At 39.8% G+C, this 56,587-nt stretch carries 62 protein-coding genes (2 of these 62 cut by a window edge); 34 read left to right on the plus strand and 28 right to left on the minus strand.

All coding sequences use genetic code 11. The features are described 5' to 3' along the window. Positions 1-36: the beginning of a DsbA family protein gene (locus QP437_RS04890; protein WP_115180123.1), read on the minus strand. It extends 570 nt beyond the left edge of the window; 36 of the gene's 606 nt are visible here — the first part of the coding sequence; it begins with the start codon at positions 34-36; its stop codon lies off the left edge, out of view. A gap of 9 nt (positions 37-45) precedes the next feature. Beyond that, a complete protein-coding gene (locus tag QP437_RS04895) occupies positions 46-312 on the minus strand; it encodes a YihD family protein (protein ID WP_005694923.1) in 267 nt (88 codons plus the stop codon). A 66-nt stretch (positions 313-378) separates the two neighbouring features. Between QP437_RS04895 and mobA the strand changes: the two genes are divergently transcribed. Both mobA and htpX read left to right on the plus strand, forming a co-directional pair. Further along, positions 379-945, plus strand: coding sequence for a molybdenum cofactor guanylyltransferase MobA (mobA, locus tag QP437_RS04900; RefSeq protein WP_285267146.1), 567 nt, complete (start codon positions 379-381; stop codon positions 943-945). Between the two features lie 78 nt (positions 946-1,023). Then, a complete protein-coding gene (gene htpX / locus QP437_RS04905) occupies positions 1,024-1,875 on the plus strand; it encodes a protease HtpX (RefSeq protein ID WP_285267218.1) in 852 nt (283 codons plus the stop codon). Between the two features lie 62 nt (positions 1,876-1,937). Here the strand turns inward: htpX and QP437_RS04910 are convergent, their stop codons facing one another. After that, positions 1,938-3,386, minus strand: a complete 1,449-nt coding sequence (locus tag QP437_RS04910; protein ID WP_285267147.1) for an aminoacyl-histidine dipeptidase — start codon at positions 3,384-3,386, stop codon at positions 1,938-1,940. A 111-nt stretch (positions 3,387-3,497) separates the two neighbouring features. On the opposite strand from QP437_RS04910, the gene gpt reads away from it, so the two are divergent. From gpt to pdxH, 23 genes are all read left to right on the plus strand, one after another. Continuing rightward, positions 3,498-3,956: a xanthine phosphoribosyltransferase gene (gpt, locus tag QP437_RS04915; RefSeq protein WP_049364228.1), complete on the plus strand. Its 459-nt coding sequence runs from the start codon at positions 3,498-3,500 to the stop codon at positions 3,954-3,956. Positions 3,957-4,035: 79 nt separating this feature from the next. Beyond that, positions 4,036-5,265, plus strand: a complete 1,230-nt coding sequence (locus QP437_RS04920) for a hypothetical protein (protein WP_285267148.1) — start codon at positions 4,036-4,038, stop codon at positions 5,263-5,265. A 35-nt stretch (positions 5,266-5,300) separates the two neighbouring features. Continuing rightward, positions 5,301-8,780 (plus strand): DNA polymerase III subunit alpha, encoded by a 3,480-nt coding sequence (gene dnaE / locus QP437_RS04925; protein ID WP_285267149.1) that lies wholly within the window; start codon positions 5,301-5,303, stop codon positions 8,778-8,780. A gap of 78 nt (positions 8,781-8,858) precedes the next feature. After that, positions 8,859-9,398, plus strand: a complete 540-nt coding sequence (gene pyrR / locus QP437_RS04930; protein WP_049365120.1) for a bifunctional pyr operon transcriptional regulator/uracil phosphoribosyltransferase PyrR — start codon at positions 8,859-8,861, stop codon at positions 9,396-9,398. 77 nt (positions 9,399-9,475) lie between these two features. Further along, on the plus strand, positions 9,476-10,408 hold the full coding sequence (locus QP437_RS04935) for a peptidylprolyl isomerase (RefSeq protein WP_049365121.1): 933 nt from the start codon (positions 9,476-9,478) through the stop codon (positions 10,406-10,408). Between the two features lie 63 nt (positions 10,409-10,471). After that, complete coding sequence (gene mltG / locus QP437_RS04940) at positions 10,472-11,521, plus strand: endolytic transglycosylase MltG (RefSeq protein ID WP_054420116.1); 1,050 nt, start codon at positions 10,472-10,474, stop codon at positions 11,519-11,521. After that, positions 11,521-12,153 (plus strand): dTMP kinase, encoded by a 633-nt coding sequence (gene tmk / locus QP437_RS04945; RefSeq protein ID WP_049369999.1) that lies wholly within the window; start codon positions 11,521-11,523, stop codon positions 12,151-12,153. The genes mltG and tmk overlap by 1 nt, the downstream gene beginning before the upstream one ends. Beyond that, positions 12,150-13,133, plus strand: coding sequence for a DNA polymerase III subunit delta' (locus QP437_RS04950; protein WP_285267150.1), 984 nt, complete (start codon positions 12,150-12,152; stop codon positions 13,131-13,133). Before tmk ends, QP437_RS04950 begins: the two co-directional genes overlap by 4 nt. Before the next feature lie 3 nt (positions 13,134-13,136). Next, positions 13,137-13,919 carry a YchF/TatD family DNA exonuclease gene (locus QP437_RS04955; protein ID WP_285267151.1) on the plus strand — a complete coding sequence of 261 codons (783 nt, stop codon included), beginning with the start codon at positions 13,137-13,139 and terminating at the stop codon, positions 13,917-13,919. Positions 13,920-13,945: 26 nt separating this feature from the next. Then, positions 13,946-14,470, plus strand: a complete 525-nt coding sequence (locus QP437_RS04960; protein WP_049369996.1) for a DUF1523 family protein — start codon at positions 13,946-13,948, stop codon at positions 14,468-14,470. A 112-nt stretch (positions 14,471-14,582) separates the two neighbouring features. Further along, the gene (locus QP437_RS04965; protein ID WP_049369995.1) at positions 14,583-15,893 is read left to right on the plus strand and encodes a hemolysin family protein; all 1,311 of its coding nucleotides are present in this window, start codon (positions 14,583-14,585) and stop codon (positions 15,891-15,893) included. An 81-nt stretch (positions 15,894-15,974) separates the two neighbouring features. Then, the gene (locus tag QP437_RS04970; RefSeq protein WP_049369994.1) at positions 15,975-16,505 is read left to right on the plus strand and encodes a hypothetical protein; all 531 of its coding nucleotides are present in this window, start codon (positions 15,975-15,977) and stop codon (positions 16,503-16,505) included. A gap of 74 nt (positions 16,506-16,579) precedes the next feature. Next, on the plus strand, positions 16,580-18,100 hold the full coding sequence (gene fruB, locus QP437_RS04975) for a fused PTS fructose transporter subunit IIA/HPr protein (RefSeq protein WP_285267152.1): 1,521 nt from the start codon (positions 16,580-16,582) through the stop codon (positions 18,098-18,100). 3 nt (positions 18,101-18,103) lie between these two features. Then, positions 18,104-19,045 (plus strand): 1-phosphofructokinase, encoded by a 942-nt coding sequence (fruK, locus tag QP437_RS04980; protein WP_285267153.1) that lies wholly within the window; start codon positions 18,104-18,106, stop codon positions 19,043-19,045. Positions 19,046-19,049: 4 nt separating this feature from the next. Continuing rightward, entirely contained in the window at positions 19,050-20,726 is a 1,677-nt protein-coding gene (locus QP437_RS04985; protein ID WP_285267154.1) for a fructose-specific PTS transporter subunit EIIC, read from the plus strand. Between the two features lie 93 nt (positions 20,727-20,819). Then, positions 20,820-21,077, plus strand: a complete 258-nt coding sequence (locus QP437_RS04990; RefSeq protein WP_285267155.1) for a succinate dehydrogenase assembly factor 2 — start codon at positions 20,820-20,822, stop codon at positions 21,075-21,077. 117 nt (positions 21,078-21,194) lie between these two features. Next, positions 21,195-21,770 carry an RNA polymerase sigma factor RpoE gene (rpoE, locus tag QP437_RS04995; RefSeq protein ID WP_014064431.1) on the plus strand — a complete coding sequence of 192 codons (576 nt, stop codon included), beginning with the start codon at positions 21,195-21,197 and terminating at the stop codon, positions 21,768-21,770. Between the two features lie 21 nt (positions 21,771-21,791). Then, the gene (locus QP437_RS05000) at positions 21,792-22,373 is read left to right on the plus strand and encodes a sigma-E factor negative regulatory protein (RefSeq protein ID WP_111315365.1); all 582 of its coding nucleotides are present in this window, start codon (positions 21,792-21,794) and stop codon (positions 22,371-22,373) included. Between the two features lie 70 nt (positions 22,374-22,443). Then, positions 22,444-23,388 (plus strand): sigma-E factor regulatory protein RseB, encoded by a 945-nt coding sequence (gene rseB / locus QP437_RS05005; protein ID WP_049365135.1) that lies wholly within the window; start codon positions 22,444-22,446, stop codon positions 23,386-23,388. A 135-nt stretch (positions 23,389-23,523) separates the two neighbouring features. Further along, positions 23,524-24,033, plus strand: coding sequence for a molybdopterin-guanine dinucleotide biosynthesis protein MobB (gene mobB / locus QP437_RS05010; protein ID WP_285267156.1), 510 nt, complete (start codon positions 23,524-23,526; stop codon positions 24,031-24,033). Beyond that, entirely contained in the window at positions 24,012-25,421 is a 1,410-nt protein-coding gene (locus tag QP437_RS05015; protein ID WP_285267157.1) for an MDR family MFS transporter, read from the plus strand. Before mobB ends, QP437_RS05015 begins: the two co-directional genes overlap by 22 nt. A 169-nt stretch (positions 25,422-25,590) precedes the next feature. Next, positions 25,591-27,237: an ABC transporter substrate-binding protein gene (locus QP437_RS05020; protein ID WP_285267158.1), complete on the plus strand. Its 1,647-nt coding sequence runs from the start codon at positions 25,591-25,593 to the stop codon at positions 27,235-27,237. 66 nt (positions 27,238-27,303) lie between these two features. Then, positions 27,304-27,936: a pyridoxamine 5'-phosphate oxidase gene (pdxH, locus tag QP437_RS05025; RefSeq protein WP_193451740.1), complete on the plus strand. Its 633-nt coding sequence runs from the start codon at positions 27,304-27,306 to the stop codon at positions 27,934-27,936. A 64-nt stretch (positions 27,937-28,000) separates the two neighbouring features. On the opposite strand, the gene QP437_RS05030 is transcribed toward pdxH, so the two are convergent. The 4 genes from QP437_RS05030 to QP437_RS05045 all read right to left on the minus strand — a co-directional run bounded on the left by QP437_RS05030 (position 28,001) and on the right by QP437_RS05045 (position 31,525). Beyond that, a complete protein-coding gene (locus QP437_RS05030; protein WP_285267159.1) occupies positions 28,001-28,555 on the minus strand; it encodes a hypothetical protein in 555 nt (184 codons plus the stop codon). A gap of 79 nt (positions 28,556-28,634) precedes the next feature. Further along, positions 28,635-29,741, minus strand: a complete 1,107-nt coding sequence (locus tag QP437_RS05035; RefSeq protein ID WP_285267160.1) for a Gfo/Idh/MocA family protein — start codon at positions 29,739-29,741, stop codon at positions 28,635-28,637. A gap of 10 nt (positions 29,742-29,751) precedes the next feature. After that, positions 29,752-30,825: a Gfo/Idh/MocA family protein gene (locus tag QP437_RS05040; protein WP_197556338.1), complete on the minus strand. Its 1,074-nt coding sequence runs from the start codon at positions 30,823-30,825 to the stop codon at positions 29,752-29,754. Next, a complete protein-coding gene (locus QP437_RS05045; protein WP_285267161.1) occupies positions 30,815-31,525 on the minus strand; it encodes a FadR/GntR family transcriptional regulator in 711 nt (236 codons plus the stop codon). The genes QP437_RS05040 and QP437_RS05045 overlap by 11 nt, the downstream gene beginning before the upstream one ends. A gap of 174 nt (positions 31,526-31,699) precedes the next feature. On the opposite strand from QP437_RS05045, the gene QP437_RS05050 reads away from it, so the two are divergent. Beyond that, on the plus strand, positions 31,700-32,926 hold the full coding sequence (locus tag QP437_RS05050) for an MFS transporter (RefSeq protein WP_285267162.1): 1,227 nt from the start codon (positions 31,700-31,702) through the stop codon (positions 32,924-32,926). Between the two features lie 155 nt (positions 32,927-33,081). After that, positions 33,082-34,467, plus strand: coding sequence for a DASS family sodium-coupled anion symporter (locus QP437_RS05055; RefSeq protein WP_285267163.1), 1,386 nt, complete (start codon positions 33,082-33,084; stop codon positions 34,465-34,467). Positions 34,468-34,537: 70 nt separating this feature from the next. Here the strand turns inward: QP437_RS05055 and QP437_RS05060 are convergent, their stop codons facing one another. The 5 genes from QP437_RS05060 to QP437_RS05080 all read right to left on the minus strand — a co-directional run bounded on the left by QP437_RS05060 (position 34,538) and on the right by QP437_RS05080 (position 38,795). Beyond that, positions 34,538-35,629, minus strand: a complete 1,092-nt coding sequence (locus QP437_RS05060) for an extracellular solute-binding protein (RefSeq protein WP_178165121.1) — start codon at positions 35,627-35,629, stop codon at positions 34,538-34,540. Positions 35,630-35,648: 19 nt separating this feature from the next. Continuing rightward, entirely contained in the window at positions 35,649-36,500 is an 852-nt protein-coding gene (locus tag QP437_RS05065) for an ABC transporter permease (RefSeq protein ID WP_285267164.1), read from the minus strand. Next, positions 36,497-37,366 (minus strand): ABC transporter permease, encoded by an 870-nt coding sequence (locus tag QP437_RS05070; protein ID WP_285267165.1) that lies wholly within the window; start codon positions 37,364-37,366, stop codon positions 36,497-36,499. Before QP437_RS05070 ends, QP437_RS05065 begins: the two co-directional genes overlap by 4 nt. Beyond that, a complete protein-coding gene (locus QP437_RS05075; RefSeq protein WP_285267166.1) occupies positions 37,363-38,433 on the minus strand; it encodes an ABC transporter ATP-binding protein in 1,071 nt (356 codons plus the stop codon). The genes QP437_RS05070 and QP437_RS05075 overlap by 4 nt, the downstream gene beginning before the upstream one ends. A gap of 140 nt (positions 38,434-38,573) precedes the next feature. Continuing rightward, positions 38,574-38,795, minus strand: coding sequence for a SlyX family protein (locus QP437_RS05080; protein ID WP_005699194.1), 222 nt, complete (start codon positions 38,793-38,795; stop codon positions 38,574-38,576). 94 nt (positions 38,796-38,889) lie between these two features. On the opposite strand from QP437_RS05080, the gene fkpA reads away from it, so the two are divergent. The 5 genes from fkpA to QP437_RS05105 are packed head-to-tail and all read left to right on the plus strand — an operon-like array spanning position 38,890 to position 41,369. Then, entirely contained in the window at positions 38,890-39,612 is a 723-nt protein-coding gene (gene fkpA / locus QP437_RS05085; RefSeq protein ID WP_285267167.1) for an FKBP-type peptidyl-prolyl cis-trans isomerase, read from the plus strand. Positions 39,613-39,671: 59 nt separating this feature from the next. Beyond that, positions 39,672-40,337 (plus strand): transcriptional regulator, encoded by a 666-nt coding sequence (locus QP437_RS05090; RefSeq protein ID WP_285267168.1) that lies wholly within the window; start codon positions 39,672-39,674, stop codon positions 40,335-40,337. Further along, positions 40,337-40,717 (plus strand): sulfurtransferase complex subunit TusD, encoded by a 381-nt coding sequence (gene tusD / locus QP437_RS05095; protein WP_285267169.1) that lies wholly within the window; start codon positions 40,337-40,339, stop codon positions 40,715-40,717. Before QP437_RS05090 ends, tusD begins: the two co-directional genes overlap by 1 nt. Continuing rightward, positions 40,714-41,073 (plus strand): sulfurtransferase complex subunit TusC, encoded by a 360-nt coding sequence (gene tusC / locus QP437_RS05100; RefSeq protein WP_285267170.1) that lies wholly within the window; start codon positions 40,714-40,716, stop codon positions 41,071-41,073. The genes tusD and tusC overlap by 4 nt, the downstream gene beginning before the upstream one ends. Before the next feature lie 8 nt (positions 41,074-41,081). Continuing rightward, complete coding sequence (locus tag QP437_RS05105) at positions 41,082-41,369, plus strand: DsrH/TusB family sulfur relay protein (RefSeq protein ID WP_285267171.1); 288 nt, start codon at positions 41,082-41,084, stop codon at positions 41,367-41,369. On the opposite strand, the gene QP437_RS05110 is transcribed toward QP437_RS05105, so the two are convergent. From QP437_RS05110 to QP437_RS05140, 7 genes are all read right to left on the minus strand, one after another. Further along, positions 41,364-41,765 (minus strand): hypothetical protein, encoded by a 402-nt coding sequence (locus tag QP437_RS05110; RefSeq protein ID WP_005694870.1) that lies wholly within the window; start codon positions 41,763-41,765, stop codon positions 41,364-41,366. The two genes, QP437_RS05105 and QP437_RS05110, sit on opposite strands and share 6 nt — an antisense overlap. 67 nt (positions 41,766-41,832) lie before the next feature. After that, positions 41,833-42,321: a YbaK/prolyl-tRNA synthetase associated domain-containing protein gene (locus QP437_RS05115; protein ID WP_111304756.1), complete on the minus strand. Its 489-nt coding sequence runs from the start codon at positions 42,319-42,321 to the stop codon at positions 41,833-41,835. 73 nt (positions 42,322-42,394) lie between these two features. Next, positions 42,395-43,156 (minus strand): hypothetical protein, encoded by a 762-nt coding sequence (locus tag QP437_RS05120; RefSeq protein ID WP_285267172.1) that lies wholly within the window; start codon positions 43,154-43,156, stop codon positions 42,395-42,397. A gap of 20 nt (positions 43,157-43,176) precedes the next feature. Beyond that, positions 43,177-43,611: a DUF4189 domain-containing protein gene (locus QP437_RS05125; protein ID WP_285267173.1), complete on the minus strand. Its 435-nt coding sequence runs from the start codon at positions 43,609-43,611 to the stop codon at positions 43,177-43,179. A 72-nt stretch (positions 43,612-43,683) separates the two neighbouring features. Continuing rightward, positions 43,684-44,682, minus strand: a complete 999-nt coding sequence (locus QP437_RS05130) for a DUF4424 family protein (protein ID WP_285267174.1) — start codon at positions 44,680-44,682, stop codon at positions 43,684-43,686. Positions 44,683-44,773: 91 nt separating this feature from the next. Beyond that, positions 44,774-45,214: a DUF6636 domain-containing protein gene (locus QP437_RS05135; protein ID WP_014064404.1), complete on the minus strand. Its 441-nt coding sequence runs from the start codon at positions 45,212-45,214 to the stop codon at positions 44,774-44,776. Between the two features lie 87 nt (positions 45,215-45,301). Then, positions 45,302-45,709 carry a hypothetical protein gene (locus QP437_RS05140; RefSeq protein WP_285267175.1) on the minus strand — a complete coding sequence of 136 codons (408 nt, stop codon included), beginning with the start codon at positions 45,707-45,709 and terminating at the stop codon, positions 45,302-45,304. 226 nt (positions 45,710-45,935) lie between these two features. Here QP437_RS05140 and QP437_RS05145 point away from each other — a divergent pair, with 226 nt between their 5' ends. Continuing rightward, positions 45,936-46,334 (plus strand): pyrimidine dimer DNA glycosylase/endonuclease V, encoded by a 399-nt coding sequence (locus tag QP437_RS05145; RefSeq protein WP_285267176.1) that lies wholly within the window; start codon positions 45,936-45,938, stop codon positions 46,332-46,334. 68 nt (positions 46,335-46,402) lie between these two features. Here QP437_RS05145 and QP437_RS05150 read toward each other — a convergent pair whose 3' ends face one another. The 9 genes from QP437_RS05150 to hemC all read right to left on the minus strand — a co-directional run bounded on the left by QP437_RS05150 (position 46,403) and on the right by hemC (position 55,162). Continuing rightward, positions 46,403-47,515, minus strand: coding sequence for an ABC transporter substrate-binding protein (locus QP437_RS05150; protein ID WP_285267177.1), 1,113 nt, complete (start codon positions 47,513-47,515; stop codon positions 46,403-46,405). A gap of 223 nt (positions 47,516-47,738) precedes the next feature. Next, complete coding sequence (locus QP437_RS05155; protein WP_285267178.1) at positions 47,739-48,596, minus strand: cysteine ABC transporter substrate-binding protein; 858 nt, start codon at positions 48,594-48,596, stop codon at positions 47,739-47,741. After that, positions 48,580-49,344 (minus strand): amino acid ABC transporter ATP-binding protein, encoded by a 765-nt coding sequence (locus QP437_RS05160; RefSeq protein WP_049356852.1) that lies wholly within the window; start codon positions 49,342-49,344, stop codon positions 48,580-48,582. Before QP437_RS05160 ends, QP437_RS05155 begins: the two co-directional genes overlap by 17 nt. Positions 49,345-49,362: 18 nt before the next feature. Further along, positions 49,363-50,031 (minus strand): amino acid ABC transporter permease, encoded by a 669-nt coding sequence (locus tag QP437_RS05165; RefSeq protein WP_285267179.1) that lies wholly within the window; start codon positions 50,029-50,031, stop codon positions 49,363-49,365. Continuing rightward, positions 50,021-50,680, minus strand: a complete 660-nt coding sequence (locus QP437_RS05170) for an amino acid ABC transporter permease (protein WP_285267180.1) — start codon at positions 50,678-50,680, stop codon at positions 50,021-50,023. The genes QP437_RS05165 and QP437_RS05170 overlap by 11 nt, the downstream gene beginning before the upstream one ends. Before the next feature lie 174 nt (positions 50,681-50,854). Beyond that, the gene (locus QP437_RS05175) at positions 50,855-52,141 is read right to left on the minus strand and encodes a heme biosynthesis protein HemY (protein WP_285267181.1); all 1,287 of its coding nucleotides are present in this window, start codon (positions 52,139-52,141) and stop codon (positions 50,855-50,857) included. A gap of 9 nt (positions 52,142-52,150) precedes the next feature. Continuing rightward, entirely contained in the window at positions 52,151-53,449 is a 1,299-nt protein-coding gene (locus tag QP437_RS05180; RefSeq protein ID WP_285267182.1) for a uroporphyrinogen-III C-methyltransferase, read from the minus strand. A gap of 9 nt (positions 53,450-53,458) precedes the next feature. Then, positions 53,459-54,220, minus strand: coding sequence for a uroporphyrinogen-III synthase (locus tag QP437_RS05185; RefSeq protein WP_285267183.1), 762 nt, complete (start codon positions 54,218-54,220; stop codon positions 53,459-53,461). 9 nt (positions 54,221-54,229) lie between these two features. Then, positions 54,230-55,162 (minus strand): hydroxymethylbilane synthase, encoded by a 933-nt coding sequence (hemC, locus tag QP437_RS05190; protein WP_197556157.1) that lies wholly within the window; start codon positions 55,160-55,162, stop codon positions 54,230-54,232. A 136-nt stretch (positions 55,163-55,298) separates the two neighbouring features. On the opposite strand from hemC, the gene QP437_RS05195 reads away from it, so the two are divergent. Beyond that, positions 55,299-56,587: the 5' portion of a class I adenylate cyclase gene (locus QP437_RS05195; protein WP_285267184.1), read on the plus strand. It continues 1,216 nt past the right edge of the window; only the first 1,289 of its 2,505 coding nucleotides appear in the window; it begins with the start codon at positions 55,299-55,301; its stop codon lies beyond the right edge, outside the window.

The raw sequence follows: 56,587 nt of genomic DNA on the forward strand, positions 1-56,587 counted from the left end.
AAATAAAGCACCGAGTAAAAATAAAACTTTTTTCATTTGTTTTCCTTATTTAATAATTCCGCGTGCTTTTAGCAATGCGGTTTTAAAATCTTCTTCATAATCTTTTTTGATGCCTGGGATTGGCTCAAGTTTATCTGTGCCGTGCATTTTTAAATGATAAATAATCACTTCATCAGATAATTCTGCTACGGGTTTATCAAAACCTGCTTCATCAGCAATTTTTTGCAAAATTTGTAACAAGCTCAGATCTGGGTCTTTAGACCAATAAGGTTGTAAAAGTTCCAATACTTCATTTAAACGCTTACATTTCATTGCTATTTCCTTTTAAATGGAGAAAAATAAGGCTAGATCATACTTCAAATAAGGCAATAAGAAAATATGAAATACACAATAAGTGCGGTTATTTTGGCGGGAGGAAAAGCGCGGAGGATGAATGGTGCAGATAAAGGCTTACAGCTTTTACAAAATAAACCATTAATTAGCCATGTGATTGAACGCTTACAACCTCAAGTGGTTGATATTTCTATCAATGCTAATCGTCACCATACAGAATATGCACAATGGGGTTTTCCCGTATTTTCAGATGAATTGCCTGATTTTCAGGGGCCATTGAGCGGTATGTTGACAGCACTCGAAAAAGCTAAAACAGATTTTGTACTTTTTGTGCCTTGCGATAGCCCATATTTCCCTCCAAATTTATTAGAAAAACTAAAAAGTGCGGTTGAAAATGACCGCACTTTAATGGCTTATGCAAAAGATAAAGAGCGTGAGCACCCGACATTTTGTTTGATGTCCGTTCAGCTTAAAGAGAAGTTACGCGCTTATTTAAATGAAGGCGAACGTCGTTTATTACAATTTATGAACAAAAATGGCGCGATTGCTGTCCAATTTGACGAACAAGAAGGACGATTTGTAAATTTTAATACCTTAGAAGATTTACAATAAATTATTTGTTTAACCTTGAATTTTGCAAAAAATTCTCCATTATTGCAGTGTTTACTTTCTATTTTATTGAGGAACTTTATTATGATGCGAATCCTTTTATTTCTAGCGACTAACTTTGCTGTGATGATTGTGTTAGGAATTATTTTAAGTGTGACCGGTATTGCAGGAAATAGTACAGGTGGCATTTTAATTATGGCGATGCTTTTCGGTTTTGCCGGATCATTGATTTCATTATTTTTATCAAAAACCATGGCATTGCGTTCTGTGGGTGCAGAAGTGATTACTGAACCACGTAATCAAGCTGAACGTTGGTTGGTAGAAACTGTACGCCGTCAAGCGCAACAAGCAGCCATCCCAATGCCAGATGTCGCGATCTACCATTCTAATGATGCGAATGCTTTTGCTACGGGTGCAACTAAAAACAATTCTTTAGTGGCGATTAGTACAGGCTTATTAAACTCTATGACGGAAGAAGAAGCAGAAGCGGTACTGGCTCATGAGGTATCACACATCGCGAACGGCGATATGGTGACGATGACTTTATTACAAGGCGTATTGAATACCTTTGTAATTTTCTTATCTCGCGTGATTGCTAATGTGGTGGCAAGTTCTCGTAATGGTGATGAAGAAAGCCGCAGCTCAGGCATTTACTTCTTGGTTTCAATGGTGTTAGAAATTTTATTTGGTATTTTAGCGAGCATTATCGCGATGTGGTTCTCACGCTATCGCGAATACCGCGCAGATGCAGGTTCCGCACAACTTGTTGGTAAAGAAAAAATGATTGCGGCATTGCAACGTTTACAACAAATTCATGAGCCGCAAGAGATGGAAGGTTCACTTAATGCTTTTATGATTAACGGCAAACGTAGCGAACTCTTTATGAGCCATCCTCCGCTTGAAAAACGTATCGAAGCGTTGCGTAGTCTATAGTGGTTGATAAAAGATAAAAAAATAAAGGGCTAAATATATATTTAGCCCTTTTTATTTATAGATTATTTAATATTCGATAAGACTTTAGTGAGTAATTCCCAATATGTTTGTACTGTTGAAATTTGGACTTTTTCATCTGGCGAATGTGCATTGCGAATAGTTGGCCCCACGGAAATCATATCCATATTCGGATAATGTTCTTTCAATAAGCCACATTCAAGCCCTGCATGAATCACTTTAATAACCGGCTCTTTGCCAAGCACTTCTGCATAATGTTTTTTCATTAAGGCTAAAATTGCCGTGTCGTTTACCGGTTTCCAACCAGGGTAAGAACCTGAGAATTCGACCGTTGAACCGGTGAGTTCAGCGAGTGAAGTTAAGGTTTCTTCTACATACTCTTTACCACTTTCAATAAGCGAGCGAATAAGAATGGTACCTTTGATTTTATCTTCAAGGGTTTTTAATACACCAATGCTCAACGAGCTTTCTACGACATTTTTGATGACATCACTGTTGCGGATTACACCATTTGGTAAGACGTTCAGCAAATTAATCACTTTTTTGGTGGTTTCAAGCGTGAAAGTTTGTTGTGGATTTTCAACTTGCTCAGCGGTTAAGGTTAAGTTAGGTTCAGCAATAGCGAGCTCTTCTTTCAATAAAACTTCAAAATTTTTGACCGCACTTTTTACGCTTTCTACATCATGATTGAAGCAAATGGTTGCAGCTGCTTCACGTGGAATCGCATTACGAATTGAGCCACCGCGAATTTCTGAAAGGGCTAAGTGCGGTTGATTTTGTGAGAGTTTTGCTAATAAACGCGCTAATACTTTAATTGCATTTGCACGAGTGGTGTGAATATCACAACCAGAGTGACCGCCTCGCAAACCTTTTAAGTTAATTTGCAAAGTATGGTTGAATGAATTGGTTTCACGGTGAACAGGTAGCTCAACATTCGCATTTACCCCACCTGCACAACCAATGTAGATCTCACCGATTTCTTCGGTATCGGTATTAATTAAGATTTCTGATTTTAACCAGTTGCGACGAAGATGTACGGCACCATCCATGCCGGTTTCCTCAGTCATGGTGAGTAACACTTCAAGTGGTGGATGTGCAATATCGGTACTTTCTAATACCGCTAAGGTTGAGGCTAAACCGATACCGTTATCCGCGCCAAGTGTGGTGCCTTGTGCTTTTACCCAATCGCCATCAATATAAGGGCGAATTGGGTCTTGAGCGAAGTTGTGTGGATTGCCTTCATTCGCTTGTGGAACCATATCTAAATGTGCTTGTAACACAACAGGTTGGCTGTTTTCCATACCTGCTGTGGCAGGTTTACGAATTAATACATTACCGGCTTCATCACGCTCGGCAAAAAATTGTTTTTCTTTCGCCCAGTTAACAATAAAGGTCGCGAGCGCATCTTCGTGATGAGAAGGATGTGGAATCGCACAAATTTGATCAAACCATTTCCAAAGTAATTGCGGTTGTAATGTGGTAATTTCTGACATAATGAACTCCTTTTTTCATTAAAATTTTTGCGGAAATCATAGCATAAAACGCCATTTCGGGTTAAAATTCTGCAATTTTTTTATTTAGCGACAAAGTTTAAGGGATTTGTTATGAGCGAAAAATATGTTGTGACTTGGGATATGTTCCAAATGCATGCCCGCAAATTAGCGGAACGTTTACTTCCTGCCACTCAGTGGAAGGGTATCATCGCAGTAAGCCGTGGTGGTTTATTCCCTGCAGCGGTACTTGCTCGCGAATTAAATATTCGTTTCGTAGAAACCGTGTGTATTGCGAGCTATGATCACGATGAACAAGGTGCATTAAAAGTATTACACCGCGCAGATGGTGATGGTGAAGGAATGATCGTGGTAGACGATTTGGTAGATACCGGTAATACCGCTCGTGCAATTCGTGAAATGTATCCAAAAGCAAAATTCGTCACGGTATTCGCAAAACCTGCAGGTGCTGAGTTAGTGGATGATTATGTGATTGATATTCCACAAAACACTTGGATTGAACAACCTTGGGATTTAGGTTTAACTTTCGTGCCACCATTGGCAAGAAAATAATAAAACTTGAATATAAAATTTCGTTACGCCGGTGCTTTTATAGTTCCGGCGTAATAATTATGACCAATTTATTTTGATTATGAATAGTATCGACGCACAAAAAGCGCTAGAGCGATCTTACGTTTCCTCAATTGAAAATACAGAATATGATGAAGCATTAAAGCTGGCTGAAATGCTTTATTTACTTGATCCCAGTAATCCTGAATATTCCCATAAAATTGCTTATGTTTATTTGAAAGAATTAAAATGGGAAGAAGCCATTGAGGCGGAATTAAAAACATTAGAATTAGATGCTCAATATATTCCGGCTTTAGATTTGTTAGCACATGCTTATGGCGGAATAGGTAATTGGGAACGTTCAGGCTTTTATGGCAGTTTAGCCCTTGAGATGAAAGACAAAGCCATTCCTGTTCCAACACAGGAAATGGTTCCTGCTCCTGCACCTAAAAATGGTAAACGAATTATCGCATTTTCTTTATTTGGCAATAATCCTAAATATGTTGAGCCGGCGATATTAAATACACAAGTATCGCCAATGCTATTTCCTGGCTGGGTATGCCGTTTTTATGTAGATGATTCAGTTTCATCTGAAGCGATTCAACGATTAAAAAATAATGGTGCTGAAGTGGTTTATGTCACTTCGCCTGTGGATAAATGGCCTGGTGCAATGTGGCGTTTTCTTGCGATTAATGATCCAGAAGCTGAGTATGTGATCTTCCGTGATGCTGACTCTGTGGTCTCTCACCGAGAAGCTGAGGCCGTAGCTGAATGGATTGAAAGTGGCCGTTCATTCCATACGATGCGTGATTCTGGTTCCCATACAGCACTTATTTTGGCTGGGATGTGGGGGGCAAAAGCTGGCGCTGTTCCTGATATGGAAGCGAGAATTCAACGTTTTATTGATAAGGGTTACGACTCTCGTCATTTTGCCGATCAGGATTTTCTTGCTGAAGACTTGTGGGGCTATATTCGCCAAGATGTTTTCGCACATGATAGAGTATTTAATTTCTGTGATGCCAAGCCTTTCCCAGGGGAGTTTTATCCTAATTACCAAATTGCGCATTGTGAGGGGGCGAGCAGTTTTGATGCAAAAACCTCGTTTGAGGAAGGGAGCAAAGTAAGATGGACGTTATATTCAAAAATATCCCCTATGGTCAATGTTGATTATTCCTTTATTCGTGTGCCTGAATTTAAAGTTTGCAGCTATGAAACTACAGTAGAGAATGGTAGATTTGAAGCGTCAATACCAAGACGTTATGGATTAGCTTTTAAAGAAGGCTTAGCTAAAATAGATATTAAAAAAGCTTAATTTATTCGTTTTAACTATCAACATAGGGATTGTTAATGTCAACTCAACCGCGTTTTGTACATCTTCGTACGCACACTGATTTTTCAATGATTGATGGAATTGCGAAAGTGAAACCATTGGTCAAAGCGTGTGCAGCAAATAATATGGTCGCGTTGGCATTAACGGATTTCACCAATTTTTGTGGTGTGGTACGTTTTTATGGTGAAACCCTTTCTTCGGGGATTAAACCGATCATTGGCGCAGATGTTCATGTTAAAAGCGAGTTGTGCGGTGAGGAGTTATTTACGCTCACTTTACTTGCTAAGAACAATGAAGGCTATAAAAACATCACATTACTGCTTTCAAAAGCCTATCAACGCGGCTATGTGGACTTGCCTTATATTGACCAGGAGTGGTTGATTGAACACCGTGAAGGTGTAATTGTTTTATCGGGTGGTACACAAGGTGATATCGCGAAAAAACTCCTTAAAGAAAATAGCGCTGAAGCTGAAAGTACGGTCAGTTTTTATCAAGAATTTTTTCCTGACCGTTTTTACCTTTCTCTTTCCCGAACGGGTCGTTCTGATGAAGAACGTTATATTCAAGCAGCATTAAAACTTGCTGAAGCCCATGATTTACCGCTTGTGGCGACCAACGATGTTGTCTTTCTCGCACCTGATGATTTTGAGGCACACGAAATTCGAGTTGCTATTCATGATGGCTATACCCTTGACGATCCGAAACGTCCAAAACGTTATACCGAGCAACAATATTTCCGTTCAGAAGAAGAGATGTGCCAATTATTTTCGGACATTCCTTCTGCGCTTGAAAATACGGTATTAATTGCGCAACGCTGTAATGTCACTTTGCGTTTGGGCGAATATTTCCTCCCAAAATTCCCAACAGGCGATCTGAGTACGGAAGATTATTTGGTGATGAAATCCAAAGAAGGTTTGGAAGAGCGTTTGGCGTTTTTATTCCCCGATGAAAAAGTGCGGGCAGAAAGACGACCGGAATATGATGAGCGTCTTCAAGTCGAACTCGATGTGATCAACCAAATGGGTTTCCCGGGTTACTTCTTAATCGTCATGGAGTTTATCCAGTGGTCAAAAGACAACGATATTCCGGTAGGGCCTGGACGGGGTTCTGGTGCGGGTTCATTGGTAGCTTATGCACTAAAAATCACCGATTTGGATCCCCTTGAATTCGATCTTCTTTTTGAGCGTTTCCTCAACCCAGAACGTGTTTCCATGCCCGATTTCGACGTGGATTTCTGTATGGATGGACGGGATCGCGTTATCGATCATGTCGCAGAAACCTATGGTCGTGGTGCGGTATCACAAATTATTACCTTCGGTACCATGGCAGCCAAAGCGGTAATTCGAGATGTGGGGCGTGTATTAGGCCACCCTTATGGCTTTGTGGATCGTATTTCGAAAATGATTCCACCTGATCCTGGCATGACCTTAGCCAAGGCTTTTGAGGCTGAACCGCAATTACAAACAGCATATGATACGGATGAAGAAGTTAAAGCCCTAATTGATATGGCGCGTAAGCTAGAGGGTGTCACGCGAAATGCGGGTAAACACGCGGGTGGCGTGGTGATTTCCCCTTCTTTGATTACAGACTTTGCACCACTTTATTGTGACAACGAGGGGCTTCATCCCGTTACCCACTTCGATAAAAATGATGTGGAATATGCAGGTTTAGTGAAGTTTGACTTCTTAGGTTTGCGTACACTCACTATTATCAAATGGGCATTGGATATGATTAACGCCCGCCTTGCTCGTGAAGGCAAACTGCCAGTCGATATTGCCGCTATTCCATTAGATGATCCCGAATCTTTTGAGTTGCTGAAGCGATCTGAAACAACTGCAGTATTCCAGTTGGAATCGCGAGGGATGAAAGATTTGATTAAACGCCTTCAACCAGACTGTTTTGAAGATATTATCGCGTTGGTGGCGTTATTCCGACCAGGTCCATTACAATCGGGTATGGTGGATAACTTTATTGATCGTAAGCATGGTAGAGAAGAAGTGTCTTATCCTGACGCAAACTATCAACATGAAAGCCTTAAACCGATTTTAGAGCCAACTTACGGTATTATTTTGTACCAAGAACAAGTTATGCAGATTGCTCAGGTGCTAGCAGGCTATACTCTTGGTGGTGCGGACTTATTACGCCGTGCGATGGGTAAGAAAAAGCCGGAAGAAATGGCGAAACAGCGCTCAGTGTTTAAAGAAGGAGCGGAAAAAAACGGCGTTGATGGCGAGCTTTCCATGAAGATTTTCGACTTGGTGGAAAAATTTGCCGGCTATGGTTTCAATAAATCGCACTCCGCCGCTTACGCATTGGTATCTTACCAAACCCTTTGGCTGAAAACCCATTTCCCTGCTGAGTTTATGGCAGCAGTAATGACCTCGGAAATGGATAATACCGATAAAATTGTTGGCTTGTACGATGAATGTTTACGTATGGGCTTAAAAGTCACCCCACCGGATATCAACGTAGGGAAACATCATTTCAGTGTGAATGAAAATGGTGAGATTGTTTATGGTATCGGCGCCATTAAAGGGGTGGGTGAAGGTCCGATTGATGCACTGATTACCGCTCGTAATGAAGGTGGGATTTTCAGAGACTTATTTGATTTATGTGCTCGTGTTGATTTGAAGAAAATTAATCGTCGTACCTTTGAAAGTCTGATTATGTCGGGTGCATTTGATAAGTTAGGGCCACATCGTGCGGCGTTATCTAAGAATCTAGAAGATGCTCTCAAAGCTTCAGATCAGCATGCAAAAGATGAGGCCATGGGGCAAACCGATATGTTCGGTGTGCTGACAGAAACACACGAAGAAGTGGAAAATGCTTACGCCCATACGCCACCTTACACAGAAAAGCAAATTCTAGATGGTGAGCGAGAAACTCTAGGTTTGTATTTAAGCAGTCATCCAGTAAGTCGTTATTTAAAAGAGCTTTCTCATTACAGTTCTACGCGATTAAAAGATCTCACCCCAAATCGCCGTGGGCAAATTAGCACGGCAGCCGGTTTGTTGGTATCAACTCGTTTCGCAACGACGAAAAAAGGCAATCGCATCGGTATCGCAACCATTGATGACCGATCTGGGCGTTTAGACCTAACCCTATTCGGCGAAAGCTTAGACCAATTCGGCGAAAAACTACAAAAAGATACGGTTGTAGTGGTATCTGGTCAGGTGAGTTTTGACGATTTTTCTGGTGGATTAAAAATGTCGGTACGGGATTTAATGACCTTAGATGAGGCGCGTTCCCGTTATGCAAAATCTTTGGCTATCAGTTTGTCTGAGGAGCAGATTAGCCCAAGTTTTATTAAGAAATTGAAAGAAATGTTAGAACCTGTTAGTGGCGGTACTTTACCAATTAACGTATATTATCAAAGCGCAAAAGGTCGTGCGTTATTGCGTTTAGGGATTCAATGGTCGATTACACCAATGGATGAGATTCTAACAGAATTGGTGAATTTGCTCGGCGAAAATGCGGTAGAGCTAGAATTCTGTTAATATTCCAGTAAAAGTGCGGTCAAAAAATCAGTGTTTTTTCAACCGCACTTAGTCTATGTAAACAAAGCGAGAGATAAAATGGAAAAAATTATTATTGATGCAGACAGATTTTTACGCACCATTTCACGTATTTCCCATGAAATTATTGAAAAGCACCAAGATTTCGATAATGTAATTTTAGTTGGGGTGAAACGTCGTGGTGCTGAAATTGCCGAATTGATTCAACGTCGCATTGAAGAGTTGAATGGAGTAAGTCTTCCAATGATGGAATTGGATATCACATTTTACCGCGATGACTTAGAGTATGTTGAACCTGAAAATCCAACTCCTGTGTATAGTGGTGCCTCCAGTTATATGAATATTCAGGGTAAAGAAGTCATTTTGATCGATGATGTACTATTCACCGGAAGAACCATTCGTGCTGCAATGGATGCGTTAACGGATTTTGGTCGAGCAGCTAAAATTGAATTAGTGATTTTAGTGGATCGCGGACATCGTGAATTGCCGATTCGGGCAGACTATGTAGGTAAAAATGTGCCGACTTCCCGTGATGAACAAGTGCAGGTGCGTACATTAAAATATGATGGTTGTTATGAAGTGGCATTATTGCCTAAATAACGATCAGCCTATTGTGAACCTTTGATAAAATTGATAATCTAACGAGCATTATCCTATTATTTTTTAAGACAACTAAAATGAAAAAATCAATGTTAAAATCTCTTTTATTTGCCATGATCGGTCTGTTTACGTTTTCTCAAGTACAAGCAGAAGAACGCGTTGTAGCGACCGTAAATGGTACACCAATTTTACAAAGCCAAGTGAATGCCGTGATGGGTAAGAAAGGTAGCCAACGTGCCGCATTAGATAAGATTATTGATGATATGCTGACTGATAAGGCTATCAAAGAATCAGGTGTAAAAGTAAACCAAGCGGAAGTAAACCGTATCGTAGAAGATATTGCGGCGAAAAATGGTTTAACTTATGGTCAATTCTTAGATGCGCTCGATTATCAAGGCATTTCCTTAAATGCATTTAAACAACAAATCTCTCGCCAAATGTTAATGGCGGGTGTGCGTAACCATGCTATTCAAAATAGCGTAGATGTTACTCGCGAGCAAGTGGATGCATTGGGTAAACAAATGCTCGATGAAGCAAAAGCAAAAGGCACGGCACAAAAAGTGATGGGCAAAGAGTATGAAGTTCGTCATATTTTATTAAAACTAAACCCATTACTGAACGATGCCCAAGCAAAAGCAGAATTAGAACGTATTCGTAGTGAGATTATTTCTGGCAAAATGACATTTGCTGATGCCGCATTAAAATATTCTAAAGATTATTTATCTGGTGCGAATGGTGGAAGCTTAGGCTATGCTTTCCCTGAAGCTTATGTAGGACCGTTTGCAAAAATGGTTGAAACAACCCCACAAGGTACTATTTCTGCACCGTTTAAATCTGAATTTGGTTGGCATATTCTCGAAGTAACTGGTAGTCGAGATGGCGATAAAACAGAAGATGCCTATCGTCAAAAAGCTTACGAGCAAATCGTAAATAGCCAATTGCAAGATGCAACCAAAGACTGGGTGAAGGCATTACGCAAAAATGCTGATATTCAATATTTCGATAAATAACAGAAACCGTTAGAATAAGGGGGCATTTCGCCCCTTTTGTCGTTTTTATAAAATGAGTGACGCATGAAAAAATTTTTTGTCTTTTTACTAATTCTTCTGCTAATTCTTGGCGGTGTTGGTTTTTGGGGTTATCAAAAACTAACGGAGTTTGTTCATACGCCGGTGAATGTCACGCAAGATCAATTGCTTACAATTGAGCGAGGAACTACTGGCAGTAAACTCGCAGCTTTATTAGAGCAAGAAAAAATTCTTGAGCATGCCGATTTATTGCCTTGGTTATTGAAATTACAACCTCAGCTCAACAAAGTGAAAGCGGGGACTTATTCTTTAACGGGCGTGAAAACGTTGCAAGATTTATTGGATATGATTAATTCTGGCAAGGAAGCGCAATTTAGTGTGAAGTTTATTGAGGGTAAAACGTTCAAGGAATGGCGTAAAAACCTTGAAAATGCACCGCACTTAAAACAAACCTTGCAAGGTAAAAGTGATAAAGAAATTATGGCGTTATTGGATATTCCAGCCGTTGCAAAAGCCGTTTACGAATGGAATAACATGGATGGCTGGTTGTATCCAGATACCTATAATTACACGCCTAACTCGACTGATCTTGAATTATTAAAGCGTTCAACTACTCGTTTACAAAAAGCCTTAGATAAAGCGTGGAATGAACGTGATGAAAATCTCCCATTAACGGATCCATATCAGATGCTGATTTTGGCTTCTGTTGTGGAGAAAGAAACGGGTATTGCGGCGGAGCGCCCACAAGTCGCTTCCGTATTTATTAATCGTTTAAAAGCCAATATGAAACTACAAACTGACCCAACCGTGATTTATGGAATGGGTGAGCGTTATACCGGCAATATTCGTAAAAAAGATTTGGAAACGATGACCCCTTACAATACCTATATGATTGAGGGGCTACCACCAACACCAATTGCGATGGTGAGTGAGAGTGCTTTGCAGGCCGTGGCTCATCCAGCAAAAACGGACTTTTATTATTTTGTTGCCGATGGAAGTGGCGGTCATAAATTTACTCGTAATCTGAACGAGCATAATAAAGCAGTGCAAGAATATTTACGTTGGTATCGTAGCCAACAAAAAGGAGCCAACTAATGCAAGGCAAATTTATCGTGATTGAAGGCTTGGAAGGTGCAGGTAAAAGTACCGCCATGCAAACGGTGGTGGATACATTAAAATCCCTTGGTGTAAATGATATCGTATTTACTCGTGAGCCGGGTGGTACACCATTAGCAGAAAAATTGCGCCATTTAATTAAACATGAAACAGAAGAACTTGTTACGGATAAAGCGGAATTATTGATGCTTTATGCGGCACGAATTCAATTGGTAGAAAATGTGATTAAGCCAGCATTGGCAGAAGGTAAAATTGTGCTTGGCGATCGACATGATATGTCTTCACAGGCTTATCAAGGCGGTGGGCGTCAGTTTGACCAAACACTTATGGCGAATTTAAAAAATATGGTATTAGGCGATTTTGAGCCTGATTTTGTACTGTATTTAGACATTGATCCTGCAGAAGGGCTTGCTCGTGCTAGAGGTCGTGGTGAATTAGACCGCATTGAACAACAAGGACTCGATTTCTTCCATCGTACCCGACAACGTTATTTGGAATTGGTGCAGAACAACCCGAAAGCCGCCATTGTTAATGCAGGTCAGCCTTTGGAACAAGTACAAGCAGACATTCAAAGTGCGGTCAAAAATTGGTGGGTTTCACAAACAAAATGAGCGAACTTTATCCTTGGTTAGTGCCTACTTATCACAAAATTAGCCAAACTTTTAGCGAAGGTTTGGGGCATCATGCATTATTGATTAAAGCTGATCAAGGTCTCGGTGCTGAAGGTTTGTTTGAGGCTTTAACAAAACGCATTATGTGTCAAATACCGGATAATGCACCTTGTGGCCATTGCCATGCTTGTCACTTAATGGCAGCGCACAGCCACCCTGATTTTCATGTTTTAGCCTCTCAAGAAGGCAAAGACATTGGTGTTGATCAGGTGCGGGCGATTAATGATGTTGTCAGCCAACACGCGCAACAAAATGGCAATAAATTAGTATATATTCAAGATGCAGAACGTCTTACGGAAGCGGCAGCTAATGCATTGCTCAAAACTTTGGAAGAGCCGCGTCCGAACACGTATTTCTTATTGCAAACAGAGCCTTCCTCTTCGTTGTTAGCGACTATTTACAGCCGTTGCCAAGTGTGGAATGTTCCTTTGCCAACGGAAGCAGAAGCCTTAACTTGGCTTTCTTCTCAATTTCAGGCAGAAACATCTGAATTATTGACCGCACTTGCGATGAATTTGGGTCGTCCACTGTTAGCATTAGAAACACTCCGGCAAGGATTAATTGAACAGAGAAAAAATTTCCTACGTCAATTTTGGCTGTTTTATCGTCGTCGTTCACCTTTGGAAATTTTGCCTTTCTTTGAAAAAGAACGCACCGTACAGCAAGTGGATTGGATTTTAGCGTTTTTAAGTGATGCCATTAAATACAAACTCGAAATACAAAATGGCTGGCAAACACTTGATCTTAAAACAGGTGTAACTCAATTTGCAGACGAGCAAACAGCGCTTGGGTTATTAACCGCAAATAAAATTATGCAAAAAGTACGCTCGGATTTACTCACTATCAACGGCGTTAACACAGAATTAATGTTACTAGATGGTTTGACGAAGTTAATTACCGACGTATTTAAGGACAAATAAATTATGTTTATCGTAGATTCCCATTGCCATTTAGATGCATTGGATTATGAAAATTTACACAAAGATATTGCTGATGTTGTGGCCAAAGCCCAAACACGAGATGTGAAGCATTTATTGGCGATTGGCGTAACATTAAGCCGTTTTGAAAAAGCTTACCCTGAGTTAGCAAAATTTCCGAATGTGTCTTTGGCTTGCGGTGTACATCCACTAGATCTTGAAGAAGAACCTTACGATGCCGATCGTTTATTACGTTTATCCCAAGATAAAAAAGTGATCGCAATTGGCGAAATTGGTTTGGATTATTATTACAGTGCAGATAATAAGGCATTGCAGCAAACGGTTTTTGCGGATCAAATCAGAATTGCTAATGAAGTGGATAAACCCGTGATTATTCATACTCGTTCAGCGCCAGAAGATACCATTGCCATGTTGCGTGAGCACCAGGCAGAAAAGTGTGGTGGATTAATTCATTGTTTTACGGAAACCTTGGATTTTGCGAAAAAGGCACTTGATTTAGGGTTTTATATTTCTTGTTCAGGCATTATAACCTTTAAAAATGCGGAAAGTATTCGTGAAGCTATTCGTTATGTGCCGGCAGATCGTTTGTTAGTTGAAACGGATTCGCCTTATTTAGCACCTGTACCTTATCGTGGTAAAGAGAACCAACCTGCCTATACACGTGAAGTGTGTGAGTATGTGGCAGCGTTAAAAGGGTTGTCTATGGAAGAATTTGCACAAATTAGTACACAAAACTTCGAGCGTTTATTTAAAATTAATGTACAATAAATCATCGATTTAAATGAGGGAGTTTTATGCGTAAGTTTTTTAAGTACTTTTTATTTTTAGTAGTCTTTGTTTTCCACGGCTTTATGTTCGCGGTGGTAGACTACGTTTTCCCACACTATGATGTAACGCGAGTAACCGGTGTGGAAGTGAAACGTGTGGATAAAGATGGCCCGATTACAAAATCGAATCCGGCTGATGGTCCAACGCGCGATGTGTATTTTATCAATACACAAAATGATGATGGCAAAATCATGGTGTATCGTAATGAAGATACCCGTTGGGGTTTTCCATTCTACTTTAAATTTGGTTCAGCGAACTTACAGGCTCAAGTTCAAGCCTTGGGTAATGAAAACAAATTAGTGCAAATCAAGTATTACGGTTGGCGGATGACGATGTTCGATGAATATCGCAATGCCGTTGCAGTGAAAGAAATCAGTGGCGATGTGACACCAAGCCATCCGATTTTATCTTGGGTATTCTATGCTTTCTTATTAATTACTCTTTTCCTTTCTATCCAATTTGTACGTGGCTGGTTCGACAGCGAAAATTAGCGTTTCTCAAATATGGGGCGTCATAGAACGCCCTCACAATTTAATAATAACATTTCTAGCTTAAAAACCAGCGGTAAATTGACCGCACTTTAAAGCCAATAAAGAGAACATTATGAGTTTATCTGCAGCGATTTTTATTTTAATCGTATTAATTATTGTCAGTGCAATCTTGTCATCAGCTGAGATTTCTCTCGCGGGTGCAAGACGCATTAAACTACAAACGTTGGCCAATGAAGGCAATATCAAAGCGGAGAAAGTTTTAAAATTACAGGAACAGCCAGGGCGTTTCATTACTGTAGTACAAATTGGACTTAATATGGTTGCCGTACTCGGTGGTGTGATTGGTGAAGCAACCATTAGTCTTCACTTACAGAGTTTTTTACATGAATACACTATGGCAGAATGGGTTGAGCCAGCCTCCTCTTGGATTGCTTTTTTCATGGTAACCACAACATTTGTTTTATTAGCCGATTTAATTCCGAAACGTCTCGCATTGATTAATCCTGAAGGTGTGGCGTTACGGACTATTGGCATTATGCAAGTCTTCATTTTCTTCTTAAAACCTATTGTATGGTTTTTTGATGGTCTTTCTAATATCTTCTTCCATTTAATGGGGATATCCACTAAGCGCGAAGATAATATGACTCCAGAAGACATTGTGGCGATTGTGGAGGCTGGTGCCGAAGCGGGCGTACTAAAAACACAAGAACACTATTTGATTGAAAACATCTTTGAAATGCAAGAGCGTACCGTGTCTTCAACCATGACGACTCGTGAAAACATCGTGTTTTTAGACCGCACTTTTACTCGTCAGGAAGTGTTGAATACCTTATCGGCTGACTCTCATTCTAAATTAGTGATCTGTGATAATGGTTTGGACAAGATTTTAGGTTATGTGGAATCCCATACTTTGTTGACGCTTTATCTTCAACAAGAAGTAGTAGATTTAACAGATAGCCGTTTATTACGCAAAGCGTTATTTATCCCAGATACGCTGTCGTTATACGAAGTATTGGAGTTGTTTAAATCTACGGGGGAAGATTTTGCGATTATCGTCAATGAATATGCGCTTGTAATGGGCTTAATTACCTTGAACGATGTGATGAGTATTGTGATGGGAGAATTGGTTTCTAACGAAGAAGAGCAAATCGTTAGCCGCGATGAAAACTCTTGGTTGATTGATGGGGCAACGCCACTTGAAGATGTGATGCGCGTTTTGGATATTGAATCTTTCCCTGATTCAGAAAATTACGAGACTATTAGTGGCTTTATGATGTATATGTTACGCAAAATTCCGAAAAAAACCGATTTTGTCGTATACGATAAATATAAATTTGAAGTCATTGATACCGAAAACTTCAAAATTGATCAAATTTTAGTTTCGATTGTCAAAGACAGCGGAGTGAGCAAAGAATCAGCGTAGTACTAGGTGTTACCTTGCTTAACTCCCCATTCTAAGTATAATTAACAGCGGTTTTAACCGCCTATAAATAAGGAAAATTTAATGTTTAAAAAAATCTCGATATTCTTTGTTGCAGTAATGCTTGCGGGTTGTTCTTCGATTTCAGATATGACCTCTTATATTCCGTTTATGGGTAAAGACAAAAAGGTCATTGATTTAGATAAAGATAAAATCGACCAAAAATCTTATGCCGCCGCTTATGAAGCCACTGTGGCAACCTATAAAGATCGTGTAACAAAAAATTTCTTTGTGGATAATTTTGCAAGTGGTGCGAATGACTGGTATCTCGGTCGTATTGTTGTACCAATCAAGCAAATTCAAGATAAACTCTACACAGGTGGTCATGATTCTGATGTGTATGCTTACTATAGCGGTGTGTTACATGCAGAAGCATTACAAACTAACTTCAGCCGTTTAAGTGCAAATTGTTGGCAAAAAGTGGATTCGCCAAGTGTGACGCAAGGGATCTACGATGCAATGCGTGATTTGCAAAAAGGCAAAGAGCGCGGTGAAAATGACGCCTACATTTCCCAAGGTAGCGAAATGCTACTCAAAGCCTGTACCGGCCAATAATCAATTTGAGCTGTTGATGAGAGACCTCATCAGCAGCTTTTCTTTTTTTAAATCATCAATGTGAAGGAGCAAGAATGTTAGAACTTTCGGAAAGCAACATTCATTTAAATGCTACGGCAACAAATAAGCTGCAAGCTATTGAAATGGCTGCAAGTGCGTTGGAGCAAGCTGGTAATGTTGAACAAGGCTATTTACAAGGCATGCTTGGACGTGAACAACAAACCTCCACTTTTTTAGGCAATGGGATTGCGATTCCACACGGTACATTAGAAACCCGTTCGATGGTGAAAAAAACTGGTGTGCAAGTTTTCCAATTTCCACAAGGTATTGAGTGGGGAAAAGGTAATATTGCTTATGTTGTGATTGGTATTGCTGCCCGTTCTGATGAGCATCTTGCTTTACTTCGTCAATTAACGCATGTTTTAGGTGATGAAGACACCGCGGCACAGTTAGCGACATTAACCGATGTTGAAAAATTCCGTGCGATTTTATTAGGTGAAAGTGATTCTTTTAGCATGACTGAAGAAACATTAAGTTTAGATATTGAAACGCAAAGTTTGCTCACCCTTACCGCCATCAATGCAGGTAAATTACAACAGCAAAGTGCGGTTGAAAATAGCTTTGTTTCTGAAGTGGTATCCAATTCTGCTCTGCCGCTTGGTAAAGGGTTATGGGTAACCGATGCCGTATCAGGTAATGTGAAAAATGCCTTAGCATTCAGTCGTGCGAAAACCATTTTTAATCATAATGGTAAAGCGGTGAAAGGCGTGTTGACGATTTCGGCAGTTAACGATCAAATCAATGAGACATTAGCGCGTTTATTGGATGATGAAGTCCAAAATATTTTATTAAGTGGTAATACGCAGCAAATTTTGACCGCACTTAATGGTGGTAAAGTGCCAGTTGCAGCAGCTGCTCAATCTGAAGGTCAAATCGCTACGGGTGCAGTGATTGGTACCTTTACTGTTCGTAATGAACATGGCTTGCACGCTCGCCCAAGTGCGGTGCTCGTCAATGAAGTGAAAAAATTCACCTCCAAGATTACGGTACAAAATCTTACTCGAGAAACCGCACCAGTTAGTGCGAAAAGTTTAATGAAAATTGTGGCATTAGGTGTCACTCAAGGTCATCGCTTACGTTTTGTTGCGGAAGGTGATGATGCGAAACAAGCTATTGAAGCCTTAGGTAAGATTATTGCGAGTGGGCTTGGCGAAAGCGTATCTGCCGTACCACCGGCTGAACCAGATACTATTGAAGTAAGCAGCGAGCATGCACCACAAATTCACGAAGAAAACACAGGCTTACCAGCCGATGCCATTGAAGCCGTATTTATGATTCGTAATGAACACGGTTTACACGCTCGTCCAAGTGCCGTGCTTGTTAATGAAGTGAAAAAATATAATGCGTCTGTTGCGGTGCAAAACTTAGATCGTGACACCCAATTAGTCAGTGCAAAAAGTTTGATGAAAATTGTGGCGCTCGGTGTCGTGAAAGGTCATCGCTTACGTTTCGTGGCGAGTGGTGAAGAAGCTCAACAAGCGATTGACGGTATTGGTGCAGTCATTGAAAACGGTTTAGGCGAAGGTCGGGGGTAAGTGATGGCAAAAGTAGCAACAATTACCTTAAATGCCGCTTATGATTTAGTTGGGCGTTTGCCTCGAATTGAAATCGGCGAAGTGAATACCGTTGAAACGCTTGGTATTTTTCCTGCTGGCAAAGGCATCAATGTCGCTAAGGTGTTGAAAGACTTGGGTGTAGAGGTGGCCGTTGGTGGCTTCTTAGGGGAAGACAACGTTGGTGATTTCGAAACGCTATTTAAAAAACAAGGATTAGAAGACAAATTCCATCGTGTTGCGGGCAAAACTCGTATTAATGTAAAGATTACTGAAACCGAAGCAGATGTAACAGATTTAAATTTCTTAGGTTATCAAATCACTCCAGAAGCTTGGCAGCAATTTACAGCAGATTCATTAGCGTATTGCCAACACTTTGATATTGTTGCGGTATGTGGCAGTTTACCGCGAGGTGTGAGTCCTGAATTGTTCGCGGATTGGCTTAATCAGTTGCATCAAGCTGGTGTGAAAGTCGTATTAGATAGCAGTAATGCCGCACTCACGGCTGGTTTGAAAGCGCATCCTTGGTTAGTGAAACCTAATCATCGCGAATTAGAAGCGTGGATTGGTCATCCATTAAATTCTCTTGATGAAATTATTGTAGCGGCAAAAAAACTTAAAGCAGAAGGCATTGCTAATGTGATTATTTCGATGGGAGCGAACGGTTCTTTATGGCTGAGTGAACAGTCTGTGATTCAAGCTCAACCACCTAAATGTGAAAACGTGGTGAGCACCGTAGGAGCGGGTGATTCTATGGTAGCTGGCTTAATTTATGGTATCGAAAAAGGCTTGTCTCAAGCGGAAACCTTAGCGTTTGCAAGTGCTGTTTCCGCCTTTGCGGTTTCACAAAGTAATGTGGGCGTGAGTGATATCGCCTTGCTTGAGCCAATTCTGGCGAATGTCAAAATTTCTGTGATTGAAGGATAATGTAATGAATTTGTTTTTAACTCAATCTCCGCAAATTGGTGCGGCAAAAGCCTATTTACTTCGCCAAGCATTGAGCGAGGTAGCGAAAAAAGCCAATCATACTGTGGTTGAACAAGCCAAAGAGGCGGATTTAGTGATTGTTTTCGGATCTAGTTTGCCAAACTCTGCTGAACTTGTGGGCAAAAAAGTCTTTTTAGCCAATGAAGATGCGGCGATTGCTTCACCTGAAGTCACGCTGACGAATGCACTCAATCAAGCAGTAGACTATGTTCAACCTACTCAAAGTGTGGTTGGATTCGGCGGCGTTTCTGGCATCAAAAATATTGTCGCGGTGACAGCTTGTCCAACGGGTGTTGCGCATACCTTTATGTCTGCTGAAGCCATTGAAACCTATGCAAAAAAACAAGGTTGGCAGGTAAAAGTAGAAACGCGTGGCCAAGTGGGCGCAGGTAATGAAATTACCCCAGAAGAAGTTGCTGCGGCAGATTTAGTCTTTGTTGCAGCTGATATTGATGTGCCGTTAGATAAATTCCAAGGTAAACCGATGTATCGTACTTCGACGGGTTTGGCTTTAAAGAAAACGGCACAGGAATTCGATAAGGCATTTAAAGAAGCGAAAATTTACGAAGGTGGTACAGCAAAATCTTCTGCGAAATCAGAAGAAAGCGGCGAGAAAAAAGGTGTTTATAAACACTTGATGACAGGTGTATCGCACATGTTACCGTTGGTGGTTGCTGGTGGCTTATTAATTGCGATTTCCTTTATGTTTGGTATCGAAGCCTTCAAAGATGAAACGATTTTCCATGGTATTCCAAAAGCCTTAATGGATATTGGCGGTGGTGCCGCATTCCATTTAATGATTGCAGTATTTGCCGGCTATGTGGCCTTTTCTATCGCAGACCGTCCGGGGCTTGCGGTAGGTCTTATTGGCGGTATGTTAGCCACCACAGCCGGTGCAGGGATTTTAGGTGGGATTATCGCGGGTTTCTTAGCGGGTTATGTGGTGAAAGGATTAAATGCAACCATTAAATTGCCGGCAAGTTTAACTTCCTTAAAACCGATTCTAATTCTCCCGCTCTTTGGTACCTTGATTGTTGGTCTTGCCATGATTTATGTGATTAACCCACCGGTTTCACAAATTATGACCACCTTAAGTGATTGGTTAAAATCCATGGGTGAAGTCAATGCGATGGTGTTAGGCGCGATTATCGGTGCGATGATGTGTATTGATATGGGTGGTCCAGTAAACAAAGCGGCTTATACGTTCTCCGTGGGAATGTTAGCCTCTCAAGTTCACACTCCAATGGCTGCCGCTATGGCGGCTGGTATGGTGCCGCCAATTGGTATGGCGATTGCAACTTGGATTGCTCGCAGTAAATTTACCAGCAATCAACGTGATGCGGGTAAGGCCTCTTTTGTCTTAGGGTTATGCTTTATCTCTGAAGGAGCATTGCCGTTTGTAGCAGCCGATCCATTACGTGTGATTATTAGCTCGGTGATTGGTGGAGCAACTGCCGGTGCGATTTCAATGGCATTAAATATTTCACTACAAGCACCACATGGTGGTTTATTTGTGATTCCGTTTGTCTCTGAACCATTACTCTACCTAGGTGCAATTGCAACGGGGGCATTATTAACCGGCGTGGTTTATGCGGTGATTAAGCCGAAGGCGACAGAATAATCGATTCTTTGATTAATTTGATTAAAAAGTGCGGTAATTTTTAACCGCACTTTTCATTTATCAGGTATAATTACAATGATTTAGGGAGAAATTATGGGTAAATACAATAAACTCCGCATTGAATGGGATTGTCGTCGAGGTATGCTTGAGCTGGATAAAATCATCATGCCTTTTTATAAAGCGCATTTTGACCAACTGACTGAAGACAAAAAAGATATTTTTATTCGTTTACTTGCCGCCACGGATTTACAACTTTTTTCGTGGTTTTTTAATGGCAGTCAATCAGAAGATGCTGAAGTGCAAGCGATGGTTGAATATATTCAAGATGTGCAGAAAACGAATGTCCGTTAATTTTTTTGAAATTTTTTATACATAAGGAACTTTTCAATTTTAACTCTGTCTGATAAAGCAACAATAGCTTGCTGTCTTGAATATATGAAGGCGTGTTAGACGTAGCATAGGAGATATATGGCTGAACAGCTAACAGATCAGGCTTTGGTAGAAAGAGTGCAGCAAGGCGATAAAAAAGCCTTTAATTTATTGGTTTCTCGTTATCAAAATAAAGTAGCCGGACTTTTAACCCGCTACATTTCTCATAACGACATTCCCGATGTTGTACAAGAATCCTTTATTAAGGCCTATCGTTCCATTGAATCCTTTCGGGGCGATAGTGCATTCTACACTTGGCTATATCGAATTGCCGTTAATACGGCAAAGAATTACTTAACGGCACAGGGGCGCCGTCCACCGAGCGAAGATATTTTGGCGGAAGATGCCGAAAGCTACGATGTGGGAACCCATCTACGTGATGTAGATACCCCTGAAAACGAAATGTTATCTAGCGAATTAGAAAAAGTGGTGTTCGATACCATTCACAGTTTGCCAGAAGATTTAAGAACCGCGATTACCTTGCGTGAGCTTGAAGGGTTAAGTTACGAAGAGATCGCAGAAATAATGGATTGCCCAGTAGGCACTGTACGTTCTCGCATTTTCCGTGCTCGGGAAGTGATTGAGAACAAAATACAACCGCTTATGCAACGTTAAAATAAAGTCGGAGTTTATAAAATGCAAAAAGAGTTACTTTCAGCCTATATGGATGGAGAAGAAGTCAGTGCCGAGTTGACGAAACAACTCTGTCAGGATAAAGATTCACAAGAATCTTGGGCGGCATATCACACAGTAAGATCGGTTATGCGTAAAGAGTCACCAGTGTTATTAGGTGCTGACTTTACGGCGAAAATGGCGGACTTAATTGAATTAGAAGAAGTAAAACACGTAGAGATTACTGTTTCTCAACCAACACCAGAAGAAGCTGATAGCTTACCATTCGTGCAAAAATTAAAAGCATTCTTTGCACCAATGACACAAATTGCGGTGGCTGCAGGTGTGTGTTTGGTGGCAGTAGTAGGTGTGCAATCATTCAATGCAAAAAGCACCTCGGTTACACCTGAAAACCCAGTTTTACAAACCTTACCATTTAACAATTCTGTTCAAGAAGTAAGTTACAACGCTCCGACCAAAGATGTAGCGACTTCGGAACAGGTTGAGCAAAAAAATCGCCGTATTGGTACGATGTTACAAAACTATGAATTACAGCGTCGTATGCATGCAGATAGCTTAAATGTGGGTAGCAACCAAGCGAAATAATTACTACAGTTAATCGATAATTCACCACCTTAGGCGTGGTGAATTTTTTTCTGGATAAACCAATTTATTTATGAAAAAAACGTCTCTCAAATTAACCGCACTTTTAGGCTTATTCTTATTGCCTTTCACAGCATTTGCAGAAGAGCCAATCCAGTCATTAAATAAAATGTCGCAAGCCATGCGAGATTTAAACTATGAGCTTGCTTTTGTGCAAACTACGCCAACAAATATGGACTCATTCCGTTATCGTCATATTAAGCAAGGGCAAAAAGTGTATGCACAATTGGTGACATTAGATGGTGAACAGCAAGAAATCATCCAGCGCGGTAATTTAGTCAGCTATTTCCAGCCGGATTCACGTGCTTTCACGATTAACAGTGGTGAGATTGTGGATGCGCTTCCGGCAGTGATTCGCACTGATTTTAGCAAGCTGAGTCAGAATTATGATTTTATTAAGCTTGGAAAAGACCGAATTGCAGGCCGATTTGTCGATACCATTCGTATTGTGCCCAAAGACGATTTTCGCTATCAATATCTCGTTTTCTTAGATGAAGAAAATGGTTTGTTATTGCGTGGCGATATGCTTGATCGAGAAGGCAAGTTATTGGATCAGTTCCGTGTGGTGACGTTATATATCGATGATCGTCTACGTGGTTTAACAGATTACCTTAATAAGGTGTCAGTGCCGCCACTTTTAAATGAAAGCAAACAAGAGTCATCTCTTGCAGTCAATTGGAAAACGGATTGGTTACCGCAAGGTTTTGATTTAGTTCGCCAAAATCAAGATGTAATGGATGGTGAAGTGGTTGAAAATGCGTTATTTAGCGATGGGCTTTTCACTTTTACACTCTATGTAAACAAAGCGGATAGCACTGCCGCAACAGAAAACACATGGAAACAAGGGGCATATACGATTTATAGTGAAGTCATGGGCGATAAAGAAATTACCTTTATCGGACAGCTTCCAATTGCCGCGGCTAAGCGAATTGTGCAAGGTGTAACATTCCTAAAATAATTCAGGAGACGTGAGAAAGTTGCTATTTTGTTTCCCCTTGCTATACTTTCTTCACCTGATGGATTTTGATAGCAAAACCCCGTCCTGCGGGGTTTTGTTTTATCAAGTGCGGTCATTTTTCTTAAGGTTTTTACAATGAATAATCCCCTTCCTCTTCTTGGTATTACGGGTTACAGCGGTAGTGGCAAAACCACATTGCTGGAAAAATTGCTTCCTCAATTAATTAAAAAAGGCTTGCGTGTTTCAGTGATTAAACACAGCCATCACAACGCCCATGTGGATAAAGAGGGCAAAGACAGTTGGAGAATGAAAGAGGCGGGATCTGCACAAGTTATTATGGCTTGTGATACTCGTTGGGCATTAATGACAGAAACACCTCAAGCGCCGGTTTCTTTAGCCTATTTAAGCCAACAATTTGATCGTCATTTAACAGATTTAGTGTTAGTGGAAGGATTTAAACAAGAATCCATTCCAAAGATTCTGTTACATCGACAAGAGATGACAAAACCTTTGCCGGAATTAGATGAAAATGTGCTGGCTTTAGCAACGGATTATTCGCTTGAAACTGACCGCACTTTATTAGATATTAATCACATTGAACAGATCGCTGAGTTTATTTATCAATGGTGGAAAAAGACGCAGTAATAGAAAGTCAGCATTATAAAGGGCTGGCTTGGGTGGCCTCCATGGCTTTGTTTATGCAAAGCCTGGATGCGACTATTTTAAATACTGCCTTACCCACTATTGCAACAGATCTGCAAACCCCTGTCTTTGAAATGCAAATGGCGATTATCGCCTATTCTCTTGCCGTTGCCTTATTTATTCCTTTAACTGCTTGGGCGGCAGCTAAATTCGGTACACTCACTGTTTTCCGCTCTGCTGTTTTTACCTTTGTATTCGGTTCGGTCGCTTGTGCGATGGCCACTTCTCTCGAAACTCTTGTGCTCGCACGAATTATCCAAGGTATTGGCGGGGCATTTATGATGCCAGTTGCTCGTCTTGCGATTATTCAAACCGTACCGAAAAATCAATTAATTAATGCCTGGAATTTAATGGCAACAGCAGGACTCATCGGCCCGATTCTTGGTCCGATTTTGGGTGGTTGGCTTGTAGTGCATACTTCATGGCATTGGATTTTCTTAATCAATATTCCTATTGGTATGTTAGGCTTCTGGGCGGCGGCTAAAGTGATGGGAAATCATAAGGGCAATGCGAATAAGTTAGACTGGACAGGCTTTTTGCTCTTTGCGTTTGGTTTAGTGGGTTTAACGCTTGGGCTTGATTTACTCGGTGAAAGTCATAGTGATCGCATAACCACATACAGTGCATTAGCGATTGGCATGGCATTATTGATGGCTTATTATTTTTATGCGAAAGGTAATGAGCGTGCTATTTTGCCTTTATCTCTTTTCAATACAAGAACATTCCGATTAGGTATTGCAGCCAATATCTTTATCCGTCTTTCTGGATCAGCTGTGCCATTCTTATTGCCATTAATGTTCCAACTTTCCTTTGGCTATTCAGCTGAAGTGTCGGGCTGGTTGCTTGCACCTATTGCACTAATGTCCGTCGTATTTAAACGCTTTATTGGGCATATTTTAAATATCTTAGGTTATAAAACGACATTAATTTTATCGTCACTTTTAATGGCAGGTTCAACGGTTTCTATGTCATGGCTTGATTCCTCATCATCAACGACGTGGATTATATGTAATTTAATGTGGTATGGTGCCTGTATGTCGATGATTTTCACTTCGATTAATACACTCACGGTCGGGGATCTATCACAGGAACAAGGCGGTGTAGGTTCAACAGTACTGAGTATTGTACAACAAGTAGGTATTGGCTTTGGTATCGCGGTGGCATCCATTATTTTAACGTTATACCGTCAATTCATTGGTAACGAAGGCGAAGCATTACAACATGCTTTCAGTTACACGTTTTTGACCACTTCTGTTTTTGCGATCGCACTAGTTTGGATATTAAGCTATTTGCATAAAACAGATGGGGATCATTTGCGGAAAAAACGCTGATATTGAATATCTTAGTTTAATTTGTTATAAGAAAGATCATTTTCTTATTTTGTAAAAGTTTGATTTGCTTATATCTTAAGTAAAATTTTTATATACAGGGTGGATTCAAATCTACCACAATTGATGGTTGGGTAAGCGAGAAACTTACCTTACAAAGAAAGGACAACTTATGAAACTAAAAGCGACATTAACACTCGTTGCAGCGAGTTTGTTTTTAGCTGCTTGTGATCAATCTGGTTCTGCTGCAAAAGAAACTGCGAAAGCAGAAACAGCAAAACCTTCAGGCAATAACACCTTTGTGTACTGTACGGCAAAAGCACCACTTGGCTTTAGTCCTGCATTGGTAATGGAAGGCACATCATACAATGCGAGTTCACAACAAGTGTATAATCGCTTGGTTGAATTTAAAAAAGGTTCAACTGACCTTGAGCCAGCATTGGCTGAAAGCTGGGAGATCAGTGATGATGGTTTAACTTATACGTTCCATTTGCGTAAAGGGGTGAAATTCCATACCACAAAAGAATTTACGCCAACACGTGATTTTAATGCGGATGATGTGGTCTTTTCTTTCCAACGTCAGTTAGATCCTAACCACCCTTATCACAATGTATCGAAAGGGACTTATCCGTATTTCAAAGCGATGAAATTCCCAGATTTATTAAAATCAGTTGAGAAAGTAGACGACAACACCGTTCGTATTACTTTGAATAAAAAAGATGCGACTTTCTTAGCAAGCTTGGGTATGGACTTTATCTCTATTTACTCAGCTGAATATGCAGATGCGATGTTGAAAGCGGGTAAACCAGAAACAATCGATAACAAACCAGTGGGTACAGGTCCGTTTATTTTTGTGGATTACAAAACTGACCAAGCGGCACAATACGTAGCGAATGAAACCTATTGGAAAGGTCGTACACCGCTTGACCGCTTAGTCATCAGCATCGTACCAGATGCGACCACGCGTTATGCGAAGTTACAAGCGGGTTCTTGTGATTTAATTCTCTTCCCGAACGTGGCGGATTTAGCCAAAATGAAGACTGATCCAAAAGTACAGCTTTTGGAACAAAAAGGTTTGAACGTGGCATATATCGCATTCAATACGGAAAAAGCACCGTTTGATAACGCAAAAGTACGCCAAGCATTGAACTATGCTGTAGATAAAAAAGCAATTATTGAAGCGGTTTATCAAGGTGCAGGTACTGCAGCGAAAAACCCATTACCACCAACAATCTGGAGTTATAACGACGAAATCCAAGATTATCCGTATGATCCAGAGAAAGCGAAACAGCTTTTAGCGGAAGCAGGTTATCCAAACGGTTTTGAAACGGACTTCTGGATTCAACCAGTGGTGCGTGCGTCTAACCCAAATCCAAAACGTATGGCTGAACTTGTGATGGCTGACTGGGCAAAAGTTGGCGTAAAAGCAAATCCAGTAACGTTTGAATGGGCAGACTATCAAAAACGTGCTAAAGCAGGTGAATTAACGGCAGGTATCTTTGGTTGGTCAGGCGATAACGGTGATCCGGATAACTTCCTTTCTCCATTACTTGCAAGTGCTAACGCTGGCAACTCAAACTTTGCTCGTTTCAAAAATGCAGAATTTGATGCCTTATTAGATAAAGCGATTGGCTTAACCAATAAAGATGAACGTGCAGCGCTTTATAAACAAGCACAAGTGATTTTCCACGATCAAGCACCGTGGATTCCAGTTGCGCACTCTGTTGGTTTCGCACCACTTAGCCCTCGCGTAAAAGGCTACGTACAAAGCCCATTCGGCTACGATGCGTTTTATGGCGTGAGTGTTGATGGTAAATAATTAACGGACTATACTAGCCCTTGCAGTTGCAAGGGCTTTTTGTTTTCAAGCAAAAGGAGAAAGAAAATGGACTTACATGATATTCGTGAGGATTATTGCAAACAGGCGCTTTCTCAGCATGATTGCGATCCCAATCCAATAAAACAATTTGAAAAATGGCTCAACGAAGCGATTACGGCTAAAGTCAATGAGCCGACAGGTGTTAATGTTGCGACGGTCAATGAAGACGGTCGACCAACAAGCCGAATGGTACTATTGAAAGAAGTGAACGAACAAGGTTTTGTATTTTTCACAAATTATCACAGCCGAAAAGGTCGTGCTATAGAACATAATCCTTTCGTTGCCCTAACATTCTTTTGGCCTGAATTAGAACGTTCTGTTCGTATTGAGGGCAAAGCTGAAAAAATCTCTCCTGAACAATCAGATGAATATTTTGCAACGCGCCCTTACACCAGCCGAATTGGCGCTTGGGCCAGCGAGCAAAGTGCGGTCATTTCTAGCCACAAATCTTTATTAGCGAAAGCGGCATTGATTGCAGCAAAACACCCATTAAACGTACCTCGTCCACCACATTGGGGCGGTTATCTTGTGATTCCTGATCGCATAGAGTTCTGGCAAGGTCGCCCAAGCCGCTTACATGACAGAATTTGTTATTTATTCAATGAGGGAAAATGGGAGAGAGAGCGGTTATCACCGTAATATATTTGAAAACCACCATACTTTTAGATAGTTGGTGGTTTTTGGTATTTTATAAAAGCTGATTTTATTTTTCTTTCATTTTTCTTGCGTCAGTAATAAACCATTCCAACATATCCCATTCATTTAATTGGGTTTCTTCATTTCCCATACTTTTCCGTATTTCTAACAATAATAATCCAATGAGTGACATCATTTCTTTGGCTTTATCAGTAGGATTTGATTGTATGGTAGATTCAGAGTTTTCAGCATTCTTATAGAAATATTGATATAAGTTATTGAATGCTCTAACTACATTATCAGATCCAATTAAAGATAGCCTAAATGATAATTTTCTATATTCTAAAGAAAGTAATTTTGCTGTTGCTTCATTATTTTTATCTTTTCCTTTGTTTTTAGGATCTAAGTTCCAAGCTGCATCAGGCATTAATATTATGATATAGGGTTCAAGTATTTGATGATAAATTTCTATTCGGTCATCCCTTAGTTTTTCTTCTAGTTTTGTTTTATGTTCAATTGATTGTCTGATTTTCCATCCAGCTCCAGTAAGGAATAAAACGAGAATTGGAGTAGCAATAGAACCAAAAGCTGCCAAAAAATCTAGCCATGTTTTATTATCCATAATGTTATTACTCTTTATGTTACCAATAAGTACCGCACTTTAGTTTTCTACCAAAGTGCGGTTAATTTTTACGTTATTTTTATTTACCGATGATTTCTGCTAAATCAACTTTGCGGTTTTCGTAACGAGAACGGGTACAAGCATCGGCTGTGGCGATGGCGGCACGGGCAGCTTCACCAGTGAGTAATTTTACAAATTCCTCAGTTGGTTCCATACCATGGAGAATATCATTTAAATAACGCATTTCTTTTTTCATGATAGAACTCAACCAGAGCGGTGTGCGTTTGCCCGGTTTACCGTATTGAATCGCACCGTCCATTTCTGTGCTGTTGTAAATACGGGTACGGTCATCATCTTCTTCTTGGGTTTCGTGAATAAGGAAATAGGTGTCTTTTCCATCCACACGAAGGGTACCTTTGGTATTGTACATATCAAGTTTGATCGCACCTTTTTCCCCTTGAATTAATACATAATGCTCACCCCAACGGAAAGCGGAACCCCATTCTAGAACTGCGAAGCGATTATCATCATATTCCATGGTGACAAAAATCATATCGTCTTCATCACCAAAGTTTTCGCCTTTGTGTGCAACATTGGCGGCTGCCATGGTAACAGTTTTTGGCATGCCCCCCATAATGAATTGTACGCAGTCTAATTCGTGAATATGGTGATATAAGTGGCCGCCAGATTTTTCACGGATTTTTTTCCATGAGATAGTCGGTTGTTGTTCTTCCCAGCCGTTACGTGCAGTGTGACAATAAAGCACTTTACCGATCACGCCTTGATTGATTAATTCTTTGGCATGGTGAACACCGTTAAAGAAGTTCATCACATGACCAGCCATAAAGGTGACGCCATTTTCTTCGCAAGCACGCACCATGTCGTCACAGTCTTGATAACTTAAGGCGATTGGTTTTTCACAGAAAACATGTTTTTTGTTTTTTGCGGCAAGGATGACTGGTTCTTTGTGTAAGTAGTTAGGGGTGGCGACAATCACACAATCCACATCAGGGGAAGTGACTAATTCTTCAAGAGATCTTGCCGCTACGCATTGTAATTCTTGAGCAATGGTTTCACCATTTTCAGGGTCGTATACCATTGTAATCTGTGCATCATCAAATTCATTCATGAAACGGGCTAAATCCGCACCAAAATAGCCAACGCCAACAACACCATATCGCATCATAATAAACTCCTTATTTTTTCACTGAGATTTGTTTTTCCGTTACCATGGATTGCTTCGCTGCTTCTGCAACTTCGATGGCTTCAGTTAAACATAGACTTAATGGGCTGGTTTTTCCTTGCGTTAAGTGCTCTACCACGCTTTGTACTTCGATTTCAGCGGCTCGACTTAACCAAAGTTGGCAAGGTGCGTGGGTGACATTATATTGCTGAGTGCCTTTTGCACTTTCGCGTAAAGATAAATCAGCCTCAAATTCATCAAATAAATCAACGTGTTCTATTTTTCCATCTAGATAATTAAATGTGACACTTGAGGTAAAGAAATTGACTTCAATCACACCATTTTCACCATGAATTTGAATGCCCCATTGGTGTAATCGATAAGCGGTGCCCATTTCGAGCGAACCTAACACGCCATTTTTAAAACGTAATAGCAACTGCAACACATCACGGCTATCTGGCGTATCGTGATGAGCTTGATTAGCCGCTTGAGCAAAGACCGCCTCAATATCCCCCAATAACCAACAGAGTAAATCCAATTCGTGAATGAGATGGAAAAGCTCGCCGCCCGTAAGATTGGCATCTAATTTCCACCATTCTTTGTTTGGTAGGTTTTCAATCCAACGCTGACGCATGGCTCGTGCTACGGTAATTCTGCCTAATTTTCCTTGTTCTAAAGCCGCTTTAACTTTTAACATGCCAGGTAACGTACGCTCTAAATGGCCAACAAAAATGACTTTACCCTTTTCTTCTGCAAGGCGGCGTAAATGTTGGCCTTGAGAAGCGCTTAAGGTAAAAGGCGTTTCAATAAAGACATGACAGCCAGCGTTTAACGCTAAGATCGCTGGGGAATAATGGGCGTAGTTTGGTGTGGCAATAACGACTAAATCAGGTTTGGTTTCAGTCAACATTTCTTCCACACTAAAAAAGGCTTGGCTACCGTATTGCTCTGCAAGTTTTTGTGCAAGAGAAGGGTTGATATCGGTCACCGCAATTAAGTTTGCTTGGGCGTTGTCAAATGCGGAAGCGAGTTGAACACCAAAAAAGCCACAGCCGATTAAGGCGATGTTTAATCCATTAGTTTGCATCATGCCCTCCTTGTTGTAAGCGTTGGCGAATACTTTGGAAATATTGCAAGATCGCGCGTTGCATGCGTACCAAATCATGCGCTTCCACGGCATCAATTAATTCACGGTGTTGCATGGCTAATTTTTCAGGAGAAAGTATTGGTGACGGTAAGCCTTTTTCTACTTGCTGATAAATTTGCCAAAACGCATCTAAATATTGAATCAGTAACGGGTTATTTAATGGTTCATAAAGCTTTAAATGAATGTGGTATTCATCTTTAGGCGAAAACTTTTGTTCTCGTGCATTTTTTTCCATATTGGACACTGATTTTTGCAAAAGTGCGGTCTGTTCTTGGCTAATTTTTCCTAACACCATCGGGGCAAAACCGTATTCCAAAATTTCCCGAATATCCAAAATATTAATCAGCTGATTATGATCATTATGTAAATTCAGTTGGGTGTGAAAGCTTAATCCGCGAATCATTGGCACAAGAGATGATTCACTCACAAAGGTGCCGACGCCATGGCGAATGTCTAAAATGTGTAGCGCCTCTAAAGATTTAATGGCTTCACGCAAACTGGAACGGCTCACACCAAGCTGTTCAATCAGCCCATTTTCTGTTGGCATCAAATCGCCGGATTTGAGATTTTGTTTAATGATGAGCGATTTGATTTTATCCTGCAAAACGAGACTTGCTTCTTTTTTACTTGTTTTTTTCATTTCTGTTCTCATTTTCTAATCTATTTTCTGAATTTGTGATCCAGCTCTCATTCTCTTTGATTGACATAAGACATCATACGTCTTATCTTTATTTATGCAAGCAGAAATTAGCAGTGATTTTAAATTCTGTGATCTATACCACAAAATTCTCAAATACAAGGAAGGGAGGTTGTTATGGCAACATCATTACCATGGTATAAAGAAGTCAGTCCTACGCAAAAAAAAGCGTTATTTGCGGCTTGGTTAGGTTATGTTTTTGATGGCTTCGATTATATGCTTATCACTTACGTGCTTTTGGATATTCAAAAAGAATTCGCCATGAGCACAACGGAAACATCCACATTATTACTTGCAGCGTTCGTCGCACGTCCATTAGGTGGGGCGATTTTTGGTAGTTTTGCCGATAAATATGGTCGTCGTTTAGCAATGATTGTTTCCATTGTTACGTATTCCGTCGGGACATTCTTGTGCGGTTTATCCACCAGTTATATTTGGCTTTTCATCTTCCGTATGATTATCGGTATGGGGATGGCAGGTGAATATGCGTGTTCTTCCTCTTATGCCATTGAAAGCTGGCCAAAACATTTACGTACAAAAGCCAGTGCATTTTTAGTGAGTGGTTTTTCCATCGGTAATATTCTTGCCTCTCAAGTGATTCCTTGGGTATCTCAAACTTATGGTTGGCGTATGGCTTTCTTCATCGGTTTAGCACCGGTAGCTTTAGTACTATACGTTCGTCGCCATGCACCTGAAAGTGAAGAATGGGCACAAGCGAAAGCTGCAGGTAAAGTGAATAAAGTTCCACTTACTGACCTGTTCACTGAAAAACAATTACCAATTACCTTAATTATTTTCTTAGTTTGCTATTCAATTTTCTCTGTAAACTGGCCGGTAGTGGGCTTACTTCCACTTTACCTCAAAGAAAACGGCTATGCTGAAAATGTGAAATCACTGATGTTCTGGGCAGGCTTTGGTATCCTCATCGGTACCTTAATTGCAGGCTTTATTGGGGATAAATTGGGAGAGAAGAAAACCTTTGTATATAGCTTATTGTTATCACTTTTCTTCCTCTTCCCAGTATTCTATTTGCCAGAAAATAATGTGTTAGCGCTTGGTGTGTTGCTCTTCTTCTTACTTGCAACCAACTTAGGGATTGCCGGTTTAGTACCAAAATATATGGCGACTTTCTTCCCAGCTGAAATGCGAAGCACGGGTATTGGTTTCATCTATAACTTCGCTGCGATCGGTGGTGGGGTGGCTCCTGTGATTGCCGCCAAACTTAGCGAAAGAGTAGGACTTGGTTCAGCCCTTGTGTATGTCACCTTATTTTGGACAATAGTCCTTGTTGCTCTCGTTGGATTAAGATTGCCTGAACGTATTCAAGCTCGCATGCAACAATAAAAAACGAAAGCAAAACAGACCGCACTTTTAGGTGCGGTTTGTTGTATATACAAAAATAGTTTGAAGCATGTCACAAATTTGTTAAAAATATGTTTCAATTTTTTCGGTTAAATGCTAATTAATAATCTCCCCTATCGTTTTATAGGAGATTGTATATGCAAACTCAACAAACCTTTCTCTCTAAATATAAAAGTCTCATTATTCTTGCCTTAGACTTTGTCTTCATGTTGGTGTTAATCAAAATACTGCCGTTTTCTGCTCAAGAGAATCGCGGGCTAGCCTTGCTGATTTTTATTGGTATTTTATGGTTAACGGAAGCCTTTAATATTACCGTGACATCCCTTATGGTGCCTGTCGTGGCCATAGGATTAGGCTTGATTAATACACAAAAAGCGCTCGCACCATTCTCTACCCCAATTATTTATATGTTCTTTGGGGGATTTGTGGTGGCTGCGGTGTTGCAAATTCAGAATCTAGATAAGATTATTGCGAATTACATTATTCGTTTGGCCAAAGGAAACTTAAAACTTTCTATTACCTACCTTTTCACCGTAACTACGTTCCTTTCTATGTGGATTAACAACACCGCTGTGGCGGCGATGATGTTACCGCTCACGATGGGGATGTTAAAAGGTATCAATGCAGAGAAAAACCATCGGTTGTACGCCTTTGTATTGTTAGGCATGGCATTTAGTGCCAGTATCGGTGGTATTGGTACATTAGTGGGAAGTGCACCGAATGCCATTTTGGCATCTCAAATTCAAGTGACCTTCACGGAATGGCTAGGCTACGGTTTCCCAGTGATGGTACTGCTTGTGCCTTCAATGATTTTTTCTTTATGGGTGATTTTACGTCCAGACTTTTCTGTGGATTTTAATCCATCACTTGAGAAAGTCAGCTTTAATCGAAAAAATATCATTACCTTAATGATCTTTATCGGTATGGCGATTATGTTACTTTTCAGCTCTCTCTTAAACCCATGGATTACGGCTTTCCTTGAATTGCCGAAAAAAATTGAAAACTTTGATACCGTGATTGCACTATGCGTTGTGATCTTTATTTGTGTTTCAGGTGTCGCGAGTTGGAAAGAAATTCAAGAGCGTGTTGAATGGGGCGTGCTCGTTTTATTCGGTGGTGGTTTAACACTCAGTATCGTGATGAAAGATTCTGGTGCCAGTAAGATTATGGCGGATAGTATCGTTCAGTTTGTGCAAACCAAACCACTTTGGGTACTTTGCTTTGTGATGACGGCATTTATTATTTTCTTAACGGAATTTACATCGAATACCGCCAGTGCAGCGTTGATTATGCCAATTGTGATTTCAGTGGCACAATCCATGAATTTACCACCTATTGCTTTAGCCGCAATTATCGCTTGTGGGGCAAGTTGTGCATTTATGTTGCCAATCGCTACACCGCCAAATGCTATTGTGTTTGCAACAGGAAATGTGAAGCAACTCGATATGGCCAAAGCTGGTTTGATTTTAAACCTATTCTGTATCGCCATCATCGGCAGTATGACTTATTTTGTTTGGTTGTAAATGTGGTTAAAACTGACCGCACTTTATTATCTTATAAAAGTAAACCGCACGTTAAAGTGCGGTTTGTTGTTTATCTCGAAATAACCTCTTTTGTGAAGGCTTCCATTTCGGCTTTACGCCATGGTGTTGAGAAGAAAATAGTATCTTTCAAACCAGATTCACTATTGAGTGGACGAACACCGAATTCTTGGTTTAATTTCTGTTGTACTTCAGGTGAGGTAATCCAATGCACGAAAACAAGTGATGCGGCTGGGTTAGGCGCATTTTTTGCTACGGTTACAACATTACCACCGCCAGGCATCCCAAATTTTGGTACATAGAATTTTAAACGGTCAGTAATTGCACCTTGTTTTTGCAAGCTGAACAAGTGATCTTGCCATGCAGAGACAATCACTAACTCACCATCGTTTAAACGGGTTAGACTATCAGCATTCGAAGCGGTACGGATTAGCGCATCTTTTTTACTGCTGAACCAATCCCAGGTTTTCTTCCAATTAGCAATCTGTGCTTCATCAATTTTATCGGTACGGTAATCATAATCACCATTAATATACACTAAAGCTCGCTGAATGAAGGCATTACCGGAGCTGCCACCGTTTGGATCAGAATAGCCGAATTTTTTTGGATTTTTATCAATATAACTTTCCATATCAGCCCAAGATTGTGGCAGTTCCTCTTCTTTGATTCGCATAGGATCATAAGCTAGACCGGTTTGATTACCCCAGTAACCTACAGCCATATCGCCTAATTCAACACCTTGTAAGTGGTGATTTAATTTATCGAAATTTGGTAAGTTATTGAGTTTTACAAGAATGTCATTTTTCGCTACGTTGCCTAAACGGTCAGCATTTAACACAACCACATCCATTTTGCCGGTTTCTAGATTTTTTTCAGCAATCAGTTTATTGATATTACCGTCCAAGGTGCCTTCAGGTACTTTGACTTTAATACCGTATTGATTTTCAAATTCTTTGACAAAATTACGGAATTGCGGCTGCAAATACCAAACGCTAACTGTCAATTTTCCTTCTTTTTTAGCGAGTTCTTCGATTTCGCTCCAAGATTTACCACTTAAGTCAGTGGAAGCCGAGGCAAAAGTACTGACAGCCAAGGCGGCAGCGGTAAGACCAATGGATAGAAGTTTACGGATATTTTTTTGCATAAGATGCTCCTTGTGAAAATTATGCTTTTCCTGTGGATTGAGAGAGATAATTCCCTTTCAACAATTTTTCGATAATCATCATCAAAATAATGTTTGGTACCAACAAAATAATCGATACAACGGCCGCATTCGGACGAATAAAAGAATAACCGAGGAAAGAATATAAAATGGTTGGCACGGTAATAAAGTCTGGTGAGCCGATAACGAAAGCGATAGCAAACTCTTCAATACTTTTCACTAAACAGAAGATAATTGATGCTAAAAAACTGGGTTTTAACATCGGCATATACACGTCTTTGAAAACGGTAAATTTAGATGCACCTAAGTCACGGCTAGCATCAATGAGGTCTTGTGGTACAGATGAAAAGCCCGCGGATAAAATCCGAATAGCATAAGGTAACGTGAGTACAACATGCCCAATAACAATGCCGATGAATGGATTATTAATATTTAAATCCAATAACATACGGCTAAAGAATAGGGCAATAATCATGCCTGGAATAACCAATGGAATCAGTGTTAATAATTCTGCTAATTTTTTACCTCTAAACTCCATACGTCCAAATGCATAAGCTGTTGGGAGAGAGAGTAAAATAGTGATCAGTGAAACCGTAGGTGCAATGGTATAGCTATTAAACATTGCTTCAGGTAAAGAGGTGGTTTCCCAGACGATTTTCCAACGCTCAAAAGATAATGATTGAGGGAAAATATCTGGATAACTCCATGGTTTAGCGGGATCTACCAATGACCATAAACCTGCCATTAAAAAGGGTAGGAACAACCAAATAAAATTAGCAAGAATAAAGAACGTTAAGGAAATACGTGCGATTAATCGACTATTTTTCGTTGTGATTTGTACGGAACTACTCATTTGACTTCTCCACGTTTGACGGCTAATGGTTTAATCAATAATGACACTAGGATGGTGAAGAAGGCAGAGGTTAACATAATAGTTAATGCCATGACCGCACTTTGATTCCATTCTTCAAATTCATAGGCAGACATTTGCATTAAACGTGCTAAAGAATAGGTACTACGAGGACCTGCAATACTATAAAAGGCGAAATCACCGAGTGCGCCGATAAATATTAAAATAAAGGAAACTTGTACCGCACTTAAGGTTAGTGGAAAGATCACATAACGAAAACGTTGCCAAGGACTCGAACCTAAATTAGCCGCCGCATCTAATAAATCAGTTTTCAGTGAATTGACCGCGCCACCAATAAGAATTAAAGCAAAGGGAATGTTTTTCCACATTTGTAAAATCACTACCCCCCAACCAAATTCGTCATTTTGTAGGGTTTTCGGTTCGTCCCAAATGCCTAAATAAACGAATACTTCGTTAAGAATGCCGTGGTACGAAATCATATTGACGAACAAAAAGGCGGCAACCAATCCCGGTACCAACATAGGTGCCCGCAAGATAGTGATGATCGTTACCTTAGCTGGTAATTTTTTACGTAACCACATGGCAATGGGATAAGCCACGATGATGGATAAAATCGCCCCTAATAAAGACACTTTTACGGAATAAATATACGAATTTTGGAATACAGGGCTATTTAATACGGCTTGCCAATACTCCAAACTAAATTGGCTTTCTTCCCCACCCATACTATATAAACCAAGGCTTTGAGAGACGACAATGTAGAACGTGGACCCCATTAAAAATAGGATCGTACCTAAACCGCTGCATAGCAATAACCATGCTTTTACATCATTTTTGAGACTTTTCATTTTACGGACTCCAAGAATTTAATCGCATGGCGGGGAACCGTAAAGGTGAGTTTATCGCTCAAATTTGGGCATTTTGTTAGTTGCAGACGTAATTTTTTCTCTTCATCATTACGTTTAATGACTCCTTGCACTTCCGTGATATTGCCCATAAAAGCGGTGTTGATGATATCTACTGTAATTTGGTTTTCCGCTTCCGTTTGTGCGTTTGGTAACAATTCAATGTCTTCTGGTCGAAAGCAAATATAAATTCGTTCTGATTCCGGTTTTTTCTCAGAAAATACGGTGAAATCGCCAAAAATAGAACTAACAGCATAAAGGTTATCGCCGATGTTTTTTACATTGGCTTCCGTGATATTGGCAATGCCAATAAAATCTGCCACAAAGCGGTTTTTAGGATGATGATAAATATCTTGAGGAGAGCCAATTTGCTCAATAGTACCTTTATTTAACACAATAATTTTATCTGACATAGTTAGGGCTTCAGCCTGATCATGAGTCACATAAATACTAGTCAAATTGTATTGTTTTGAGAGTTGCTTAATTTCAAAACGTACACTTTCGCGTAATTTGGCATCTAAGTTGGAAAGCGGTTCATCAAATAAAATTACATCTGGACGAGTGACCATGGCTCTGGCTAATGCGACACGTTGTTGTTGACCTCCAGAAAGCTCATTGGGTAATTTCAATTTATGAAATTCTAAATCCATTTGTTTCAATGCGAGATTTAAACGCTGTTTTTGTTCTTCAATATCAATTTTACGTTGCTTTAAACCATAGCAAATATTGTGAGAAACGTTGAGGTGAGGGAAAAGGGCATAAGATTGGAAACACATGGCTGTATTGCGTTTTTCTGGAGGAACATTGTTAACATTTTTTCCTCCGATAAGGATTTCACCTTCATCAGCCACATGAAATCCAGCGATTAATTTTAATAAGGAGGTTTTACCACAGCCGCTTGGTCCTAATAAGGTGACAAACTCGCCTTCTTCAGCGGTAAAAGTAATATTATTTGCTGCGTAAAAGTCACCAAATTTTTTTGTAATATTTTTTATTTCTAACTTTGCCATTTTTACATCCTCTATTTGGCTATACAACTATAGAGGTAACCATAAAAACACTTAGTTATTTTTTCAATAAAATAAAAATATTTTTCATGAATTTGTGATGAAGATCACGCATTTAGCTAAAAATATGGTTTTATTACATTTTAATAATGCGGAGGCGGTGTTTCTTCTGCTTGGCTAGCAATGTTAGAAGGTTGCATATCTTTTAATTTGCCGGCGAGATAGCGGAGTTGAAGTTGAATTTTATCCATATCAAACTGTTGTTGAACTAATGCTTGGTTGAGTTCGTCTAAAAGTTGTTCTTGAAAAGCAATTTTCATTTCAAGTTCAGCAATGCGATCTTCTAAAATTTGTTGATTTTGCATAAAATTTCTCTAATTTTTAAAAAAATGTTGTGAATTTGGTCAATCCGATTTAACCTATTCGCTATTCCGTTTCTATTATAAAGGATCAAGCAAAATGTTGAAAATTCAAAAGCTTTCTCTTGCTGCACTTATGGTAAGTGCGGTTGTTTCAGGTTCTGTTTTTGCAGAAGATAAAGCAGCGCCAAGCGCAAGCGATGCGTCTTATGCTGTAGGTGCATTAATGGGTAACCAAGTAAAAGATTTAGTGGATGCTCAAAAAGAAGTGATTCAATACGACAATGCGCGTATTTTAGATGGCTTAAAAGATGCATTAGAAGGTAAAGTTGATGTTCGTAAAGACGAAAAAATTCAACAAACCTTAGATGGTATTCAAGAGCAATTAGTGTCTGCAGCGAAAGCAAAAGTAGAACAACAAGCGAAAGCCGCAAAAGAAGAAGGCGATAAATACCACGCTGAATTTGCGAAAAAAGATGGCGTAAAAAGCACTAAAGATGGCTTACTTTACAAAATCACTGAAGCAGGTAAAGGTGATGCGATTAAAGCAACAGATACTGTGAAAGTACATTACACTGGTAAATTACCAGATGGTAAAGTATTTGATAGCTCTGTTGAACGTGGTCAACCGGTTGAATTTAAATTAAACCAAGTGATCAAAGGTTGGACTGAAGGTCTTCAGTTAGTGAAGAAAGGCGGTAAAATCGAATTAGTGATTCCACCTGAATTAGCTTATGGCAAACAAGGTGCAGGCGATTCAATTCCACCTGATGCAACGCTTTACTTCGAAGTTGAAGTATTAGACGTTAATCCTAAAAAATAATCCTTAATTTAACCGCACTTTGTCCAAAGTGCGGTCATTTTCCCTACCAGATTTGAAAAATGATACTAACCGATAGACAACCTTTCACTGATGAAGATCGTGCTATTCTGATTTCCTATAAAGCGGTAGTTGATGGCGTGAGCGCGTTGATTGGCGAGCATTGTGAAATCGTCTTACACTCTTTAGAAGACATTGAACATTCCGCAATTTGTATTGCCAATGGGCATAATACCAATCGCCAAGTGGGTTCCCCGATTACGGATTTAGCCCTGAAATCCTTGCGTAATATGCAAAGTGAGAGTGTGTCTAAGCCTTATTTCACGCGTGCGAAAGGCAATGTGTTGATGAAGTCAGTGACCATCGCCATTCGAAATAGCAAGCAACGCATTATTGGTTTACTTTGCATCAATATTAATTTGGATGTGCCAGTTTCTCAATTTATGCAGGCGTTTATGCCAACGCAGGAACAAAATGAAACCTCTTCCGTCAATTTTGCAAGTTCAGTGGAAGAATTGGTGGCACAAACGGTAGAAAAAACCATTGAAGAAGTAAATGCAGATCGCTCGGTTTCGAATAACAATAAGAACCGTCAAATTGTAGTTTCACTTTACGAAAAAGGCATTTTTGATATTAAAGATGCCATCAATTTAGTGGCTGATCGTCTAGCGATTTCTCGCCACACCGTGTATTTATATATTCGTCAAATCAAACAAGAGCAAGAGTAATGAACTATGTTCTCGCCGTGAAAAGTCCTGTTTATGGAAAACAAGGGGCTTTTCTTGCCTATCAATTCGCCCAAGCTTTACTTGAAAAAGGGCATGCCATTAGCCAAATTTTCTTTTTCCAAGACGGTGTGAGTAATGGCAATGGCTTGGTTTATCCTGCCAATGATGAATTTAATCTCACGCAAGCTTGGCAAGCCTTTTCAGCGCAGCATCATATTCCTTTGCATTTATGTGTAGCCGCTTCACAACGTCGTGGCGTAGTGGATTCACTTACAGCAAAAGATGAGGATCAAACGAATCTTGCAGAAGGTTTTGAGATTACAGGCTTAGGCGAGTTTATGGCGATGGTATTAAAAGCAGATCGGGTGGTGACATTATGAAGCTAGCATTCTTATTTCGTACCGCACCGCATGGAAATGCGATTTCTCGTGAAGGTTTAGATGCGTTGCTTGCGGCAACAGCATTTTGTGATGAAGAGGAAATCGGCGTCTTTTTTATCGATGATGGCGTATTAAATTTACTCGATGGGCAAAAGCCTGAATTATTGCTACAAAAAGATTTTATTCGTACCTTTAAATTATTAGATTTATACGATATTGAACAGCGCTTTGTCTGCGCCGATTCGCTCGACCAATACAATTTGCAAGCTGAACAACTCATTATTTCTGCTGAAAAAATTGACCGCACTTCGCTGATCAATAAACTTAGCCAAGCAGAAAAAGTGTTTACGTTTTAAGGAATATTATGCTTTATACCTTTTCTCAAGCTCATCATTCTGAGACAGACCTTCAACGTTATTTGACTGAAATCACGGAAAATGATGCGATGGTTTTATGGCAAGATGGCGTGTTGTTAGCGGTGAAGTATGGGGAAATGTTTACTCAATGCAAAGGGCAATGTTTTATGTTGGAACAGGATATTTTAGCTCGAAATTTAACCGCACTTTTGCCAGAAAACAATCAAGTGCGGTCAATTTCATTAGCAGATTTGGTGGATTTAACTGCTCAATATTCGCCTCAAATCGCCTTATAGTGGGCGTTCTTTAGGTAACAAGAGCGGTAGTACCATAACAGAATAAAGTGCCAAACCTGCGGCCATTAAGCAGGTAATTTCTAATCCTCCTGCGCGTAACCATTCGCCAAATCCCATGTCATTAACTAGTGTGGCATAAAAGAATCCTGCCACGACGGTATAACTAAATCCGATTAATCCTGCAATTAATGCAATAGCTTTTACGTTGTAGCTTGCATAACGGTGAAATGCCGCCCAAAGCGTAATGAGAAAAGTCGGCACTGCAGCCACAATAAAGACAGAAAGCACCGAGCTCTGAATTTGATCAGTATCATTATTCGAGAATGTTAAGGCAACAGTGCCGATAATTTGAATAATCAACGGAAAAAGAATAAATGCTTTAAGATATTTTTTCATGAGATGTCCAATTAATAGAAAAACGGAAGCATTGTATCAACCAAATGAAAGACAACCAATCTTTTCTCTATTCGGTTTTTATTACATCCACTAATGTGGGCTGAACGATTGAGGCATAATCTTGTGTATTGAGAATAATAGAGCGTTCTAACGTACCGGCATTAAAGGCTAATTCATCATAACGAGACAGTAAGCTAGGATCGGCAATTAATAACAAATCAGGATGAAAGCTAAAAGGCGGAATTGCACCAAATACACAGTCAGTTAAGGTATCTACTTCTGCAGGGCTGGCAAGCGAGGCTTTCGTGCCGCCTAAATAGGCCGCTACTTTACTCAAATCAGATTGTTGATCCGCAGGCAATATCACTAATACCGCTTGTTTTACGCCATTTCCCTTTACTTTGCATACTAACGCTTTCGCCCCTTGCCCTAATTCTGTACCACGGATTTTAGCCACTTCCTCTGATTTTCCTGCAGTCGGATGTTCAACGACACGATAGCGTGCTTGATGTTCATCTAAAAGTGCGGTCAATTTTTCAAATGTTTTGACAGACATGACTGTTTCCTTAAAGGGGGGATCCTTTAATAAGGATTCGAGTCCCCTTTTTTATGTGAGTACAGGAATAGAGCTATTTTTTAGTCTTTTTCTCTTTTACAAAGTATTTGCCATCAAAACGATAATAAATGCGTTCAGAGGTCATTTTTCCGTTACCACAGGTATCTTCAAATTGATGTACTAACGGGAAGCTAAAGCGGTTATTTTTCAAGTCGTAATCAAAATAGGCATTCGATTCTGGTAAATCATTATTCGTATATGAGATAAACGATACCTCAATATTAGAAGTTGGTTTTTTACCTTGAATCAGATTGGCTTCTTCTAACCCTTTTTCCGTAATTTGATAAAATTTCGCTGCGATTGCATGATGACATTGACTGTAGATGTCAGCGGTTTCTATATAATAGTAAGGTTTTCCATTCAATTTAAGCGATACTAGCCAGGTTATATAAGAGTCTAACTCATTAACTTCCGTTTTCCAAATGCCATTAGGTAACTGATAACGCCAAATGCTGCCATATTCATGCATTGTCCCGCCAGATTGCCAATCCCAAGCAAGGATTTGCAGTTTTTGGTCTTTTGAAGTGAGCACGCGCACACCCTCTTTAGGCGCTTTTTCCCAAGCGCAGAATTTGCCTTCTAATTTTTCAATTTTGGCTAATGCGTCTTTAAACCGTTTTTCTGAAGACTGGTATTTTTCTTCATTTTTTTCGTTATAGTTGCCGTAGGTTTTCATCTCTGAATAACTTGCGGCTAATTCGGTATCAATGATTTCACATTGGTTAGCATAAGCGGCAGAAGAAAAGAGGCACAGGCAAAGTAAGATTTTTTTCATAGAGCGTTCCTTTTTTAAGATTATTTTTCACAAGCGGAAAAGGTGATTGAGCAATTCGCTGAATTCGTTTTACAGGCTGCCAAGGCTTCTTGTTCAGCTTTTTCTCGCTTCATTCTGAAATTGCGAACTGCGGCATATTTTTCAGGGGAGTCTCCCGTTGCCAATGCAACACAAGCATGATTAGCTTCTGTGACAATTTGGCAATGTTGTTTATTTGCATCATTTGAAGCAAGCTCGCAATCCTTTAGTGCTTTATTTTGAGCAGCCTTTATCATACCTCCCTCGCCATAACCAAAAGCACCATTTTGTGGATTATAAGCAATTACACTCCACCAATTAGGAAAATCTAGAAGTGGCGGTGGTGGTGGATACGACATTTGATCTTCGATTGAAGGTGTTGTTGCAAAAGCCGAAACGGATAAAGCACATAAAGCCAATGTAAGTGATTTTTTCATTTTTATTTCTTGTGAAAAATTTTGTGAGGTTTATCTTCTCTTTATTGTAAAAGCATATTACTAAGCAAGCTTTTAGTTAAAAAACTTTGCATCTATACCATATAGCACATCTAAATCATGCTGTGGTAAGAAGTCTTTTTCTTTTACTTGATATTGCACAACTTTGTCATTTTGCAGTACTTTTTTCACTTCGCCTTTACCTTTCCAGCAGAAAGAAACAATCTGATCTTTGGGTCTTTCAATGGTAAGCGTAAAATCCGCAATAGGTTTTGCCCAGTTTGCTCCAGTTTTGAGAATATAACCTAGCTCACGGTAGTATATCCCTTGATTAGATTTTGCTTTTACTGATTTTTTAAATGATGGATCAATACAAAAAGTATCGGCAAACTTTTTATAATTCACGAGATCATGAAGCCCCATGCCAGATCCTAAAAGAGGGACATATTCGTGCTGAATTTGAGTAATCGAATTAGCTTTAAAGGTTTGTTGCCAGCTATAAATGATTTGTCCACCCCAAGTGATATCTTCGCTATCCTCAGAGTCTTTGTATGCGAATTTGGCAAGACGTGGGTCCTGACATTTCAAGATTTTCTTATCTGCAGAATCAGATTTACGCAACCAAGGCTCCATTAACTCTTCTTCAGTTAAACCACAGGCACGAAGAATGTCCGTGACATCGTGAGAAACCAATTCTCTTTTCTCTGCATCATCTGCATTTTTGGTTTCGTAAAAGAACGCGCGTACATGAGTTGTCGGTTTGATTTCTTTGCCATTCGCATAAATCTTAAAAGAATTGATTAAACTTTGGGTGTCGGCAAAATCACCGTAATCGTGCAGCATCACTTCCGGTAATGGGAATAGCACCGTCTCAGTAATGTCTTTATCGGTCAGATTGCGATATTCATATTCCACCTTAATTTTATCTTGGCTGATAAATAGGTTTTCTTTTTGCATCGCAATATGCTCATTTTTAATATATTCCACACCACCAGTAGAGACTGTTCCCGTACTGTCGTTGGCTTGAGCCATAAATGGAAGACAAAGAATCGTTAAGAGAAGAGACTTTTTCATGATTGGTGTTCCTTGTAAAAAGTGAGAAAAATTTGACCGCTCTTGTAGTAAGGCAATTAACGTATTGTGTATTTTTCAAATACGCTGCAAGCTAAAACAATTTTTGTTTTGCTTGGCTAATTTTAAAACCGTGTTTTTCTTTATTTGAACAAGTTAATGAATCGCCCGAAGCAGTGCATTGCCAGCCTTTGCCTTTAATTGTTTCGCCCTCTTTTAAGATTGGTGAGTCTGGTACAGCGGGGGTATCACTTGCACAAACAAGTGAAGCCTTTCCTGTCGCGCCAACAGAAAATAGCTCGCCCCATTCGAATTCACAATCTTTCGGACGCGGTAAAATCGGTTTTCCTTTAATTTTAGTAACACATTCAACTTGGGGGTTTAGACCAGGAAGGTCGCCAGAGCAATAAATAGCGTCATTAGCCGTGCGGAAACTGATGAAAGAGTCTGAGTTTGATGCTGTTTCTATTTGCGGGGTTAAGGCAAAGCTAGAAATAGAGAACGTACATAAAGCGAATACAAATAATTTTTTCATGATGAATCCTTATTGAATGGAGAGATTGGTAAAATGCCTACAAAATTTAACCGCTTGCAACCCCTTTTGAATTGCTAGGTTATGAGTTTACTTGTTTTGTTTCTTACAATAAAGGTAGGATAATAAACTTAACAATAATGGGCATAAAAAATAAATATAAACCGATGAGGTTTGGAATATGCCATCATAATTGGTGCCTTGTAGCCCATTCAAATTAAATAAATATTTCCCGAATACTCCAGCTTCCGCCATCCATAGTAACATCGTAAAGCGACGATAAAAACGTTGAAAAATAGCAAAAAAGAGATAGCTAAAAGTGGTAATGGCAATAAGTTTAAAATAGATATTAATAGAATGATGTAGACTATTAGCCACAGGCTCGTTGAATGCTAAATTATAACCAATGACTTGCACCCAACGCACGCCAAAGTTGAACAAGAAATAAGCACTAAATAACAAGACGATGAAATGAGTTAAAAAAAGTAAAAATTTCATATTGGAATATCTCAAAAGTAGGGAAATATTGCTTTTGTGGACCATAATAAGTCGTTAAGGTTAGGACGATCATACTGTTTATTTAGAATAGATCAATACTTTATTAAAATACTCAGATAAATATCTTTCTGAAATGCTTGAATGTTTATTCTTTTAAAGAGATGAGTAAATCATAGACAAATACATTTATGCTCCGTACTATGTTTCTTTTTCTTTGGTATGACTTATGACTCGAATTAATCTTGTTCCGCCCGAGGAACTTTGTGATCAGCATCTTTTAGCTGAACATCGTGAATTAACCCGCATTCCTAACGCCGTGGCGAAAGGTAAATATCACTTAAAAGGACAGCCTGCAGAATATAAGTTAGGTGAAGGGCATGTGCGCTTTTTCTTTAACAAATTGGCGTTTTTAAAGAAACGCTATGATGCATTGCATGCGGAATGTAAGGCGCGAGGCTTTAATGTGCAGTATATTTGGAATGAAACGTTACCCGACGACCCAAGTTTATGGTTGGACTATGAAGTCACAGAGGCGGCCTTACAGATTAATCGGGAACGTATTCAGGAAAGAATGCCATTAAAGGCGAGATTTACACCGCATCTTTCAAAGAGCGGTCAAAAATAAAGGAGTTTTCACTTATGAAAGGCAGTGAGAATATAAAAAAGGTGAGCATCGCTCACCTTATGAATTGTTTAATCTTTCAATTTAATAAAAAATGTACCACTAGGTATGATAGGCAAATAGTTTTTATGGAAATCCATAAAGGTTTTTTGTGGGTCTATGTCTTCAAAAAGTTTTGGGTAAAGTGCTTTTGCCATAAATTGAGCGGCTGCTAGATCACTTAGTGAGCGAGAAGCCGTATGATAAATACCGTAAACACGGTGGTTTTTTACTGCAGGTAAATCTTGCCACCCTGCACGGGTTAAGAAACCTTTTAGGCGTTTTTGTGCATCCTGTTCATTGATGTTTATTCCCATCGCCATCATTTCATTGTTAGTTTCATGCCCCATTTCTGTGCCAGAAATCATAATCACTTCAGGTTGTGTGGCAAGAAGTTGTTCTGGATTAATTGGTCCCCAATTTTCGACAAAAGGCGCGCTTACGTTATCCCCGCCAACAGTTTCAGCAATAGCACCCCACATATTTTTACCAAAGGTAAAGCTATATTCACTAGGACCTTTATTGCCAAATTCTACATAGATTTTAGGTTTAGGTAGGTTAGCCTCTTTTACACGTTTTTGAATATCAGTAATGCCTTGAGCATATTCATCTGCAATTTTATTTGCTCGTTCTTCGGTACCTGCAAGTTGCCCAAAAATCTTTGCGCTTTGGGTGTGTCGTTCTACACTTTGAGCATTAAAATCGACAACAATAATTGGAACGCCAGCTTGTTCTAACTTTGGTAGTTCGGAACCAATAGTTTGATATTGCCATTCTGCAAGAATTAATACATCAGGTTTTAATGCCAAGGTTTTTTCGGTTGAGAAAGTTCCTGCATTTACATTACCAATATCAGCAATATTTTTGAGTTCAGGCATTTTTTCAGAAAACAATGCCCAACTTCCTGGATTAAATTTTTCCCAAAATTCACGTGAGATACCTTTAACATATTTAAAATTTTCAACACCCGTAACAGCAATGTAATCAGGATAGTAAAAGCCTAACACGGCATTTTTTACGGGCACATCAACGTTAACTTCTCGTCCTAATACATCTTTGATTGTTTTTATTTCTGCTTGAGTAGTGATACCAAAAGTCAGTAATAGAACGGCCAAAATTAAACGAATTGTTGATTTTTTTTGCATATAAACTCCTGTCTGAATAAAACATCAGAATATTGCCATAAATAAGAATTATTATCAAATTTAGATGTTATAAAGTGACAATACAAGAAATGCTGTTGAAGGGTAAAATAGGCATATATCTAGAAAAAACATATTTCGCATTTAAAATTGGAAGTGCGGTCAAAACTTAGTAAGTTTTCACTTCTCCTTGAGTTGGACTAAAGGAGAAGTGAATGTGGGAGAATTATTTATATTCAACCACGATATCGCTTTCGCTGACGGTATCACCATAAACTGGCAATAAGGTTTTTTCGTAAGCTTGTTTTAAACGCCCATCTTTGCCTAAGGTTTGGATTTCGTTGTTTAACCAATTTAACAATTCAGGAGCATCTTTGCGAACAGCTGGTGCAATAACATCTTGATCACCAAAGTTTTTTACGCCCACAGTATAACCTGGATTTTGTTTTGCCCAAGCGAATAAGAAGGTATTGTCATTAGATAATGCATCACCACGGCCATCACGTAAGGCTTCAAAGGTTTCGGTATTTTGTTCAAATTTCAATAATTTCACATCTGGATAGTTTTTGGTGAAGAAAATATCAGCAGTAGTACCTTTATCTACGATTAAAGTTTTGCCTTTTAATTGTTCAAGGTCAGTAATCACAGAACCATCTTTTGAAACGACACCTAATGCTACTTTCATGTATGGATTCGCAAAATCCACCACTTCTTTACGTGCTGGGGTTACAGTAAAGTTGGCGAGAATAATATCAACTTTCTTAGAAAGTAAGTATTCAGCACGGTTTGCGGCATCCACTAAAACAAATTCCACTTTGTTTTCATCACCTAATAAATCTTTACCGATCGCTTTACCAATTTCGACATCAAAGCCTTGGCTTTTGCCTTGCACATCGACATAACCAAATGGTGGTTTATCGCTAAATACACCAATACGCACTTTGCCATCTTTTTGTATTTGCTCAAGGCTTGAAACTGTTTTTGCCCCGTCTTTAGCCGGTTCTTTATCATTACATGCGGTTAAGCCAAATGCCAAAGTGGCAGTAGCTAAAAGTGCGGTCAATGTTTTAAATGTTTTCTTCATAGTTTGTCCCTCTCGGTTCATAATTTAAGATATTTAAGAATGTTTTCGCACGATCCGTGGTTGGATTCGTGAAGAAATCTTCCGGTTTTGCTTGTTCAATAATTTGCCCTTTATCCATAAACACAATGCGATTAGCCACTTGGCGAGCAAAGTTCATTTCATGGGTAACAATGAGCATCGTCATGCCATCTTTGGCGAGACCTAAGATTACATCAAGTACTTCACGTACCATTTCAGGGTCAAGGGCAGCGGTCACTTCATCGAACAGAATAATTTCAGGGTTCATGCAAAGTGAACGAACAATGGCAATGCGCTGTTTTTGTCCACCAGATAATTCACGTGGATAGGCATTTTTTCGATCATATAGGCCTACACGTTTAAGTAACTCATCGGCTTGTTTTTCAGCTTCTGCACGATCGCGTTTTTGTACTTTTAAAGGACCGAGCAAAATATTGTCAATTACTGATAAATGAGCGAATAGTTCATAACTTTGGAATACCATCCCAATGCGTTGACGCGCTTTGACCCAAGGAATGTCTTTACCTAACTCTCCTGCATTTTGCAGCAAAATCTGACCGCGCTTTATTTCCTCTAGTCCATTTAGGCAGCGTAAAAAAGTACTTTTACCACAACCAGATGGACCTAAAATAACGACAACTTCGCCTTTCTCTATAGAAAGATTGATGCCTTTGAGTGCTTCTACATCACCGTAATTTTTGACGAGGTTTTTAATTTCTAATAACGCCATGTGTTTTCCTAATTAAAATTAACTTTCCCAACGGGTTTCTAAATAACGGGAAAATAAGGATAGTGGGTAACAAATCACAAAATATAAACCGAAAATAACACCGTAAATCCAAAGCGCTGCCGATTGATTACTAAATAATGAATGTTCGATAATTTGTTGACCGACTTTAATCACTTCGACTACACCAATTAACATCGCCAAAGAGCTGGTTTTTACCATGCGAGTAAAGAGGTTAATAGCACTTGGTGTCACACGTTTTAAACTTTGCGGAAGTAAAATATACACAAAGGTTTGAAACGGCGTTAAACCTAAAGCGTAGGCGGATTCCACTTGATGTTTTTCAATAGAAGTTAAGGCGCCACGCACTAAATCGCCCATTTCTGCTGTTCCCCAGAAAATAAACACCAAAATACATACAGAAATGCCATCTAAGTGAATATCAAACCATTTTGCCAAACCAAAATACGCGAGAAAAAGTAACGCTAATAATGGAATGATACGTATAAATTCTAAATAAAAGCGGCAAATGGCTTTGATAATGGGATTTCTGCTTGTCATGATTACGCCAAAAATCACACCTAAAATACAGGCGAAGAAGACGGAAACGAATGCAATTTCAGCTGTCACCCATAAACCATTGAGCAAGCGTTCAATGTTGCTGCCTTGGAATAATAACTCAAGCCCCATATTTTGCTCTCCGAGTACGGCGTTCTAAATGACCGATGAACAGAGACATCGGTAATAGAATGATCAAATAAAACACCACTAATAAAAATAAGGCTTCATTGGTTTTGTAATCGATCCCGATGACTTCTTTCGCCACAAACATCAGTTCGGCTACGGCAACGGCACTGATCACCGAGGTTTCTTTCATTAAGAACAAGCAATTTGCTCCGATTGCAGGTGTCGCAATCGCAAAGGCCTGTGGGAAAATTACATAGCGAAAAGCTTGAAAAGGGGTTAGACCAATACTTAAGGCTGATTCAATTTGCCCTTTTGATACCGCTTCCAGACCACCACGAAAGGCTTCTGCCATATAGCTTCCACCTAAAAATGCCAGGCCGATAATGCCGCAAGTAAACCCATCTAATTTCAGGCCAATTTTAGACAGCCCAAAATAGAGAAAAAACACTTGAATCAATAAAGGCGTATTACGAGAAAGCTCAATATAGCCTTTTACTAGCCAAGTTAATGATTTGACTTTGTAGGTGATAATCACAGCACAAATCACACCAATCACCAGCGATAATAAAATGCCCCAAAAGGCGAGATGAAGCGTCATCAGTGTGGCATGAACAAAACGTGGTGTGACACTTAAAATATAATCCCAATTCATTTTTCATGATTTAATCGTTTGCGTAGCGATATAGTAAAAAATTTTGAATCGGTGAGAAAAGAATGGAAATTTATTACTTATAATAAAATGTAATAAGAAGTTGGTTTTAAATGAAATAAGTGGTGATTAGGAATGAAAAAGACGGGGCTTTATTCAGCTCCGTCTTTGTTTATTTTAATCACGTTTCGCAATAAGTGCGGTTGGTTCTTCGTCTGTTTTTGGTTCATCTTGTATTTCAGCCGGTTTGTCTTGAATAGACATGGCTGATTTTAAACTGTCCTGACGAATTTTTTCCGCTGCCGCTTTGTCGCCCGCTTGTTCGAACACATAAGACGCCATCATGATATCATTTGGTTGAAGCTGGGTTGGGCAAGCAGTGACTTCTTTAAATGCTTCTGCTGCTTTAGCGAAGTCATTATTACGCACATAAAGGTAGCCTAATGCACGATTGAGACAACAACGTTGGCTTTCATCGGCACGTTTTGCACGTTTTTCCACTAACTTAAGCAGTTTGCTGTTATCTTCTGCTTGTAAACGAGTGATTTGCGTGCAAAGCTCAGGACTAATTGGGGTGTTATCACCCAATTTTTTCATGATTTCAAGCGTGAATTCATAAGCTGACTCATGATCGTTACAATCAATTAAACGCTGAATTAAAGCTGTTTTTAACTCTAAGTCATTGCGACGACGGCGTGGTTGAGCTTCCCACCATGCAAGCAGACCTTCAACGCCTTCTTCATTCATTTTTTCATCTAACAAGCCATTTTCTGTTTCTTGTTGAAGCGCTTTAAATTCTTCAGCTGAGAATAAGCCTGAACCTTCGATTAAATCTAAGATTTCATCTAAAGCTTGATAAGCTTTGGAGCGGCTATAAATTTCAGCTGCAAGTTTTAATACTTCTTTGTTGCGATCTGACATTTCAAGCAAACTATCGACGGAACTGCGCGCAGCCGGTAATTTATTTTGTTGTAATAAAATACGGGTACGAGCAATTTCGACGACTAGGTTATCTGAACCTGCAAGCTCAGTCGCCTCAATTAAATAACGGTTCGCGCTGAATTCATCACCGCGTTGCTGTGCAGCTTCAGCGGCTTTAATCAGATTTAATACTGGCTCTGCAGAATGTTTCGCATTTTTACCAATCAGTTTTTCTGCTTTGGCATAATCGCCCTCATTCATTTTCATCAAGCCTTCAAGGGTTTGACGTTGTGCTTTCACACGTTTACGGAGAGAAAACCAGTTATAGGTATTGCTACTTAAACGGAAGAAACGGGTAACCAACCACTCTAACGAATAAATCACTGCAAGTGTGACCACAAAGAGAATCACTAATGTGGTGAGTGACATTTCATATATGGTGTTTGCCGTTTCAACTCTGACATAACCTTGCTGACCGGAGAGATAAGGCCCTGCAATCAATCCGGCAAGTAAGGCGATCATTAAAAAAAGAACTCTAAACATTATCTATCCTTATTGTTGGGGTTCAGTTGCCGGTTGTGCAGCTGGTGCTTCAGCGGGTTTTTCTTCAGCTTTTGGCTCTTCCGCTTTCGCTTCAGGTGTTGGTTTTACTTCTTCTTTTCTTGGTGAATTATCAAGCGCTTTTTCTGCTTCAATTTCCACTTTCTGCACATCTAAAGGTGTACGATTTAAGTACTTATCAAGCATACTTAAGCTTTGTAATTGGCTTGGTACATCTACATAGATGGATACTTCAGATAATTCATCCACTGATTTTAAGAAACTTTGAGTCACTTCAGCATTGGTATCAAAATAGCTACGAATCCAAGATGCAACGGCTTCTAAAGATTGTTTATAAAGCTCATTTTGCTGACGAGGCACTGCCATAATCGCTAATTGTAAGCGTAAACGAATGTTTTCACGCAAGTAGATATCTTGGTTTGGCGCTAATAATTCTTTGCGATCCGCACCATGTTTCGGTGAAATACGGATAAAGTGATTCAAGAATGAGGTCGCACTTTTTTCTGCATTTTCCGCCCAGTCAGACAGGGAATCTGATAATTTTGTTGCATTTTGGTCATCACCGAAATTCACATCTAACACAGGTAATTCATCAACCGTATTAGCTAATTGCGATAATTTTTGCATGACCGAATTTTGATCCACGCCAGCTACGGAGAGAAGTTGTTTCAGATCTTGATTGATTGCGCTACGGATAGCCGCAGATTGTGAGTTATTCACTTTAGCAAGAGTTTCATCAGCGAGTTTTAAGAGTGAAACCGCTGTATCCACGTCATTATCTAACACTAATTTACGCAATGCATTGTTGAGCAAGAAATCTGCTTCTGAGAATAACCAATCAGTAGGCTGTTGAGCATTAGCTTGTGCGCTCACTTTATTAATTTGTGATTGTAAGCCAACTAACTCATGTGATTTGGCATTGATTAGCTCTTCTACTTGCGCAATTTTGTTTTGCGTTGCTTTATTCGCAGACTCTAACTGAGCAAGCTGTGTAGTATCAAATTTTACTTCTTGAGCAGGTGCTGAAACCACCGTTTTATTATTGATTTGAGCTTCAAGTGCGGTCAATTTTTGTTGGAATTCATCCACTTTTTGTTGGCCAAAATAATAACCTGCACCACCCACGCCAAGTGCAATGAGAATAGCCAATAAACTTAATCCAGTACCACTTTTCTTCACAACAGTTTGTGTACGTGGCGCAACAGGCTCGCGATCTTCAGTTTGAATTTCCACTGCATCTGTTTCTTGGATTTCATCTGTCGTTTCAGGGGTTAATTTCTCTTTCGCCATATCTTTTCCTTAGTGAGAAAGGGGAGTTACTTCATTAAGTAAGGTATTAAGTAAACTTTGATTGTCCGCACCAGCGGAAACCACCACATTATGCCAACCTTGTTGTACTGCGACATCCGCAATGCGTTGACTTACCGTGACTAAACAGCAATTTTTTAGCCAATTTTGTTCATTTTCAGGCACAAATTCGATTAACGCCCGCAAAATTTCAAGGCTCGTGACCACAAGGGTTTGCACACCAGAACGAATACAAATACTGGTTTGCTCTTCGTTATTATAACTAATCGGCGTGCGTTGGTAACATTCGACCGTCTCAACAGTTGCACCGCGTAGTGTGGCCTGTTCACGTAGTAATTCTCGTCCACCGTTGCCACGTAAAATTAACAAGTTTTTATCTGTTAATTCTGCCATTTGCGGTAAATTTAATACACCTTCAGTATTTTCCGACGTTATTGGATAACGAACAGTACATTCAGTTTGACAGGAAAAATGCTGTGCCGTTCTATGCCCAACTGTAAAGTATTGTAAATCTTGACGCCAGCTAAAGCCAATATCTTTCAGGGTTTTATCCGCAAAATCGACCGCACTTTTTGAAACCAAAAACACATAATCACCACTTTTTAGCTGATTAAGTTTCGTCGGTAATTGTGCCAACTCAGCACCTGCTTCAATAGAAAGCAAAGGCAAATGCAAGGCAACCACACCGGCTTGATTCAGCTGGTCAACTAGGGTTTTTCCTCGTTCATCGGGGCGAGTGACTAGTACGGCCATAGTGATTACCTATGCTGAGTAAATCTTCGCCAGAATCTTATCTGCGCCTTGTGCTAGAAGTTGTTCAGCAATGGTCACGCCTAATGCTTCGGCATTTTCAACCGCACTTTTACCTTCCGCGCGAATAATCGCAGATCCATCAGTTTCTCCGACGAGTGCACGCAAGAAAATTTCGCCATTTTGCTCAATGGCATAGCCACCGATTGGCACTTGGCAACCACCTTGTAAGCGCGTGTTCATTGCTCGCTCAGCCAAAACACAAGTTGTCGTAGTGGCATCGGAAAGTGGCGCAAGCAATGCTTTCACTTCTTCATCATCAACACGGCACTCAATGCCCACCGCGCCTTGTCCGGCAGCCGGTAACGACTGTTCCACTTCAATAAACGAGGCAATACGTTCCGCTAGCCCTAAACGAATTAAGCCAGCTGAGGCTAAAATAATGGCATCGTATTCGCCATTGTCTAATTTACTTAATCGGGTTCCCACATTGCCGCGCAAGGAACGGATATCAAGATCAGGGCGTAATTGTTTTAATTGGCATTGACGACGTAAGCTTGATGTTCCGACAATAGCGCCTTGCGGTAATTCATCTAATGAACGGTATGTATTAGACACGAAAGCATCGCGCGGATCTTCACGTTTACAGATCACACTTAAGCCCAGACCTTCTGGAAATTCCATAGGCACATCTTTCATTGAATGGACGGCAATATCAGCACGTTTTTCAAGTAAAGCGTTTTCTAACTCTTTAACAAATAAGCCTTTTCCACCAATTTTAGCTAAAGGAGAATCTAAGATTACATCGCCTTTCGTTACCATTGGAACTAATTCAACAGAAAGCGTTGGGTGAAATTTTTCTAATTGATCTTTCACAAAATTTGCCTGCCAAAGTGCTAAAGGGCTTTGACGGGTTGCAATTTTTAAGGTTTTAAGTACTGCCATAAATACCGCTGATTTTAAATAGAAATATGCCCTATGCTACCATTTTTAGGGCAAAAAGTCAGATCATTTAAATTTTTGATTTCTGATGAGCTAAGTGGTACAGTAATGCCAGTTATATGGTCATAGGTAGGAAGCCTTGAAATACGATCTCACTCAAGCCCGAAAATGTATCGAAACTCTAGATAAACGTCGTTTTGATCGTGCATTATTGGGCTCAGGTGATGCATTCCGACACATCGTCTCTTTAGTGCCGCTGTTGTTGCATCTTAATCATCCTGCTCTGCCGGGTTATGTGGAAGATGCCCCGGCAGGCATTGCCGATTTTACTCTTTCAAATTATCAGCAAAATTTTCTCTCAAAAGAACATCCCGAACTTGTCGAAGCCGTGCAAAGTGCGGTCAATTCTGATGCTGTTTTTGCGCAGATCTTAGGTATTTATGTGATGGGCAGTTTTGGCTCCATTAGCCAAACTTCAGCTTCTGATTTGGATATTTGGATCTGCCATCAAGATGATTTATCTGAACAAGAACAGCAGCGCTTAGCAGAAAAAACGAAGAAAATCAGCCAATGGGCATCGACATTTCATGTGGAAATGCATTTCTATTTGATGACGCAACAACGTTTCCGTAACGAACGTTATTCCGATCCACTAACTAAAGAAAACAGTGGTTCTGCCCAATATATGCTGTTACTGGAAGAATTTTATCGCTCCGCTGTACGTCTTGCTGGCAAGCCATTATTGTGGCTCCACTTGTGGGTGGAAGATGAAAAACAATATGAGGCCGAAGTTGCGCGTTTAGTCGCGGCTGGTGAGCTTAATTTAAATGATTGGGTGGATTTCGGTGGATTAGGGCAATTCTCAGCCAGTGAATATTTTGGTGCAAGCTTATGGCAGCTTTATAAAGGTATTGATTCACCTTATAAATCGGTGATGAAAATCTTGTTGTTGGAAACCTATGCTCAAGAATATCCAAATGCCCAGCTAATTGCTCGCCAATTTAAAGAGGATTTGCTTTCTGGTCACAGCACGGCTATACATCATTTCGATCCTTATATTGCGATTCTAGAGAGAATTAGCCAATATTTGACCGCACATTCAGAATTTAAGCGTCTTGATTTCGTACGTTCTTGTTTTTACGTGAAAGCGACGGAAGACTTTGCGTTATATCACGCCTCAAACTGGCGTATTTCTTATATGAAAATGATGGCCCAAGAATGGGGTTGGTCAAAAGAACGTATTGAAGAATTAGATCATCGTCCAAATTGGAAAATTAAACGGGTGAAAGAAAGTCACAATAATTTGGTGAATTTCTTGATGATGAGTTATCGGAATCTGGTGGATTTTGCGCGTAAACATAAAATTAACTCTAGCGTAATTCCGCAAGATATCACGGTGCTTTCTCGTAAACTTTATACTGCTTTTGA

It is taken from the genome of Haemophilus sp. UMB1048, from assembly GCF_030218125.1.
Taxonomy (GTDB): domain Bacteria; phylum Pseudomonadota; class Gammaproteobacteria; order Enterobacterales; family Pasteurellaceae; genus Haemophilus_D.

What these genes read in the sequence shown, in the direction of transcription:
- QP437_RS04895 (WP_005694923.1), bottom strand. Translation starts at nt 312, where the DNA reads ATGAAATGTAAGCGTTTAAATGAAGTATTGGAACTTTTACAACCTTAT.
- mobA (WP_285267146.1), top strand. Translation starts at nt 379, where the DNA reads ATGAAATACACAATAAGTGCGGTTATTTTGGCGGGAGGAAAAGCGCGG.
- QP437_RS04910 (WP_285267147.1), bottom strand. Translation starts at nt 3,386, where the DNA reads ATGTCAGAAATTACCACATTACAACCGCAATTACTTTGGAAATGGTTT.
- gpt (WP_049364228.1), top strand. Translation starts at nt 3,498, where the DNA reads ATGAGCGAAAAATATGTTGTGACTTGGGATATGTTCCAAATGCATGCC.
- QP437_RS04920 (WP_285267148.1), top strand. Translation starts at nt 4,036, where the DNA reads ATGAATAGTATCGACGCACAAAAAGCGCTAGAGCGATCTTACGTTTCC.
- dnaE (WP_285267149.1), top strand. Translation starts at nt 5,301, where the DNA reads ATGTCAACTCAACCGCGTTTTGTACATCTTCGTACGCACACTGATTTT.
- pyrR (WP_049365120.1), top strand. Translation starts at nt 8,859, where the DNA reads ATGGAAAAAATTATTATTGATGCAGACAGATTTTTACGCACCATTTCA.
- QP437_RS04935 (WP_049365121.1), top strand. Translation starts at nt 9,476, where the DNA reads ATGAAAAAATCAATGTTAAAATCTCTTTTATTTGCCATGATCGGTCTG.
- mltG (WP_054420116.1), top strand. Translation starts at nt 10,472, where the DNA reads ATGAAAAAATTTTTTGTCTTTTTACTAATTCTTCTGCTAATTCTTGGC.
- tmk (WP_049369999.1), top strand. Translation starts at nt 11,521, where the DNA reads ATGCAAGGCAAATTTATCGTGATTGAAGGCTTGGAAGGTGCAGGTAAA.
- QP437_RS04950 (WP_285267150.1), top strand. Translation starts at nt 12,150, where the DNA reads ATGAGCGAACTTTATCCTTGGTTAGTGCCTACTTATCACAAAATTAGC.
- QP437_RS04955 (WP_285267151.1), top strand. Translation starts at nt 13,137, where the DNA reads ATGTTTATCGTAGATTCCCATTGCCATTTAGATGCATTGGATTATGAA.
- QP437_RS04960 (WP_049369996.1), top strand. Translation starts at nt 13,946, where the DNA reads ATGCGTAAGTTTTTTAAGTACTTTTTATTTTTAGTAGTCTTTGTTTTC.
- QP437_RS04965 (WP_049369995.1), top strand. Translation starts at nt 14,583, where the DNA reads ATGAGTTTATCTGCAGCGATTTTTATTTTAATCGTATTAATTATTGTC.
- QP437_RS04970 (WP_049369994.1), top strand. Translation starts at nt 15,975, where the DNA reads ATGTTTAAAAAAATCTCGATATTCTTTGTTGCAGTAATGCTTGCGGGT.
- fruB (WP_285267152.1), top strand. Translation starts at nt 16,580, where the DNA reads ATGTTAGAACTTTCGGAAAGCAACATTCATTTAAATGCTACGGCAACA.
- fruK (WP_285267153.1), top strand. Translation starts at nt 18,104, where the DNA reads ATGGCAAAAGTAGCAACAATTACCTTAAATGCCGCTTATGATTTAGTT.
- QP437_RS04985 (WP_285267154.1), top strand. Translation starts at nt 19,050, where the DNA reads ATGAATTTGTTTTTAACTCAATCTCCGCAAATTGGTGCGGCAAAAGCC.
- QP437_RS04990 (WP_285267155.1), top strand. Translation starts at nt 20,820, where the DNA reads ATGGGTAAATACAATAAACTCCGCATTGAATGGGATTGTCGTCGAGGT.
- rpoE (WP_014064431.1), top strand. Translation starts at nt 21,195, where the DNA reads ATGGCTGAACAGCTAACAGATCAGGCTTTGGTAGAAAGAGTGCAGCAA.
- QP437_RS05000 (WP_111315365.1), top strand. Translation starts at nt 21,792, where the DNA reads ATGCAAAAAGAGTTACTTTCAGCCTATATGGATGGAGAAGAAGTCAGT.
- rseB (WP_049365135.1), top strand. Translation starts at nt 22,444, where the DNA reads ATGAAAAAAACGTCTCTCAAATTAACCGCACTTTTAGGCTTATTCTTA.
- mobB (WP_285267156.1), top strand. Translation starts at nt 23,524, where the DNA reads ATGAATAATCCCCTTCCTCTTCTTGGTATTACGGGTTACAGCGGTAGT.
- QP437_RS05015 (WP_285267157.1), top strand. Translation starts at nt 24,012, where the DNA reads ATGGTGGAAAAAGACGCAGTAATAGAAAGTCAGCATTATAAAGGGCTG.
- QP437_RS05020 (WP_285267158.1), top strand. Translation starts at nt 25,591, where the DNA reads ATGAAACTAAAAGCGACATTAACACTCGTTGCAGCGAGTTTGTTTTTA.
- pdxH (WP_193451740.1), top strand. Translation starts at nt 27,304, where the DNA reads ATGGACTTACATGATATTCGTGAGGATTATTGCAAACAGGCGCTTTCT.
- QP437_RS05030 (WP_285267159.1), bottom strand. Translation starts at nt 28,555, where the DNA reads ATGGATAATAAAACATGGCTAGATTTTTTGGCAGCTTTTGGTTCTATT.
- QP437_RS05035 (WP_285267160.1), bottom strand. Translation starts at nt 29,741, where the DNA reads ATGATGCGATATGGTGTTGTTGGCGTTGGCTATTTTGGTGCGGATTTA.
- QP437_RS05040 (WP_197556338.1), bottom strand. Translation starts at nt 30,825, where the DNA reads ATGCAAACTAATGGATTAAACATCGCCTTAATCGGCTGTGGCTTTTTT.
- QP437_RS05045 (WP_285267161.1), bottom strand. Translation starts at nt 31,525, where the DNA reads ATGAAAAAAACAAGTAAAAAAGAAGCAAGTCTCGTTTTGCAGGATAAA.
- QP437_RS05050 (WP_285267162.1), top strand. Translation starts at nt 31,700, where the DNA reads ATGGCAACATCATTACCATGGTATAAAGAAGTCAGTCCTACGCAAAAA.
- QP437_RS05055 (WP_285267163.1), top strand. Translation starts at nt 33,082, where the DNA reads ATGCAAACTCAACAAACCTTTCTCTCTAAATATAAAAGTCTCATTATT.
- QP437_RS05060 (WP_178165121.1), bottom strand. Translation starts at nt 35,629, where the DNA reads ATGCAAAAAAATATCCGTAAACTTCTATCCATTGGTCTTACCGCTGCC.
- QP437_RS05065 (WP_285267164.1), bottom strand. Translation starts at nt 36,500, where the DNA reads ATGAGTAGTTCCGTACAAATCACAACGAAAAATAGTCGATTAATCGCA.
- QP437_RS05070 (WP_285267165.1), bottom strand. Translation starts at nt 37,366, where the DNA reads ATGAAAAGTCTCAAAAATGATGTAAAAGCATGGTTATTGCTATGCAGC.
- QP437_RS05075 (WP_285267166.1), bottom strand. Translation starts at nt 38,433, where the DNA reads ATGGCAAAGTTAGAAATAAAAAATATTACAAAAAAATTTGGTGACTTT.
- QP437_RS05080 (WP_005699194.1), bottom strand. Translation starts at nt 38,795, where the DNA reads ATGCAAAATCAACAAATTTTAGAAGATCGCATTGCTGAACTTGAAATG.
- fkpA (WP_285267167.1), top strand. Translation starts at nt 38,890, where the DNA reads ATGTTGAAAATTCAAAAGCTTTCTCTTGCTGCACTTATGGTAAGTGCG.
- QP437_RS05090 (WP_285267168.1), top strand. Translation starts at nt 39,672, where the DNA reads ATGATACTAACCGATAGACAACCTTTCACTGATGAAGATCGTGCTATT.
- tusD (WP_285267169.1), top strand. Translation starts at nt 40,337, where the DNA reads ATGAACTATGTTCTCGCCGTGAAAAGTCCTGTTTATGGAAAACAAGGG.
- tusC (WP_285267170.1), top strand. Translation starts at nt 40,714, where the DNA reads ATGAAGCTAGCATTCTTATTTCGTACCGCACCGCATGGAAATGCGATT.
- QP437_RS05105 (WP_285267171.1), top strand. Translation starts at nt 41,082, where the DNA reads ATGCTTTATACCTTTTCTCAAGCTCATCATTCTGAGACAGACCTTCAA.
- QP437_RS05110 (WP_005694870.1), bottom strand. Translation starts at nt 41,765, where the DNA reads ATGAAAAAATATCTTAAAGCATTTATTCTTTTTCCGTTGATTATTCAA.
- QP437_RS05115 (WP_111304756.1), bottom strand. Translation starts at nt 42,321, where the DNA reads ATGTCTGTCAAAACATTTGAAAAATTGACCGCACTTTTAGATGAACAT.
- QP437_RS05120 (WP_285267172.1), bottom strand. Translation starts at nt 43,156, where the DNA reads ATGAAAAAAATCTTACTTTGCCTGTGCCTCTTTTCTTCTGCCGCTTAT.
- QP437_RS05125 (WP_285267173.1), bottom strand. Translation starts at nt 43,611, where the DNA reads ATGAAAAAATCACTTACATTGGCTTTATGTGCTTTATCCGTTTCGGCT.
- QP437_RS05130 (WP_285267174.1), bottom strand. Translation starts at nt 44,682, where the DNA reads ATGAAAAAGTCTCTTCTCTTAACGATTCTTTGTCTTCCATTTATGGCT.
- QP437_RS05135 (WP_014064404.1), bottom strand. Translation starts at nt 45,214, where the DNA reads ATGAAAAAATTATTTGTATTCGCTTTATGTACGTTCTCTATTTCTAGC.
- QP437_RS05140 (WP_285267175.1), bottom strand. Translation starts at nt 45,709, where the DNA reads ATGAAATTTTTACTTTTTTTAACTCATTTCATCGTCTTGTTATTTAGT.
- QP437_RS05145 (WP_285267176.1), top strand. Translation starts at nt 45,936, where the DNA reads ATGACTCGAATTAATCTTGTTCCGCCCGAGGAACTTTGTGATCAGCAT.
- QP437_RS05150 (WP_285267177.1), bottom strand. Translation starts at nt 47,515, where the DNA reads ATGCAAAAAAAATCAACAATTCGTTTAATTTTGGCCGTTCTATTACTG.
- QP437_RS05155 (WP_285267178.1), bottom strand. Translation starts at nt 48,596, where the DNA reads ATGAAGAAAACATTTAAAACATTGACCGCACTTTTAGCTACTGCCACT.
- QP437_RS05160 (WP_049356852.1), bottom strand. Translation starts at nt 49,344, where the DNA reads ATGGCGTTATTAGAAATTAAAAACCTCGTCAAAAATTACGGTGATGTA.
- QP437_RS05165 (WP_285267179.1), bottom strand. Translation starts at nt 50,031, where the DNA reads ATGGGGCTTGAGTTATTATTCCAAGGCAGCAACATTGAACGCTTGCTC.
- QP437_RS05170 (WP_285267180.1), bottom strand. Translation starts at nt 50,680, where the DNA reads ATGAATTGGGATTATATTTTAAGTGTCACACCACGTTTTGTTCATGCC.
- QP437_RS05175 (WP_285267181.1), bottom strand. Translation starts at nt 52,141, where the DNA reads ATGTTTAGAGTTCTTTTTTTAATGATCGCCTTACTTGCCGGATTGATT.
- QP437_RS05180 (WP_285267182.1), bottom strand. Translation starts at nt 53,449, where the DNA reads ATGGCGAAAGAGAAATTAACCCCTGAAACGACAGATGAAATCCAAGAA.
- QP437_RS05185 (WP_285267183.1), bottom strand. Translation starts at nt 54,220, where the DNA reads ATGGCCGTACTAGTCACTCGCCCCGATGAACGAGGAAAAACCCTAGTT.
- hemC (WP_197556157.1), bottom strand. Translation starts at nt 55,162, where the DNA reads ATGGCAGTACTTAAAACCTTAAAAATTGCAACCCGTCAAAGCCCTTTA.